Annotated in this window: 60 protein-coding genes and 2 pseudogenes (1 of these 62 running past the window's edge); 33 read left to right on the top strand and 29 right to left on the bottom strand. The window is 56.3% G+C overall.

Features of this window, described 5'->3' with window-relative positions:
• The 3 genes from COA55_RS08775 to COA55_RS08765 form a co-directional block, all read left to right on the top strand.
• Positions 1-131, top strand: the end of a protein-coding gene (locus tag COA55_RS08775; protein WP_290501574.1) for a Na+/H+ antiporter subunit E. It extends 364 nt beyond the left edge of the window; 131 of the gene's 495 nt are visible here — the last part of the coding sequence; its start codon lies off the left edge, out of view; its stop codon occupies positions 129-131.
• A complete protein-coding gene (locus COA55_RS08770) occupies positions 125-394 on the top strand; it encodes a K+/H+ antiporter subunit F (RefSeq protein ID WP_063521628.1) in 270 nt (89 codons plus the stop codon). The genes COA55_RS08775 and COA55_RS08770 overlap by 7 nt, the downstream gene beginning before the upstream one ends.
• 82 nt (positions 395-476) lie before the next feature.
• Complete coding sequence (locus COA55_RS08765) at positions 477-809, top strand: Na+/H+ antiporter subunit G (protein ID WP_039927428.1); 333 nt, start codon at positions 477-479, stop codon at positions 807-809.
• 734 nt (positions 810-1543) lie between these two features.
• Here the strand turns inward: COA55_RS08765 and yihA are convergent.
• Positions 1544-2188, bottom strand: a complete 645-nt coding sequence (yihA, locus tag COA55_RS08760) for a ribosome biogenesis GTP-binding protein YihA/YsxC (RefSeq protein WP_063521626.1) — start codon at positions 2186-2188, stop codon at positions 1544-1546.
• A 373-nt stretch (positions 2189-2561) separates the two neighbouring features.
• Between yihA and COA55_RS08755 the strand changes: the two genes are divergently transcribed.
• The 5 genes from COA55_RS08755 to COA55_RS08735 all read left to right on the top strand — a co-directional run bounded on the left by COA55_RS08755 (position 2562) and on the right by COA55_RS08735 (position 5954).
• Positions 2562-2855 (top strand): c-type cytochrome, encoded by a 294-nt coding sequence (locus COA55_RS08755; RefSeq protein WP_290501571.1) that lies wholly within the window; start codon positions 2562-2564, stop codon positions 2853-2855.
• Between the two features lie 23 nt (positions 2856-2878).
• Positions 2879-3532, top strand: coding sequence for a c-type cytochrome (locus COA55_RS08750; protein ID WP_155131565.1), 654 nt, complete (start codon positions 2879-2881; stop codon positions 3530-3532).
• 165 nt (positions 3533-3697) lie between these two features.
• On the top strand, positions 3698-4333 hold the full coding sequence (locus COA55_RS08745) for a thiol:disulfide interchange protein DsbA/DsbL (RefSeq protein ID WP_290493541.1): 636 nt from the start codon (positions 3698-3700) through the stop codon (positions 4331-4333).
• A gap of 3 nt (positions 4334-4336) precedes the next feature.
• Positions 4337-5236, top strand: a complete 900-nt coding sequence (locus tag COA55_RS08740) for an endonuclease/exonuclease/phosphatase family protein (RefSeq protein ID WP_290501569.1) — start codon at positions 4337-4339, stop codon at positions 5234-5236.
• A gap of 184 nt (positions 5237-5420) precedes the next feature.
• Positions 5421-5954, top strand: coding sequence for an NUDIX domain-containing protein (locus COA55_RS08735; RefSeq protein WP_290501567.1), 534 nt, complete (start codon positions 5421-5423; stop codon positions 5952-5954).
• On the opposite strand, the gene COA55_RS08730 is transcribed toward COA55_RS08735, so the two are convergent.
• Complete coding sequence (locus COA55_RS08730; protein WP_290501565.1) at positions 5893-7080, bottom strand: helix-turn-helix transcriptional regulator; 1188 nt, start codon at positions 7078-7080, stop codon at positions 5893-5895. The two genes, COA55_RS08735 and COA55_RS08730, sit on opposite strands and share 62 nt — an antisense overlap.
• Before the next feature lie 106 nt (positions 7081-7186).
• Here COA55_RS08730 and COA55_RS08725 point away from each other — a divergent pair, with 106 nt between their 5' ends.
• From COA55_RS08725 to COA55_RS08715, 3 genes are all read left to right on the top strand, one after another.
• Complete coding sequence (locus tag COA55_RS08725) at positions 7187-7948, top strand: alpha/beta hydrolase (RefSeq protein ID WP_290501563.1); 762 nt, start codon at positions 7187-7189, stop codon at positions 7946-7948.
• 297 nt (positions 7949-8245) lie between these two features.
• Positions 8246-10441, top strand: coding sequence for a hypothetical protein (locus COA55_RS08720; protein ID WP_290501561.1), 2196 nt, complete (start codon positions 8246-8248; stop codon positions 10439-10441).
• A 41-nt stretch (positions 10442-10482) separates the two neighbouring features.
• Positions 10483-11130 carry a hypothetical protein gene (locus COA55_RS08715; RefSeq protein ID WP_290501559.1) on the top strand — a complete coding sequence of 216 codons (648 nt, stop codon included), beginning with the start codon at positions 10483-10485 and terminating at the stop codon, positions 11128-11130.
• Between the two features lie 79 nt (positions 11131-11209).
• Here COA55_RS08715 and COA55_RS08710 read toward each other — a convergent pair whose 3' ends face one another.
• Positions 11210-12574 (bottom strand): deoxyguanosinetriphosphate triphosphohydrolase, encoded by a 1365-nt coding sequence (locus COA55_RS08710; protein ID WP_290501557.1) that lies wholly within the window; start codon positions 12572-12574, stop codon positions 11210-11212.
• A 122-nt stretch (positions 12575-12696) separates the two neighbouring features.
• Between COA55_RS08710 and COA55_RS08705 the strand changes: the two genes are divergently transcribed.
• Positions 12697-13371: a type 1 glutamine amidotransferase domain-containing protein gene (locus tag COA55_RS08705; RefSeq protein ID WP_290501555.1), complete on the top strand. Its 675-nt coding sequence runs from the start codon at positions 12697-12699 to the stop codon at positions 13369-13371.
• 135 nt (positions 13372-13506) lie between these two features.
• A complete protein-coding gene (locus COA55_RS08700; protein ID WP_063519063.1) occupies positions 13507-13983 on the top strand; it encodes a glutathione peroxidase in 477 nt (158 codons plus the stop codon).
• A gap of 21 nt (positions 13984-14004) precedes the next feature.
• On the opposite strand, the gene COA55_RS08695 is transcribed toward COA55_RS08700, so the two are convergent.
• From COA55_RS08695 to COA55_RS08675, 5 genes are all read right to left on the bottom strand, one after another.
• On the bottom strand, positions 14005-14148 hold the full coding sequence (locus tag COA55_RS08695; protein ID WP_290501553.1) for a hypothetical protein: 144 nt from the start codon (positions 14146-14148) through the stop codon (positions 14005-14007).
• A 149-nt stretch (positions 14149-14297) separates the two neighbouring features.
• A complete protein-coding gene (locus COA55_RS08690; RefSeq protein WP_290501551.1) occupies positions 14298-14723 on the bottom strand; it encodes a YeeE/YedE family protein in 426 nt (141 codons plus the stop codon).
• Positions 14723-15160 carry a YeeE/YedE family protein gene (locus COA55_RS08685; RefSeq protein ID WP_290501550.1) on the bottom strand — a complete coding sequence of 146 codons (438 nt, stop codon included), beginning with the start codon at positions 15158-15160 and terminating at the stop codon, positions 14723-14725. Before COA55_RS08685 ends, COA55_RS08690 begins: the two co-directional genes overlap by 1 nt.
• Complete coding sequence (locus COA55_RS08680) at positions 15157-15468, bottom strand: metalloregulator ArsR/SmtB family transcription factor (protein WP_063519066.1); 312 nt, start codon at positions 15466-15468, stop codon at positions 15157-15159. The genes COA55_RS08685 and COA55_RS08680 overlap by 4 nt, the downstream gene beginning before the upstream one ends.
• Positions 15469-15565: 97 nt before the next feature.
• Positions 15566-16240: a hemolysin III family protein gene (locus COA55_RS08675; protein ID WP_290501548.1), complete on the bottom strand. Its 675-nt coding sequence runs from the start codon at positions 16238-16240 to the stop codon at positions 15566-15568.
• Between the two features lie 329 nt (positions 16241-16569).
• Between COA55_RS08675 and COA55_RS08670 the strand changes: the two genes are divergently transcribed.
• From COA55_RS08670 to COA55_RS08640, 7 genes are all read left to right on the top strand, one after another.
• Positions 16570-17016, top strand: coding sequence for a Dps family protein (locus COA55_RS08670; RefSeq protein WP_063519068.1), 447 nt, complete (start codon positions 16570-16572; stop codon positions 17014-17016).
• Positions 17017-17230: 214 nt separating this feature from the next.
• Positions 17231-18292 carry an efflux RND transporter periplasmic adaptor subunit gene (locus tag COA55_RS08665; protein WP_290501545.1) on the top strand — a complete coding sequence of 354 codons (1062 nt, stop codon included), beginning with the start codon at positions 17231-17233 and terminating at the stop codon, positions 18290-18292.
• Positions 18293-21361 (top strand): efflux RND transporter permease subunit, encoded by a 3069-nt coding sequence (locus COA55_RS08660; protein WP_290501543.1) that lies wholly within the window; start codon positions 18293-18295, stop codon positions 21359-21361.
• Between the two features lie 159 nt (positions 21362-21520).
• Positions 21521-22498 (top strand): calcium/sodium antiporter, encoded by a 978-nt coding sequence (locus COA55_RS08655; RefSeq protein WP_063521597.1) that lies wholly within the window; start codon positions 21521-21523, stop codon positions 22496-22498.
• 79 nt (positions 22499-22577) lie between these two features.
• Positions 22578-23693 carry an AI-2E family transporter gene (locus COA55_RS08650; protein WP_063521596.1) on the top strand — a complete coding sequence of 372 codons (1116 nt, stop codon included), beginning with the start codon at positions 22578-22580 and terminating at the stop codon, positions 23691-23693.
• Between the two features lie 2 nt (positions 23694-23695).
• Positions 23696-24448: a DUF4397 domain-containing protein gene (locus COA55_RS08645; RefSeq protein WP_290501540.1), complete on the top strand. Its 753-nt coding sequence runs from the start codon at positions 23696-23698 to the stop codon at positions 24446-24448.
• Between the two features lie 109 nt (positions 24449-24557).
• On the top strand, positions 24558-25316 hold the full coding sequence (locus COA55_RS08640; protein WP_290501539.1) for a hypothetical protein: 759 nt from the start codon (positions 24558-24560) through the stop codon (positions 25314-25316).
• Positions 25317-25476: 160 nt separating this feature from the next.
• On the opposite strand, the gene COA55_RS08635 is transcribed toward COA55_RS08640, so the two are convergent.
• Positions 25477-26424, bottom strand: a complete 948-nt coding sequence (locus tag COA55_RS08635) for a pirin family protein (RefSeq protein WP_290501538.1) — start codon at positions 26422-26424, stop codon at positions 25477-25479.
• A 97-nt stretch (positions 26425-26521) separates the two neighbouring features.
• Here COA55_RS08635 and COA55_RS08630 point away from each other — a divergent pair, with 97 nt between their 5' ends.
• The 6 genes from COA55_RS08630 (at position 26522) to COA55_RS08605 (ending at position 31169) form a co-directional block, all read left to right on the top strand.
• A complete protein-coding gene (locus COA55_RS08630) occupies positions 26522-26908 on the top strand; it encodes an OsmC family protein (RefSeq protein ID WP_290501536.1) in 387 nt (128 codons plus the stop codon).
• Between the two features lie 62 nt (positions 26909-26970).
• On the top strand, positions 26971-27255 hold the full coding sequence (locus COA55_RS08625) for a pyrimidine/purine nucleoside phosphorylase (RefSeq protein ID WP_063521591.1): 285 nt from the start codon (positions 26971-26973) through the stop codon (positions 27253-27255).
• A gap of 63 nt (positions 27256-27318) precedes the next feature.
• Positions 27319-28221, top strand: a complete 903-nt coding sequence (locus COA55_RS08620) for an alpha/beta hydrolase (RefSeq protein WP_290501534.1) — start codon at positions 27319-27321, stop codon at positions 28219-28221.
• 125 nt (positions 28222-28346) lie between these two features.
• A complete protein-coding gene (locus COA55_RS08615; RefSeq protein ID WP_290501532.1) occupies positions 28347-29432 on the top strand; it encodes a patatin-like phospholipase family protein in 1086 nt (361 codons plus the stop codon).
• 94 nt (positions 29433-29526) lie between these two features.
• Positions 29527-29820, top strand: a complete 294-nt coding sequence (locus COA55_RS08610) for a YrhK family protein (RefSeq protein WP_290501530.1) — start codon at positions 29527-29529, stop codon at positions 29818-29820.
• A gap of 77 nt (positions 29821-29897) precedes the next feature.
• The gene (locus tag COA55_RS08605) at positions 29898-31169 is read left to right on the top strand and encodes an MATE family efflux transporter (RefSeq protein ID WP_290501603.1); all 1272 of its coding nucleotides are present in this window, start codon (positions 29898-29900) and stop codon (positions 31167-31169) included.
• A gap of 141 nt (positions 31170-31310) precedes the next feature.
• Here COA55_RS08605 and COA55_RS08600 read toward each other — a convergent pair whose 3' ends face one another.
• On the bottom strand, positions 31311-32234 hold the full coding sequence (locus COA55_RS08600; protein WP_290501528.1) for a sterol desaturase family protein: 924 nt from the start codon (positions 32232-32234) through the stop codon (positions 31311-31313).
• A 143-nt stretch (positions 32235-32377) separates the two neighbouring features.
• Here COA55_RS08600 and COA55_RS08595 point away from each other — a divergent pair, with 143 nt between their 5' ends.
• Both COA55_RS08595 and COA55_RS08590 read left to right on the top strand, forming a co-directional pair.
• Positions 32378-33400: an AraC family transcriptional regulator gene (locus COA55_RS08595; protein WP_063521037.1), complete on the top strand. Its 1023-nt coding sequence runs from the start codon at positions 32378-32380 to the stop codon at positions 33398-33400.
• A gap of 244 nt (positions 33401-33644) precedes the next feature.
• On the top strand, positions 33645-34625 hold the full coding sequence (locus tag COA55_RS08590; RefSeq protein WP_290501526.1) for a nitronate monooxygenase: 981 nt from the start codon (positions 33645-33647) through the stop codon (positions 34623-34625).
• Positions 34626-34877: 252 nt separating this feature from the next.
• On the opposite strand, the gene COA55_RS08585 is transcribed toward COA55_RS08590, so the two are convergent.
• Both COA55_RS08585 and COA55_RS08580 read right to left on the bottom strand, forming a co-directional pair.
• Complete coding sequence (locus tag COA55_RS08585; protein WP_197468601.1) at positions 34878-35180, bottom strand: hypothetical protein; 303 nt, start codon at positions 35178-35180, stop codon at positions 34878-34880.
• Between the two features lie 127 nt (positions 35181-35307).
• On the bottom strand, positions 35308-35685 hold the full coding sequence (locus tag COA55_RS08580; protein ID WP_290501524.1) for a VOC family protein: 378 nt from the start codon (positions 35683-35685) through the stop codon (positions 35308-35310).
• 127 nt (positions 35686-35812) lie between these two features.
• On the opposite strand from COA55_RS08580, the gene COA55_RS08575 reads away from it, so the two are divergent.
• A complete protein-coding gene (locus tag COA55_RS08575) occupies positions 35813-36052 on the top strand; it encodes a type II toxin-antitoxin system ParD family antitoxin (RefSeq protein ID WP_012140687.1) in 240 nt (79 codons plus the stop codon).
• Positions 36052-36348, top strand: coding sequence for a type II toxin-antitoxin system RelE/ParE family toxin (locus COA55_RS08570; protein WP_290501521.1), 297 nt, complete (start codon positions 36052-36054; stop codon positions 36346-36348). Before COA55_RS08575 ends, COA55_RS08570 begins: the two co-directional genes overlap by 1 nt.
• A gap of 119 nt (positions 36349-36467) precedes the next feature.
• Here COA55_RS08570 and COA55_RS08565 read toward each other — a convergent pair whose 3' ends face one another.
• Both COA55_RS08565 and COA55_RS08560 read right to left on the bottom strand, forming a co-directional pair.
• Positions 36468-36776 carry a hypothetical protein gene (locus COA55_RS08565; protein WP_290501519.1) on the bottom strand — a complete coding sequence of 103 codons (309 nt, stop codon included), beginning with the start codon at positions 36774-36776 and terminating at the stop codon, positions 36468-36470.
• Positions 36777-37241: 465 nt separating this feature from the next.
• Positions 37242-38003 carry a hypothetical protein gene (locus COA55_RS08560; RefSeq protein ID WP_290501517.1) on the bottom strand — a complete coding sequence of 254 codons (762 nt, stop codon included), beginning with the start codon at positions 38001-38003 and terminating at the stop codon, positions 37242-37244.
• A 117-nt stretch (positions 38004-38120) separates the two neighbouring features.
• Between COA55_RS08560 and COA55_RS08555 the strand changes: the two genes are divergently transcribed.
• Together COA55_RS08555 and COA55_RS08550 are read left to right on the top strand one after the other, a co-directional pair.
• Entirely contained in the window at positions 38121-39116 is a 996-nt protein-coding gene (locus COA55_RS08555; protein WP_290501515.1) for a helix-turn-helix domain-containing protein, read from the top strand.
• A gap of 113 nt (positions 39117-39229) precedes the next feature.
• A pseudogene (locus tag COA55_RS08550) lies at positions 39230-39760 on the top strand (transposase); the annotation flags it as partial.
• Here the strand turns inward: COA55_RS08550 and COA55_RS08545 are convergent.
• The 10 genes from COA55_RS08545 to COA55_RS08500 all read right to left on the bottom strand — a co-directional run bounded on the left by COA55_RS08545 (position 39707) and on the right by COA55_RS08500 (position 48219).
• Complete coding sequence (locus tag COA55_RS08545; protein WP_290501513.1) at positions 39707-40168, bottom strand: transposase; 462 nt, start codon at positions 40166-40168, stop codon at positions 39707-39709. The pseudogene COA55_RS08550 and the gene COA55_RS08545 sit on opposite strands and share 54 nt — an antisense overlap.
• Positions 40169-40346: 178 nt before the next feature.
• Entirely contained in the window at positions 40347-41000 is a 654-nt protein-coding gene (locus tag COA55_RS08540) for a hypothetical protein (RefSeq protein ID WP_290501511.1), read from the bottom strand.
• Positions 41001-41029: 29 nt separating this feature from the next.
• Positions 41030-41584 (bottom strand): GNAT family N-acetyltransferase, encoded by a 555-nt coding sequence (locus tag COA55_RS08535; RefSeq protein WP_290501509.1) that lies wholly within the window; start codon positions 41582-41584, stop codon positions 41030-41032.
• A gap of 122 nt (positions 41585-41706) precedes the next feature.
• Positions 41707-42054, bottom strand: a complete 348-nt coding sequence (locus COA55_RS08530; RefSeq protein WP_290501508.1) for a DUF3024 domain-containing protein — start codon at positions 42052-42054, stop codon at positions 41707-41709.
• A gap of 103 nt (positions 42055-42157) precedes the next feature.
• Complete coding sequence (locus COA55_RS08525) at positions 42158-42577, bottom strand: hypothetical protein (protein WP_290501506.1); 420 nt, start codon at positions 42575-42577, stop codon at positions 42158-42160.
• Between the two features lie 679 nt (positions 42578-43256).
• Complete coding sequence (locus COA55_RS08520) at positions 43257-43751, bottom strand: hypothetical protein (protein WP_290501504.1); 495 nt, start codon at positions 43749-43751, stop codon at positions 43257-43259.
• Positions 43752-43833: 82 nt separating this feature from the next.
• The gene (locus tag COA55_RS08515) at positions 43834-44580 is read right to left on the bottom strand and encodes a hypothetical protein (protein ID WP_290501503.1); all 747 of its coding nucleotides are present in this window, start codon (positions 44578-44580) and stop codon (positions 43834-43836) included.
• A 761-nt stretch (positions 44581-45341) separates the two neighbouring features.
• The gene (locus COA55_RS08510) at positions 45342-45797 is read right to left on the bottom strand and encodes a hypothetical protein (protein ID WP_290501502.1); all 456 of its coding nucleotides are present in this window, start codon (positions 45795-45797) and stop codon (positions 45342-45344) included.
• A gap of 1592 nt (positions 45798-47389) precedes the next feature.
• The gene (locus COA55_RS08505) at positions 47390-47845 is read right to left on the bottom strand and encodes a hypothetical protein (RefSeq protein ID WP_290501501.1); all 456 of its coding nucleotides are present in this window, start codon (positions 47843-47845) and stop codon (positions 47390-47392) included.
• A gap of 89 nt (positions 47846-47934) precedes the next feature.
• Positions 47935-48219, bottom strand: a complete 285-nt coding sequence (locus COA55_RS08500; RefSeq protein ID WP_290501500.1) for a hypothetical protein — start codon at positions 48217-48219, stop codon at positions 47935-47937.
• A 341-nt stretch (positions 48220-48560) separates the two neighbouring features.
• On the opposite strand from COA55_RS08500, the gene COA55_RS08495 reads away from it, so the two are divergent.
• Positions 48561-49547, top strand: coding sequence for an integron integrase (locus COA55_RS08495; protein ID WP_273632609.1), 987 nt, complete (start codon positions 48561-48563; stop codon positions 49545-49547).
• Between the two features lie 264 nt (positions 49548-49811).
• On the opposite strand, the gene gcvPB is transcribed toward COA55_RS08495, so the two are convergent.
• The 5 genes and pseudogenes from gcvPB to COA55_RS08470 form a co-directional block, all read right to left on the bottom strand.
• Positions 49812-51278: an aminomethyl-transferring glycine dehydrogenase subunit GcvPB gene (gene gcvPB, locus COA55_RS08490; protein ID WP_063519508.1), complete on the bottom strand. Its 1467-nt coding sequence runs from the start codon at positions 51276-51278 to the stop codon at positions 49812-49814.
• On the bottom strand, positions 51275-52633 hold the full coding sequence (gene gcvPA, locus COA55_RS08485) for an aminomethyl-transferring glycine dehydrogenase subunit GcvPA (protein WP_290501499.1): 1359 nt from the start codon (positions 52631-52633) through the stop codon (positions 51275-51277). Before gcvPA ends, gcvPB begins: the two co-directional genes overlap by 4 nt.
• A gap of 157 nt (positions 52634-52790) precedes the next feature.
• Positions 52791-53177 (bottom strand): glycine cleavage system protein GcvH, encoded by a 387-nt coding sequence (gcvH, locus tag COA55_RS08480; protein ID WP_063519506.1) that lies wholly within the window; start codon positions 53175-53177, stop codon positions 52791-52793.
• A 172-nt stretch (positions 53178-53349) separates the two neighbouring features.
• Positions 53350-54435 (bottom strand): glycine cleavage system aminomethyltransferase GcvT, encoded by a 1086-nt coding sequence (gcvT, locus tag COA55_RS08475; RefSeq protein WP_290501498.1) that lies wholly within the window; start codon positions 54433-54435, stop codon positions 53350-53352.
• A 136-nt stretch (positions 54436-54571) separates the two neighbouring features.
• Positions 54572-55184: pseudogene (locus COA55_RS08470) on the bottom strand (hypothetical protein); the annotation flags it as partial.

The raw sequence follows: 55184 nt of genomic DNA, 5'->3' as shown, positions 1-55184 counted from the left end.
TGTCGGCGGACGTGAGCCCGGACCGCAAGACATTGTTGGTGCATGCGCTGGATGTGGATGATGCGGCGGCGCTGGTGGCGGAGATCAAGCAGCGCTACGAGCGGCCGCTAAAGGAGATTTTCGAATGCTAGAGACGGCTATTTCCATTGCATTGGCACTGATTACCCTGGCCTGGGTATTAAACCTGTACCGGCTGGTCATCGGCCCGTCGCTACCGGACCGGGTGCTGGCGTTGGACACCATGTACATCAACAGCATTGCGTTGATTGTGGTGTACGGCATCCAGGTGGACAGCAAGCTCTATTTTGAAGCGGCCATGCTGATCGCGCTGATCGGCTTTGTCAGCACCGTGGCGGTGGCGAAGTACGTCACCCGCGGGGATATTATTGAATGAACGCCGGATGCCCGAGGCCTGACGCTGGACGCAGTGAATTTGCGTCGGGCATTGGGCCTCAAGCGTCAGGCGCGGAGCGATTATGGATTCTCTGATTGAATGGCTGGTGTCAGCCAGTGTGATTATTGGTGGCGTGTTTGCGTTGGTGGGATCCATTGGGTTGGCACGGTTGCCGGATTTCTATACCCGGCTGCACGGCCCCACCAAGGCCACCACCCTGGGCGTAGGTGGCACCATCGTGGCGTCGTTGCTGTTTTTTTCCTGGCAGGAACGCGGGCTGCAGCTGCATGAGGTGCTGATTACCCTGTTCCTGTTTATCACCGCGCCGGTGTCTGCGCATATGCTGGCCAAGGCTGCCATGCACCGGCAGCTGAAGCGGATGAAAGGCACGCGGGGAGAGCCGTGGAAGCAGTAAGGAAGCGGCGAGCTTCTAGCTGCCAGGCTCCTGCGGAGGGCTGTTGGACTCGATCGTAAAATTTGTAAAAGATAAAACCGCCTGGAACTTTCCGAAAAAAGCGGCGGTCCTAATCAATAGCTACGGATTGGCACCCCCGATCCCCCAGTACCCTCGCTGATCCGTAGTCTTTTGGAGTCCCTGATTTCTCCCCCGAAATCAGGGCGGCAAGCCTCCCTGGCAGCACAGTCGTTCCCTTCCCCCAAGATTGCTGCCAGGGATTTTTTTTGCGCGGCATTTCTGCCGGCCACAGGTTATTCGGCCTGTTGGTTAAAGAATAAGCAAGCCCCATGCCAGTTTTGCCTTTGCGCCAATTACCCGTTATTGATCAGTGAGATATCCGTTTTATACGAGGGTGCGAACGTATTGTGTCTGCTGAGGGGTAGGACGGGTGTGCCGTAACGCGCCAGTTTTGTGACGCAGATCGACAGCTGGGAAGAAAAATACTTTCGGGGGCTGGAACTTTTTCCAGAAAAGGGCACTCTCACTACATAGCGACGGATTGGAACCCCGATCCCCCAGTACCCTCACCGATCCGTCGCTGTATAACCCTGGTTTTTTCCCCCAAAGAGGCCAGGGTGGCAAGCCTCCCCGGCAGCGCAATCGTTCCCTTCCCCCAAGATTGCTGCCGGGGATTTTTTTGTCTGTAGAAAAGTCGGACGTCCGAAGTCGGAGGTCTGACGCTAAAAGGTGGCCTAGTCGTCCGGCGTCTGACGTTCGACGTCTGTCCCTATCTCCAGCCATTCCCCCAACTTGTCCCAGGCTTCGTCACAGCCGGTGCCATTGGTAGCCGAAAATAGTTGCAATGACAGCGGTGCCGGATGCTCCTTGAGGTGCTTTTTCACTTGCAGCAGGGTGGACTTGGCGGCGCCGAACTTCAGCTTGTCTGCCTTGGTCATGAGGATGTGGATAGGCATGTTGGCCTGGGCTGACCATTCCAGCATCAGCAGGTCGAAGTCCTTGAGGGGGTGGCGGATGTCCATCATCAATACCAGGCCCACCAGTGCCTGGCGCTCGGAGAGATAATGATCCAGGTGTTCCTGCCACTCATTGCGCTTGGACTTGGAGACTTTGGCATAGCCGTAACCGGGCAGGTCCACCAGGCGCCGTTCTTCGTCCAGCTGGAAGAAATTCAATAGCTGGGTTCGGCCCGGCGTTTTAGAGGTGCGAGCCAGGGTGCGTTGCCCGGTGAGCCGGTTGATAGCGCTGGATTTACCGGCGTTGGAGCGCCCGGCAAAGGCCACTTCCAGCCCTTCATCGGGTGGGCATTGGTCCAGGCGCTGGGCGCTTTGCAGGAACAGGGCCTGGTGGAGCATTTTTTCCATGGGGTGCATGGGCATAGCAAAGGGCCTTTGGGTCGGGTCAGGGGGGCTATTCTTGCTGTCTCGCCTGCGGCTGGCAATGGATACCCACAGGCAAGTGAAAATGAAGGGCCGCAGAGTGCGCCGTAAATGGCCAATCCGCACGTTCGAGTCGACCTTTCTGCCCGTTCTGATGCGGCGAGGGGGTGACTTGGCTTGTCTATACCCCTACCCTTCACATGGAATATGACGGCGCCCACCGGACTGGTATATAATCCCGCCCGCTTGTTCCTTAACGGCATATTTAACGGTATGTAGCGGTGTGTTAAGGGCAGCCGACGTTCTACAACGGTTTGCCTGCAACGGCAAACGGACTTCGCCAGCGGCGACGCCAGCATAGAAGAGGTAGGGTATGAAGGGTTTTGTAGCAGGTCTTGCAATGGTTCTGGTGACGGGGGCTGCCAATGCAGCAACTGTAGAAGAACGCTACAACAGCAGCTGTACATTCTGTCATGCCTCCGGTGCAGCTGGAGCGCCGATTTCCCATGATGAAGCCGCCTGGAAGCCACACCTGGATAAAGGTATGGATACGCTGGTGAAACACGTCAAGGAAGGGTTCAACGCCATGCCGCCAAAAGGCATGTGCAACGACTGTAGCGACGAAGAATACCGTGCTCTGATTGAGTACATGTCCAAAAGCAAATAAGACGCTGTACTGAAGGATAGGCCATGAAGTTTTTCAAACTGTTCGTGCTGATGGCTGCTGCCGTGGCAGCCACCCAGGCCATGGCGGCCGGTGATGCTGAGGCAGGCAAAGCAAAAGCCGCCCCCTGCGCCGCGTGTCACGGTCAGGATGGTAACAAGACTCTTACCGGGACGTACCCGAAACTGGCTGGCCAGGGGGAAGAGTACCTGGTTAAGCAGCTGGAAAATTTCAAGTCCGGCACCCGTGAAAACGCCGTCATGCAAGGCCAGGTGGCCGGCATGAGTGAGCAGGATATGCAGGACGTGGCGGCCTTCTACGCCAGCCTGACACCGGAAGCCGGGCAGGCCAGCGCTGACTGGGTGGAGCAGGGTGAAAAGCTCTACCGTGGTGGCGACATGGCCAACGGCATTCCGGCCTGTTCCGGTTGCCATGGCCCCGCAGGCCAGGGTATTGACGCGGCCAAGTATCCGCATCTGGCCGGCCAGAACGCCCAATACCTGGAAGATCAGCTGAAGGCTTTCCGTGCGGCAGGTCGTAACGATCTGGGCGACGGCATCATCAAGCGCACCAACGACTCGGATAATGATGCGCCGGGCATGATGCAGACGGTGGCGGCGAAAATGACCGATACCCAGATCAAGGCCGTAGCAAGCTTCATTTCCGGGCTGTCCAAATAAGGCGGTTCGGTTACGGTTTGTAGAAAAGGCAGCCTGCGGGCTGCCTTTTTTATGGCCAACATGAAAAGATATGGCTCTGATTGAGTGCCGATTGCACTCACCAGGGAGAAAAATGCCGCCCCGGTTGTCACAGTGGGCGCAAACCAACAAGAAAGGAGAGGATGCATGTTTCGCATTGTGACGGCTTTGCTGCTGAGCCTGGGGCTGGCGACCGGAGTTGCTGCCGCTGAAGACCACACCCGTTTTGCGGTTGATACCCACTACAAGATTCTGGACGTGCCGGGTTCTGTGGATGACCCCAGCAAGGTGGAAGTGCGGGAATTCTTTTCCTATGCCTGCCCGCACTGCTATTCCCTGGAGCCCTCCGTTGACGAGTGGCTGAAAACCAAACCGGATTACATCGACTACGTGCGCACCCCGGTGCTGTTTTTGCGTAATGCTGAGCCGCTGGCCCGCGCCTATTATGTAGAAGAAGCCCTGGGCCTGGTCGATGAAATCCACGGTCCGCTGTTCGATGCGATCCACAAACACCGTGAGCCGCTGTTCAATGAGCCAGCGCTGGCCAATTTCTTCCGCAAATACGATGTGGCGCCTGAGAAGTTCAACAAGCTGTACGGTTCCTTCGGTGTGTCCACCAAGATTCGTCAGGCCGACGCACTGACCAAGGCGTACCAGATCCCCGGGGTGCCGAACTTCGTGGTGAACGGCAAATACCTGGTGCTGCGCCAGAACCTGAAGAGCGATAAAGAGCTGTTCGCCGTGATCGAGTACCTGGCGAACAAGGAAAAGAAAGGCGGCTGATGAATGCTGCTTGATCGCGCAAGACTTGCCTATCGTGACTGGAAAGCCCGCCCTGCGGGCTTTTCCTTCGCAAGGGAGGGGGTAAGGAAAACCCGTCAGACACGGGAAGTGTTGCTCCCTGACACGGTGAAGCTGATGAGCTTCAATATCCAGGCGGGTATCGGCAGCCAGAAATTCGGTGATTACATTACCGGGAGCTGGAAGCATCTGGTGGCGCATCCGCGCAGCGTGGAAACCATCGAACAGATTGCCGAGGTACTAAGCCACTTCGACGTGGTAGGTCTGCAGGAAGTCGATGGCGGAAGCCTGCGTTCGCGCAACATGAACCAGCTGGTCCACCTGGCCTCCATGGCGGATTTTCCCTTCTGGCACCAGCAGTTGAACCGCAATCTTGGCCGCCTTGGCCAGTTCAGTAATGGCTTTCTCAGTCGCCACCAACCGTTTGAAATCACCGATCACCGTTTGCCCGGCTTGCCCGGTCGCGGCGCCATCGTGATCAAGTACGGTCACCCGATTCAGCCGTTGGTTGTGGTCGTGGCGCACCTGGCGTTGGGTGAGAAGGTGCGCAATACCCAGTTGTCCTACCTGGCCCGTTTGCTGGCGGACTATAAGTACGTGGTGATGATGGGCGATTTCAATTGTCGCCTGGATCATCTGGACAATTCGCCGCTGGCAGCCCTGGGCTTGCAGACGGTGCAGGCGGATAACCTCAATACCTATCCCAGCTGGGCCCCGGATCGTCATATCGACCACATCCTGTTGTCGCCGGAGTTGGAGAGTCGCCACACCCGTGTGCTCGCCGACTGCCTGCTGTCGGACCATCTGCCTTTGGCCACGGAAATCATTGTGCCGGACGACGTGATTTCGGCGACCATGGAGCACAGGCTGCCTTTGATCAGTTAATAATTAATAGTTAATAGCTGCGCGTTAAGGCGTACTCATTTCTTCGCGGTGAGAGGCCGCGAACAGGCTTGAGCGAGGGCATCATTGGCGGAAAACCCTTAATTTTGATCGCGCATTATTAATTATTAACTATTCATTATTAATTCGACCCACCGCCGTCATATTTACGAGGCAAGCTGCCTTCATGACCACCACCCGCTACCTCATCGCAACGCTACTTCTCCTGCCCGCCATGGCCCTGGCGGATTGCCCCCGCGTGCCCGGTCAGGAAGATGACCGGCGGGCCAATGCCGGCTGCCTGATCGTTCGTGATCAGCAGGTGTTGCTGATCAGCCATCGCTGGGGTGGAAAGCTGGGTGTACCCGGTGGAACCCTGGAGCCAGGGGAGTTGGCCCAGTGCACGGCGTATCGGGAAACCCTTGAAGAGAGCGGTGTGCGGGTTGTAGTGGGCGAGCGTTTGCAGGTGATGAAAAACGGCTTTCACTTGTATCGCTGCCACCTGCAACAACCCGTGGATAGCGGTGGGCCAGTGGATGTGCCTCGCTCGGGACTGGCCGAAGTCTCGGCTATTGATTGGTATCCGTTATCGTCACTCAGCAAGGCGCGTTGGCGTTTCGAATACCAGTTTGAACAATTTTTGCAGGTGGCAGCTGAGGCTATGCAGAGCGAGACAGCAAGAGCTCAGGGCTTCGCCAGTGACGAGCCGCCGGAGAAGTGAGAATTTCCTTGGCTAGCTCACTTTGCCGGGTGGTTCCGGTTTTGTTGAAGGCACTCTTTAGCTGAGTGCGCACGGTATGGACGGATAATTGATAGGTGTCCGCTACCTGTTGTGGTCCCAGTCCACGGCTGATGCCGGCGGCAACACGGGATTCCGCTTCAGAAAGCCCGTACAGCTGCATCAGGCACTCCAGATCCACATAGACTTCCGTGCGAGGGTCCTGAAAATAGAGGATGGCCAGCGGCTGGCGGGTGTCACTGTAGTGCTGCGATAGCGGGTTGCCGCGAAGCGGGCTGACCAGGCAACGGATTCGCTGATCATTGGGCAGTGCCAGGGTGATGAGCCCGCCCGGGCCATTATCGGGTCGGGTGATGTCCCGCAGCAGGCGCATCAGTTCACCTTGCTGGCGTGGATCGAGCAGAGTGAGGCGATTATCGCTGATGTTGGCCATGGGCAGCTCGGCGATCAGGCCGGCGGCTTCGCTGGAAATATGGATAACCGTGCCAGCCTGGGTGAGCAGTGCAAAGGGCTGGGCCTGAATCTCCAGAGTTTGTTCCAGCGCCATGCGGGTGTGATCCAGTGCGTTCACCTGGGTTTGCAGTCGCAGGGCGCGGCGCACGTGCATGACCAGTTCATTGATCTGATCGGTTTCGTCGCGCTGGTAATGGCCCTGGCCGCGAGCCCGCTGGATGAGGAGCTGAACGGTCTGGTGCTCATCCTGCCAGACGGTGCCGCAGACCCCGTGATGGATATCCTGGCGGGATGCCCAGTCGTTAAAGAATTCGGTTTGGTAAAACTGCTTCTGGGGGCAGGAAAAATCCAGATAGGAAGAGTAAAGCTGGCCGGGAGCCTTGCGCTTCAGTTCCGGGCGCCAAGGGCAGGTATTCACAAAATGGGAGACGTAGGCCTGATGATCCGTGTCGTCGATGTTGCGTTTGATACTGGATTTGACGGATTCGGCGGAACGGTCCATCACCAGCATTCTGGCTGAGCGAGACCCGGTCGCCTCAATCAGCTGATCGAGAAACCTGGGCCAGGCATCCGGATTGCACGGCGCATCGTAGAGCGTGTCCAGCAAGGACTCGTGTGCCTTCCCCTGCAATCCATTGAGCGCAGAAGCTGTCATGATGATCTTGTCGTCCCCCTCAGTACCCCCTAAGGTACCTAATTGATATCAAAATTAGAACCTGTACACATTTTGGGTGTGACGGAATAGCGTGAGGAGCGTGAGAATGGGGGAGTCGCAATGGCCGTTAGCGAACGGTCAGACCTTGCCGGTTACCCAGGCTGGCAGTGGCGAGCAGGCGGTGGTGCTGATTCACGGCTGGACCTGTCAGCGTAGTCATTGGCGGGCTTTGCTGGCGAATCCGCCGGAAGGCGTGACGCTGTATGCCGTGGATTTGCCCGGGCATGGTGAGGCGCGGGATGTGAATGTTTCGCCCTGGGCGGTAAGTGCGTTGGCAGAGGCGTTAGTGACGGCCCTGGAAGGGTTGGATGCTCCGGTGCTTGTCGGGCATTCCATGGGCGGAGCCGTGGCACTGGAACTGGCTCGCCGTAAAACCGTGAAGGCGGTGGTGCTGGTGGACACCTTTGTCATTCCCTACGGGGATCTGGATGAGGACAGTGCCAAGGGAATTGAAAGCGCGTTCTATGCGGATTTCCCGGCGGCGATTGCAAATCTGGTGGCCAACAATGCCGGCCCCGATATGCCGGCAGACAAGAAGGCCGCGTTGGCGAAAGACATGGCGTCCGCACCTGCTGAAGCCATGCTGCCACTCTGGTCGGATTTGCTGCGCTGGACTCCTGCTGCTGCCTTTTCGGAACTTCGTTGCCCCATACATGCCATCAATGGCGATCTGGTCGGGGATGCTGCCAAAGCCCGTTGCGCGGGCCATGTTTCCGAGTGGCTGCAACCCGGCACCTGGCATTTCCCGCAAATGGAACAGCCGGAAATCTTTGCAGATGTGTTTGCCAAGGTATTGGAGCAGATCTGATCTCTGCCCTGCCGGTGTTGGCCGGCAGGGCTTTCCTTCCTTTTGTTTGATTTCCTCTCTCTGCGACCGCTGGTCTTGTTTATTCGTCCGTTGAGGTTTTCCTTTCGATCCGGATTGAGCTGGGTGGCTGCCGAAAACGTGTAGAAAAAACGAAAAATAACGATCCCGGTGACGATCCCTTGTTGCCGTTTCCCAAGTTGATTCCTGGATATACCCCATATGGGCGATGCGGGATGAATTGCCGATCCTCTAGGTTAATAACGAATCCAAAAACCGGGGTGATCGGAGATAACACTCATGAAGGGAACGTTCAGAATCGCCAGTCTGGCGGTGGCGGTCGCCATTGCTGGATGTGGGGGCGGTGGCGGTAGTAGTGGCGGGGGAAAAGCCCCGCAGCCTGCTGCCAAAAGCGCAGTCAGTGGGGCAGTGACCAAAGGGCCGGTGGCCGGGGCAGAGCTGTATCTCTACCAGATGGGGGCAGATGGCAAGGCAATGGGTGACGCAGTGGCAGGGCCGATCCAGACCGGTGCCGATGGCTCCTGGTCCGTGCAATTGGCCAATTCCATTCCGCGTCCGCTGTTGATCGAATCCAGCGGCGGAACCTACACCGATGAAGCCACTGGCGAGACGGTGAATGCGGGTAGCCTCAACTCCTTCCTGCCCGAGGGCGCATCAACCGCTGCAGTAACACCGCTAAGTGAGCTGCTGGTGCGCTCCACCCGTGAGCATCTGGCAAACACTCCCGGAGCCTCCATCGAAGAAGGTATCGATGCCGGTGTTGGGGTGCTGGATGACGTACTGGGTGTGACATTTGACCCGTTGACCACTGTGCCCAGCACCACGGGTGATGATTCGGCTGCCAAGCAGTACGCGGCGGTGCTGGGCGGCCTCTCCAAGCAGGCACATACCATTAGTTCCGGTACGGATGCGTTTGATACCGTCATGGCCCTGATTGAAGATGCCAGTGACGGCGTGGTGGATGGCAAGAAGGATGGCGTAGACATCTCCATCGGAGAGGCGGAAGGCCCCTTGCCGGTAACCAGTGGTGATGATCTGGTGGCCGCCATCAACAGCTATGCCTCCAGCAACGATGAGCTCAATGAGTTCACCAGCTTCACGGTAACTGCCAGCACAGACGGCAACGGCAGCGTGTCGCCGTCGTCGGTGTCCTTGCTGGCTGGTGCCCGCGCCAATTTCGATATCACACCGGATACCGGTTACAGCATTGCCGGTACCAGTGGTTGTGACGGTACCCTTGATGGCGCGACCTTCACCACGGATGAGCTGTCAGCGGCTTGCGAGCTGTCGGTATCCTTCGAGATCAACAGCTATGAAGTGACTGTGACTAACGTCCCAGGAGGCCAGGTCCTGCCTGCATCGGCGCAGGTGGACCATGGCAGCACCGCCCAGTTCGAGGTGACACCGGACACGGGTTGGACGCTGCTCTCGGTCGACGGCTGCGACGGCACCCTGGACGGCACCACCTACACCACCGGGCCGATTACCGAAGCCTGCACCCTCTCTCCGAGCTATGCGCAGAACCAGTATGACGTCACCACCAGCGTAGAAGCAGGCGAAGGCAGCATGACGCCGGAGAGCCAGGGGGTGTTGCATGGTGAGACTGGCACGCTGACGGTGACCCCGGTGTTCGGCTTTGAGCTGTCTGCAGTCCCGACCGGGGACGCCTGCGAAGTGGCACCAACGGGCAACCCGGGTGAGTACACTGTGGGTCCGGTCACCTCTGCCTGTAACGTGACAGCCAGCTTCAGCCTGATGAGCTACACCGTCACCCCTTCTGTAAGCGGTAACGGCTCAGTGTCTCCTGCCGGAGCGGTGACAGTGCAGCACAATAGTGCTACCGCGTTCACCTTGTTCCCGAATGCAGGCCACCAGGCCAACGTTAGTGGCTGTGACGGTAGTCGGGTGGATGATGTCTTCACCACCGCAGGCATTACCGGTGACTGCACCGTGTTGGTCGAATTCGAACCAATTCTCTACCAAGTAACCACCGAAGCGGATCACGGCAGCTTTACACCGGCCAATCCTGAAGTGGCATACGGCGAAACCCAGGGATTTACGGTGACGGCGGATGAAGGCTATGAGGTGTCCGAGATCTCTGGGTGTGGCGGTACACAGGATGGCAACACCTTCACCACCGGCATCATCACTGCGGAATGTGATGTCACTGCTACCTTTGCGATCGAGACCTACACCCTTACCGCCAGCGTCGACGGTGGCAACGGCATGATCGGTCCGAACCTGGTTGAGAATGTGGAGCATGGCAGCACCGAAACCTTCACCGTGACCGCGGACGAAGGCTATGTAATCAACACTGCTTCCGGTTGTGGTGGCTCGATGACGGATGCAACCACCTACACCACTGATGCAATCACCGAAGACTGCGCAATTAGCGTGAGTTTCGAGGAAGAAGGCACCGGTACGACCGCTGCCGTCTGGAATGATTTCAACTGGGATGAAGCCAACTGGCAGTGAGGCCGTTGGTAAAAGCACAAAACCTAATGAGGGTAAGAGACATGAAAAAAGTAATTCTGACCGGCCTCACCGCAGTGGCATTGAGCGCGAATGCGATGGCTTCTAACGTCGAGGAAGGTGAGGTAACGCAGTTCAATCCTAACACGCAGGCGGTAGCCAGCGAGGTCAATAATAACTTTGCGGCATTGATCGCTGCGATCAATGATAACAACGATCGTATAAGTGCATTGGAAGAGGCAGCAGGAGAAGTCGCTGAGCTGGCGGATATCGTGAGTGGTTCCACCTACAAGCTTTATTTTTCTGGTGGAATTATTGAACTCGACGAAGGCGGCGGTGCTAATCTGGAGCGTAATGGTGGCATTATTACTATGACGTTCAACAGCAATGAGACTTTGAACGACACACGTATCGAGCATGGGCGTTTTATCAGTCTGGATGAAATCTGTGATCCGGATGGTAGTAACTGTTCTCACTACGTGGATACCTGGAGTGATGACGAAACTGGCGACGGCTCTTGGTCCATTAGTGGTCAGACGCTCACCGTCACCTTTGGAGATGGAGAGTCTGAATCCTTCACCGTCTCTTTGGATGGCAATGTCATTGCGTCAGGTGGTGGTAGCCTTGACGTAGGTGGTGGCACAAATGGAGTTGATAGTTTCGTGGCGGTGGGGATAAGACTGGCTGACTAAACTGCGATTCTCATAACGAGAATGAGAACGAAAAACGCCCTGACTTGTCAGGGCGTTTTTCGTTGCAGGTATGCTGAGCCTAATACCGTGTCTCCGCCATCCCGGAAAATTGCTTGGCCAGATAGGTGGCGTAGTTGTCGGTCATGCCGGCGAGAAAATCCAGCGCCCGCATGATGCACTGATAAATTCTTTCCTGTTCCGGTAATTGCTCCAGGTTTTCCGGAAAACTGTGGCGGCCAATCAGATCAATGATGCGTTCGTGGCGGTAATTGTTGTATGTGCTTTTTGTGCTGTTGCAGGCATGGGATACGGCGGCTTCTATCAAACCATCCAGTAATGCGCCCATCACTTCAAAGGCACCAATTTCCAGTTCGATTTTCCGCGGATGTTCGAAGACTTTCGAGCGGGAAAGTTGTTTGGCATTTTCCACCACATCCCGCACCGCCGGTTCGCAGTGGCTGATCAGGTCGCCTTCCATGCGTCCCTGCAGTAACCGTTCGTGATTGGCGACAAACGCCTCTACCCCTGCCTCGATAAACCGTTCGATAATCTTGCCGCGCAGCAAGGCGGCTTTGCGGCCATCGCGCATATCCGAATGGATCAATTCGCGTACTTCCTCGCTATCCAGCAGGGCCGGCTGCAGTAATGCATACACCTCATCCCAGTGCAGCAGATCCATTTCCAGGCCATCTTCCAGATCAATGATGGCGTAGCAGAAGTCATCGGCCGCCTCCATCAGGTACGCCAGTGGGTGGCGGCAAAAACGTCCGGGGCTGTGTTGCAGCAGGCCGGTGGCGTGGGCGACTTCCTGAAAAGCGGCAGCTTCCGAGACAAAGGCACTGTACTTGCCCGGTTTGCTGCTGGCGTTGCCCGCATCGGCGGACAGCCAGGGGTATTTCAGGAAGGTGGCCAGGGTGGCGTAGGTCAGGCGCATACCGCCGTCGTACTGGTGATACTCGCTTTTGGTAATGATGCGAAATCCCTGGGCGTTGCCTTCGAAAAAGGTCAGGTCGGTTTGCTGGTGGGCGGGAAGCATGTCGAGAAAATGTTGCCCCCGTTCCTGAAACCAGGCGCGAATGGCGCGCTCACCGGTGTGGCCAAAGGGCGGGTTGCCGATGTCGTGGGCCAGGCAGGCGGACTGAACAATGTCGCCGAAATCGGTGGCGCTGACGGTGTCGGGGAGCAGCTGGCGCTGTTGCAGGCGTTCTCCCACGCGAATACCGAGAGTGCGCCCCACGCAGGACACTTCCAGCGAGTGGGTCAGGCGATTGTGCACGTGGTCATTGGTGGCCAGCGGGTGGACCTGGGTCTTGCGGGCAAGCCGCCGGAAGGCGCCGGAAAAAATAATTTTGTCGTGGTCGCGCAGAAACGCGGTACGGCCACTTTCATCCTTGGCGCTGCGTCCGCCCAGGCGGGCCTTGTTCAGTAACTGATGCCAATCCATGGGGTTCCCCGCTACATGCTTGCAGGCCACATGCTACACGCAGGCTATCCTTGCATGCGACGACTTTGTGCCACACCCTCTGTGCATATTGTATCTCTCGTTGCGAATTTTCGGAGGCATTTATGAATCTGGATAAACCGCTGCTGATGTTGGTGACCAGCGCATCGCAAATGGGCCAGGGTCAACAGACCGGCCTGTGGCTGGAGGAATTTGCGGTGCCGTTTCTGCTGTTCCGGGAAAATAATATTCCGGTGGTGGTCGCGAGCCCGAAAGGGGGCAAGATCCCGGTGGACCCCAATTCGGTGCCGGATGACAGTGAGAAAGAGGCCTGGGCTGACGCCATTACGGCCTTGCAGGATACCCGTGAACTGGAGGCCGTCTGGGAAGATGGCTACTGCGGAGTCTTTGTACCCGGCGGCCATGGTGCCATGTTCGATATGCCAGACAACCCGCTGGTGGCGGCGGTCATGGAGCGTACCTGGGCACAGGGCGGCCTGTTAGGCGCGGTATGCCATGGCCCTGCAGCACTGGTGGGCCTGCGCAACGAAGAGCGCGTGCCACTGGTGCAGAACAAGACGCTCGCCTGCTTTACCAATAGCGAAGAGCGGGAAGTGGGGCTGGATGAGATCATGCCGTTTCTGTTGGCCACCCGGCTTGAGGAGCTGGGTGCCCGTCTGGATCTGGCGGAGGATTTCACCCCCCATGCGGTCACTGACGGCAAGCTGGTCACCGGGCAGAACCCACAATCCAGCCGTGTGGTGGCCGAGGCGGTGATTGCACAGCTCTATAGCGAGTAGCGCCTGGCGGTAGGCACGCTATCCTCGCAGTGGGTCAGGGCTTGCCGTATTGTTAGGCCTTGGTGGTGGGTTGTGGTTGCCACTCCCTGCGGGCGCCTTATTATTCATGTTTGGATTTTATCGTCAGGAGAGATCATGGGGATTTATGATTACAGCGCCACCACCTTGAGTGGTGAAGAAAAATCCTTGTCCGAGTTTCAGGGCAAGGTGTTGCTGATCGTCAATACGGCCAGCAAATGCGGGTTCACTCCCCAGTTTGAAGGGCTCGAAGGGCTGTATGACGATCTCAAGGACAGGGGGCTGGAGATTCTCGGTTTTCCGTGCAATCAGTTTGGCAAACAGGAGCCCGGTGGGGCTGAAGAAATTGGTGCTTTTTGCCAGAAGAACTATGGTGTCAGCTTTACCATGTTCGACAAGATTGATGTGAACGGTGACAACGCGCATCCGCTCTATCTCTTCCTCAAGAAGGAAGCGCCGGGCGTGCTGGGCAGCAAGGGTATCAAGTGGAATTTCACCAAGTTCCTGGTCAACAAGGACGGCAAGGTGGTGAAGCGCTATGCGCCCACCGACAAACCTGAGTCGATCAGGAAAGACGTCGAATCTCTGCTGTAGGGCGCGGTCTGGCCCTGACTGTTAACGGCTCCCTTCCCGCGTGGAATCGGGGGCCGTTTTCTTTTTCTTGTCCTGGTCGTAATGCCACTTGATGGCGAAGAACATGCCCGTGCCAAACACGGCCAGCTTGAAGACAAGAAAAATGATAGGAACCCAATGAAACATGTCGGGTATCTCCAGCCCTTTGACCTGACAAGGAGAGGCATGGCGCAAAATGCCACGGGTTCTCTCCATTCATGCCGATAGATTCTAGGCCAGGCCAACAAGCCTTCGATATTGGACATAGTGTCTCGGGACGTTATGTCGTGGACGGATCAATCCGGTTTCTTGCGTTCCAACATTTCAAAGATCACCATTCCGCTGAGCATGGCAGCTACGAACACCACGGCCTTGAGACTGCCCGTGCCGAGGGCCACCAGCGCCGGGCCCGGGCAGAAGCCGGCCAGCCCCCAGCCCACACCGAAGCCCAGCGCCCCGAGTACCAGACGCTTGTCCAGCTTGCGGTTGGTGGGCACCTGAAAGCTGTCACCAAACAGGGGAGCGGATCGCTGCCGGGTCAGGTAGAAACCGATGGCCGATACCGCAATAGCGCCACCCATCACCAGGGCCAGGGACGGGTCCCAGTTACCGGTGATATCCAGAAAGGCCAGCACCTTGGCCGGGTTGGCCATGCCGGCGAGCAACAGGCCGAGGCCAAAAATCAGGCCGGCCGCAAAAGCGGTGATATGACTGCGATGCATTATCCCCCTCCCAGCAGATGGCGAACCACAAAGACGGTGATGAAGCCGCTGGCCATGAAGGCGACAGTGGCTGCCAGGGAACGGGGGGACAGGCGCGATATGCCGCACACGCCGTGGCCACTGGTACACCCGGCGCCGTAGCGAGTGCTTATGCCCACCACCAGGCCGGCCACGATCAGAAGCGGGAGGTCGGCATCGATTACCATTGCGGGCAAGTTCCCGGCCAGTGCCCAGACGGTGGGGGCGATGAGCATGCCGAGGATAAAGGCAATTCGCCAGCCCCGGTCCTGCGTTGCCGGGCGCAACAGGCCGCCAACAATGCCGCTGATACCGGCGATGCGACCGTTAGTGTGCAATAGCAACAGGGCGGCCAGGCCGATCAAGGCGCCGCCGGCCAGGGAGGACCAGGGGGTGAAGGCGTTCCAGTCGATGCTCATGGGGTGTCGCCGCAGAAGCGCTGATACAACACTTCCAGTACGGCCAGGGCGTCCGGGTTGGCCACCTGGTAGAACACCTGCTTGCCTTCCCGGCGACTACTGACCAGCCCTTCGCGACGCAAAATGCCCAGTTGCTGGGAAAGAGAGGGTTGGTAAACACCCACCAGGGGCTCCAGTTCACTGACACTGCGTTCGCCTTCAGCAAGGCGGCATAGCAGCATCAGCCGGTCCGGATGGGACAGGGCCTTGAGTAGTTGGCTGGCTTGGAGGGCATTGTCACGCAGGGTATCGGGGTTAATCGCAATCATAAAACGGGTCCAACAATATATAATTAAGTAAAAAATATATTGATGAGACGTAGACCTCAAGTCTTTTTTGAATTTTGTTCATGAAATGCAGGCTGAGTCAGCTGATGGGCGCGGTGAAAGGCAGCACCCCGTAATAGACCGCGAAGAAATGGCAGATACTGCCGCCCATGACGAACAGGTGCCAGATGGCGTGGTTGAAGGGAATAAAACGGTCCGCCAGGTAGAAGATCACGCCCACGGTATAGGTGATGCCGCCGGCCAGGATCAGCCAGAAGCCGGTGTCATTGAGTTTGCTGGTCAGGTCGTTGGAGGCCACCAGAATCAGCCAGCCCATGGCCAGGTAAATACCCACGCGCATCAGCTTGAAGCGGTGCCCGTACAGGGCCTTCAGGGCGATGCCAGTGAGCGCCAGCGCCCAGATCACGGCAAACAGAATCCAGCCGGTTTGGCCGCGCAGATTGACCAGCAGGAAGGGAGTGTAAGTGCCCGCAATCAGGCCATAGATCGCACAGTGGTCCAGCATCTTGAAGGCGGCGCGCCACTTCGGGTTGCGCAGGCTGTGATAGAGCGCGCTGGCGCTGTAGAGCAGGATCAGGCTGGCGCCGAAAATACTGAAGCTGACAATTTTCCAGGGGTCGCCCAGCAGGCTGGCCGACACCACCAGGATTACCGTGCCGGCGATGCTCATGGCCGCGCCAATGCCATGAGTCAGGCCATTCAACCACTCTTCCAGAATCGAATAAGGAGGTTCCGGATTGGGGGCTACAGCCATTGGCGGTCTACTTTCGGTTAACGGATGAGGTTGCATCATGCCGAGACGTCGACCCGGGTGTAAAGCGCCAAATCGGACAGATCGGCAGATTGATTTTCCCTATGTGCGCGATAACGCAAATGCCTTGCCAGTCCAGGAACGTCTGTGGCGGTACCGCGTCTGATTATGTAGAAACAAGCGTTGTAGCAACAAGAAGAGAGGGCCGAAAGGGCGTCGCCATTGAAATGCGCTTGGCGAACCCAATGGTGTTAGGGAGTACGTTTCCCGGCAATCAACGGGAGCGCCCTTGGCTCTGCTGGCAAGGACAATACTGGAAAAGGAGGCACTCCATGATTGAACACAACAAGCAGGTCGCTGAAGAACTGAGCAAGCTATTGGCCGAGAGTTACACCCTCTATCTCAAGACGCACAAGTATCACTGGAATGTGACCGGCCCCATGTTCCACAGTCTGCATCTGCTGTTCGAGCAGCAATACATCGAGCTGGCGGAGGCGGTGGACACCATTGCCGAGCGTATCCGCGCGCTGGGCTGGAAGGCGCCGGGCAGCTATGCCGAGTTTGCCAAGCTCTCCACGGTGCAGGACGCCACCGGCGACCCGGATGCGTCCGGCATGATCAAGGAGCTGGCAGAAGACCACCGTCGGGTGGCGGAGCGTGCCAACCGGGTATTGAAGCTGGCGGGCGAGCATGAAGATGAAGGCTCTGGTGCGGTGGCCAGTGATCGTATTGAAATTCACGAAAAGTCTGCCTGGATGTTGTCTGCCCATCTGGGCTGATCGCGCCTCGGTGCACGCATTTTCTTAACCCATGACCCGGGCCGACATTCGTCGGCCCTTTTTTGTGCTGGATCTTTTCCTGGCAAGGGCGGCTCCCTGAGCCCTCGTCTGATAAGGTCAAAATTCTGCAGTGGGTGAAAAAGCTGCACCTGATACGGCCGTACCTGTGCGACAATTGGTACTAACAAGTACCGTTTAGATCGGGGAGAGCACGATGCAACGTTTTTGGATGGCCCTTGGCCTGACGCTGGCCCTGTGGGGCTGTGGTGAGGAACCGCAGGCGGAGGCCCCGATGCCGCAACCGGTGAAGTTGCAAACCGTGAATGGTGGCGACGGCACGTTGCGCCACTACCCGGGCAAGGTGGTCGCCACGGAAGGGTCCGAGCTGGCTTTTCGGGTGTCCGGCCAGATGGAGCGTTTCCCGGTGCGGGCCGGGGAACAGGTGAAGAAAGGGCAGTTGCTGGCGGCGCTGGACCCAGCGGATTTCAACAATCAGCTGGCCGACCGCCAAGCCCAGTATGATCTGGCCGAGAGCCAGTATCAGCGCGGCATCAGCCTGCGTGACCGTGGTGTTATCTCCGAAGCCCAGTTTGATGAAATCCAGGCCAAGCGTCGCCAGGCCCAGGCCGCCCTGAGCCTGGCCCGCGACAACGTGAACTACACGCGCCTGAAAGCCCCTTACGGTGGCACCGTGGCCCGTACCGAAGTGGAGAACTACCAGTTCGTGCAGGCCAAGCAGCCGATTCTCTACCTGCAGGGCGACAAGAACATTGATATCGAGTTTGCCGTGTCCGAGCGCTTCTTTACCAACCTGCGCAAGGACGGTGAAGACTACCAGCCGGATGTGCGCTTTGAAGGGGCCCCGAATACCACCTTTAAAGCCAGCTACAAGGAGCACGAGGCCAGTGCCGGGGATCGCACCCAGACCTACATCATTACCCTGACCATGCCCAACCCTGAAGGCATCATGGTGCTGCCGGGCATGAGTGTGGATGTGGTGATTGATCTCAGCCAGATCATGCGGGCCACGGACGCCTTGCCGGAAGTGCTGGCCGCGGCGGTGTTCAACCCGGATGGCAAGGATGGTGCCCATGTGTGGAAGTATCAGGACGATGGCACCGTGAGCGCCGTGCCGGTGACGCTCGGTGAAGTGGTCGGTGGCGGCGTCCAGGTCACGGCCGGGCTGGAGCCGGGTGACCGGATTGTGGTGGCCGGCGTTCACCGCCTGAAAGAAGGGCAAGCCGTTCGCGAGCTGGTGAAAGAGCGGGGCCTGTAAATGAATATTGCCGAGTACAGTATTCGCCACAAGGTGGTGAGCTGGTTATTCACGCTGATTCTGCTGGTCGGCGGGGTGGTGAGTTTTACTCGCCTGGGGCAACTGGAAGACCCGGAATTCACCCTCAAGATCGCCATGGTGATCACTAACTACGCGGGCGCGTCACCCCGGCAGGTGGAAGAGGAAGTGACGCTGCCGGTGGAAAAAGCCATTCAGAGCCTGCCCTATGTAAAGAACGTCACCTCCATTTCCAGCAATGGCCTGTCTCAGGTGCAGGTGGAAATGAAACCGGAATACCGGGCCAGCCAGCTCAAGCAAATCTGGGATGAGCTGCGCCACAAGATGACCGACCTGCAGGGCCAGCTTCCCCCCGGTGCCGGGACCATTCAGGTGATTGATGATTTCGGTGATGTGTACGGCATTCTGCTGGCGGTGACCGGCGAAGGCTATTCATACCAGGACATGAAGGACTATGCCGACTACCTGACCCGCGAACTGGTGCTGGTTGAGGGCGTCGGCAAGGTCACCATTGGCGGCCAGCGCCAGGAGCAGGTGCTGGTAGAAATCTCCCGTACCCGGCTGGCGTCGCTGGGCATCAGCCCGGACCGGATCTTTGGCTTGCTGCAGACCCAGAACACGGTGAATCCGGCGGGCAAGGTACGGGTGGGTGATGAATACATCCGTATTTATCCCACCGGCGAATTCCCTTCTGTGCAGAGCATGGGGGATTTGCTGATTTCTGAGCCCGGTGCCAGCGAGCTGGTCTACCTGCGCGACGTGGCCACCATCGAACGTGGCTATGCGGAAGTGCCCAACCATCTGTACCGCTTTAATGCCGGTCCGGCGCTGACCATGGGCATTTCTTTTGCCTCCGGCGTGAACGTGGTGGACGTGGGGGGCCGGGTGGATCAGCGCCTGGCGGAGCTGGAATACCAGCGCCCGGTCGGCATGCAGCTGGCGACGGTCTACAACCAGCCCAAAGAAGTGGATAACTCGGTGAGCGCCTTCATGCTCAACCTGGGTGAAGCGGTGGCCATTGTGATTGCGGTGCTGCTGGTGTTCATGGGGGTGCGTTCCGGCATCCTGATGGGCGGGGTGTTGCTGCTTACCATTCTGGGCACTTTCATCGTCATGAAAATGATGGCCATTGATTTGCAGCGGATTTCCCTGGGGGCGTTGATCATTGCCCTGGGCATGCTGGTAGACAATGCCATCGTGGTGACGGAGGGCATCCTGGTGGGCATGAAGCGTGGCCTGTCCAAACTGGAGGCTGCGAAAGAGATTGTCCGCCAGACCGTCTGGCCGCTGTTGGGTGCCACGGTCATTGCCATCATGGCGTTTGCGCCGATTGGCCTGTCGGACGACGCCACCGGTGAATACACCAATACCCTGTTCTGGGTGCTGTTGATTTCATTGATGCTCAGTTGGGTGACGGCGATTACGTTGGTGCCGTTTTTTGCCAATGTGTTCTTCAGCGAGAAGGATGTGGGTGGCCAGGACGGGGAGGGTGAAGACCCTTACGCCGGCAGGGTCTTTGTGCTTTATCGCCGCCTGCTGGACCGTGCCATCCATCATCGGGTGATCACCCTGAGCGCCATGGGTGCGCTGTTGGTGATTGCGGTGGTCGGTTTTGGTTTCGTTAAACAGGCGTTTTTCCCGCCCTCCAATACGCCCATGTTTCTGGTGGACTACTGGTTGCCCCAGGGCAGCGATATTCGCGCCACCCAGGATGCTGCCGCCCGGCTGGAGCAGGCGTTGCTGGAGATGGACGGCGTGGAGCAGGTGACCACCACCGTCGGCCAGGGCGCGCAGCGTTTCATGCTGCCCTATGCACCGGAAAAGAGTTACCCCAGCTACGCGCAACTGATCGTGCAGGTCGCCGACCGGGAGCAGATCAATCCGACCCTGGCGGCGACCCGCGAGCTGATTCGAAACGAGCATCTGCAGGCGTTTGCGAAGGTGAAGCGCCTGATGATCGGGCCGAGCCCGGCGGCTTCCATCGAAGCCCGTTTCAGCGGGCCGGACCCGAAAGAGTTGCGGGCGCTGGGCCTGAAAGCCCAGGCCATCATGCACGACGATGGCGGACTGGAAAGCATCCGCCATGACTGGCGGCAGCAGGAAAAAGTGATCCGGCCCCAGTTTCAGGAAGCCCAGGCCCGGCGGGCCGGCATTACCCGTGAGGACCTGGATAACACCCTGGCGCTGAACTTCAGTGGCCGTGATGTGGGCCTGTACCGGGATGGCAGCAAGCTGTTGCCGATCGTGGCGCGGCCACCGGACAACGAGCGCCTCAGTGCGGACAACCTGAACGATGTACAGGTCTGGTCGCCGGCTTACGCCACGTATATTCCCATCACGCAGGTGGTGTCGGACTTCAGGACCGAATGGGAAAATGCCCTGATCATGCGCCGCGACCGTAAACGAACCCTTACCGTGCAGGCGGAACCGGATGTGCTCGGGGATGAAACGGCGGATCAGGTGCTGCGGCGGATTCGCCCGGCCATCGAAGCGCTGGAGCTGCCGGTGGGCTACTCCCTGCAGTGGGGCGGTGAATACGAAGCCTCCAAGGATGCCCAGGCAGCGGTGTTCGGCAGCCTGCCCATGGGATACCTGTTCATGTTCATCATCACCATTCTGTTGTTTGACGCGGTGCGCTCACCGTTGGTGATTTGGGCCACGGTGCCGCTGGCCATTATCGGTGTGACCTTCGGGCTGCTGCTGCTCAACTCGCCATTCGGCTTCATGGCATTACTGGGCTTTCTGAGTCTGTCCGGCATGCTGGTGAAAAACGGCATCGTGCTGGTGGAGCAGATCAAGCTGGACCGGGAAACCATGGCGCCGTTCGATGCGGTAGTGTCGGCCTCCATCTCCCGGGTGCGCCCGGTATGTATGGCGGCGGTCACCACCATTCTTGGCATGATTCCGCTGCTGTTCGATGCCTTCTTCGAATCCATGGCGGTGGTGATCATGTTTGGGCTGGGTTTTGCCACCGTGCTCACCCTGGTGGTGGTGCCGGTGCTGTACACCCTGGCCTATGGCATCAAGCCGGGTGCCGATCAGCATGTGTGAATAACGTGCCACGCCCCACGCAACACGTCCCCGCGCGGTGTGCTGCATGGGGCGTGCTGCGTGTTGCGTCTGAGTAGGTGCCAGCCACCTCCCTCTCTGCCACAATGTGCCCGCCTGACATTATTGACCATCCCAAATTGATGATCCCAAGGAGTGCCGATGTTGCTGGCCATTGCCGCCGTGATTGGCGGGCTGATACTGCTGGTATGGAGTGCGGACAAGTTTGTCGAAGGGGCGGCCGGTACGGCGGCCCATGCCGGCATGCCGCCGCTGTTGATCGGTATGCTGATTGTGGGCTTTGGCACCTCAGCCCCGGAGATGGTGGTGTCGGCGTTAGCGGCCCTGGAAGGCAACCCGTCGCTGGCGTTGGGTAATGCCTACGGCTCCAATATTTCCAACATTGCCCTGATCCTTGGGGTGGTGGCGGTGATGAGCCCGATTCTGGTGAATTCCGCCATCCTCAAGAAAGAACTGCCGATTCTCACTCTGATTACCTTGCTGGCGGGCTACCAGCTGATTGACGGGCACATTTCCCGCATGGATGCCTGGATCCTGATCGGCGTGCTGGGGGTGCTGATGGGCTGGTCCATTTATGCGGCCATGACCGGCAAGGGGGATGTGCTGGCAGGGGAAGTGGAAACCGACCTGGCAGAGCACCCGCTGCCGCTGAAACAATCCCTGTTCTGGCTGGTGGTGGGCCTGATCCTGCTGGTGGTCAGCTCCCGGGCGCTGGTGTGGGGGGCGGTGCTGATTGCGCAATCCCTGGGGGTCAGCGACCTGATCATCGGCTTGACTATTGTGGCCATCGGCACCTCCCTGCCGGAGCTGGCTTCCAGCATTGCGGCGGTGCGCAAGGGCGAGCACGATATTGCCTTTGGTAACGTGCTAGGCTCGAATTTGTTCAATACCCTGGCGGTGGTCGGTATCGCCGGTGCCATCAAGCCCATGTCGGTGGATCCTGCGGTATTGCAGCGGGACTGGTCCCTGATGATGGGGCTGACGCTGGTGCTGTTCGTTATGGGCTTCGGCGTGTTGGGCCGCAAGGGGCAGATTACCCGGACTAACGGTATCGCCTTGCTGGTGGTCTATGTGGCGTACATGGGGTATCTGGGCTCCACCATGCTGACGGGCGGTTGATCCCCCGTTAGCGCATATGGCGGGTCATTGATTCTATTGGCATGACACCTAATCACGTGACACAGGGAAGCGGCAGGGTATGCGGGACACGGGAATATCGGAAAAACTGGAACAGCGCGCGTTCCTGTGGGCGCTGGTGGCGGTCAGTGCCGTTTTTGCCCTGCTGATTCAGCCTTTTTTCGCGCCCATTTTCTGGGCCTGTGCCATCAGTGTGGTTTTCTATCCCTTCCATAAACGGCTGCTGGCCCGCTGGCCGCAACGGCGCAACCTGGTGGCGTTGTTCACCTTGCTGCTGTGCGTGGTGTTAGTCGTGATCCCGGTGCTGGCCGTGGCCACGTCGTTCGTATCCGAAGGCGTCGGCCTGTTCCAGAAGGTGCAAAGTGGTGAGATCGATCTGGCCAGCTATGTGGACAAGATCAAGCATGCCTTCCCGGGCCTGCAGTCGCTGGCCGAGCGCTTTGATATAGACCTGGAGAAAATCAAGGAACAGGCGGTCAAGGCGTTCACCGGGGCGGGCCAGTTCCTCGCCAAGCGGGCGCTGGCTGTGGGGCAGAATACGTTCCAGTTTTTCCTCAATCTGGGCCTGATGTTGTACCTGGCGTTTTTCCTGATTCGCGATGGCGATTCCATGGTGGCCATGCTGATCCGCGCCCTGCCCCTGGGCGATGAGCGGGAAAAACTGCTGTTTGCCAAGTTCGCCGAAGTCACCCGTGCCACCATCAAGGGTAACCTGCTGGTGGCGATTACCCAGGGCGCGCTGGGTGGTCTGATCTTCTGGTGGCTGGGCATTCCCGGTGCCTTGCTGTGGGGCGTGGTGATGGCCGTGCTGTCGTTGATCCCGGCGGTGGGTGCGGGGTTGATCTGGTTTCCGGTGGCGCTGTACCTCTACGCCGTGGGGGACATGAAGGAGGCGACGATCCTGATTCTGTTCGGGGTCTTTGTCATCGGTCTGGTGGATAACATCCTGCGCCCGATTCTGGTGGGCCGCGACACCAAGCTGCCGGACTATGTGGTGCTGTTTTCCACCCTGGGCGGGCTGGCCATGTTTGGCATCACCGGGTTTGCGGTGGGGCCACTGTTGGCTGCCCTTTTCGTGGCATTCTGGGGTATCTTTATCCGTGAATTTAACGAGGACGGTGTCGCTGCGTTGCCGGTGGAAAGCGAGCCGGATGAGACACCTTCCGGGAGTGCGTAACGATGATTTTTCTGCGATTGGTGCTGGCGGCTTCTGTGGCCGGGTTGTCCGCGTTTGGTTGTGACGAAGACGATGACGTCTTCTCCAACGACAGCGCCCAACTGTACTTCCATAACCAGCTCACCCAGGTGGGTGGCGGCAGTGAAGACGATATCACCGTGGATCTGTTCGTGGATGACCAGAACACGGCAGAAGAAAGTAATGTGGCCTATACGACGCGGGGCAGCGTGAGCGCCAACAGTTTCAAGCTGGACGACGACAGCCAGTCGGTGGCGTTCGATGCCCGCGGCAGCAGCTCCGGCAGCTCCCTGGTTAACGGCCCGATCAACCGGACGCTGACCGGGGGCAACCGCTACACGGTGGTGCTCATGGGCGACACCACCCTGGATAACCGCCAGCTGAAAACCTTCAGCCACCAGAAAATGGATGTGGGCAGCGGGCAGATCCGGGTGCGTTTTATCAACACGCTGTCACGCCTGTCCGGGGATGAGCTGAGCGTCACCGCCAGCGGTAGTACCCCCGGTGGCCAGGCACTGGTCAGCGGGCTGGAATATGCCGACGGCAGCAGCTACGTGTCTCTGAGTGCCGGCAGCAACCTGGCGGTGACCGTCAACAACGAAACCCAGGGCGTGATTATTGATGACGTGAGCTGCAGCGTCAGCAGCGGTCGCAGCTACGATGCCATCATCGCGTACACAGAATTCGACAGTGACGACGACCAGATTTCCCTGTACTGCCAGCCGTTCAGCAACTGAACGGCTGGAACTTCTCGCTACGAAAAACCTCTGAACTGCCAACCAATACCAAAAAGTGGGGCTCCTTCGTGATTAGGATGCCCTTTTTGCGTTTGCCTCGGGAGAAGTTATGCGAATGATCGGAATGCTGGCGGTGGCCAGCGCAGTCGTCTTGTCCGGCTGTGGCGGTGACGATGATGACGTGGAAGATTTGCTGCGTCCGCCGGCAGCAATTTATTTTCACAATCAGATTACCGATACAGGCGCCGCAGACGCGGCTTCCACTACGGTTGATCTGGTGGCTCGTAACAGCCTGTCTTCACCGTTGTTTGAACAGCGTCCTTATTCGAGGGATGAGCAGGACGGCATGTCCTTCAAGTTGAATGCGGATACGGAATCGGTGTTGTTTGATATCAACAACAGCACAACCACGTTGCTGGATGATGCCTCCCTAAGTCTTTCCGCCGGTGATAAATATACCCTTGTGGCCATGGGCCAGGTGGCCGGTGGAGTTGGTACAGCTCAGCAGCCGATGTTGAAGTTGTATAAACAGAGCCGCCCTTCGGTGGCATCCGGCACGGTAAAGGTTCGGGTGATTAATGCGTTGTCCGAGCGGGAAGACCAGCCGATCACGGTAAGCACTAATGAGGCCACCCCGGTTAATCTCGCTGCGGGGCTGGCGTATGGAGACGTTGGCACGTTCACCGAAGTCACTCCCGCCGTTGCCGGTAAATTGATGGTGACAATTGATCAGACCTCAAACCCCACAGGTAACGTGGAGTGCGACACCATCACGGTGGGCAAGAGCTACGATGTGATCGTGGCTATGGCAGGTTTTGGTGATGGCGTAGCTATGGATATTTTCTGCCAGCAGGTGCACGGCTCCTGAGCAGCGATTTATCTGCCTCGTGTAGGTCGGCTTAGGGCGTAGCCGTAAGCCGACAACCCACCTTGCTATTTGCCTCATCACTGAATGTCGGATTACGCCTTTCAGGCTCTCTGTGCCCTTGGGTAAATCTGACCTACGGGGAGGGCGATCTACCCCGCGTTTATTTCAGTCGCACCGACGGATCCAGTGTAGGTGCCGTCAAGGGGGCTCCCTGGTAGGCGGAGACCTCGGCAAAGCGATCGTTGGGCCATTGTTGCCAGTCGCTCACCGCCTGATTCAGCCGCTCCTGATCCCGGCCGACAAAATTCCACCACAGCAGTACCGGCTGCCCCAGCGGCTCGCCGCCCAGCAGCATGATGCGGCTGTCGGTGGAGAGTGTGAGAGCCAGGGTGTCGCGGCCCTGCCCCAGATAGTAGAGCTCGCCGGTCTTCAGGGTTTCCCCTTCCAGTTCAGCATGGCCATCATTGATACACAGCCCCAGCTCGAAATCGGCAGGGACGGGCAAGGTCAGCTGACAGGCTTGTGTGGCCACAATATCGGCGCCCACCAGCGGCGAGAACACCGCCGCTGGAGAACGTCGCCCGGCCAGCTCCCCCACCACCAGAGTGATCTCGGCGCCATCCTGTTGCCATCGGGGCAAGTCAGTGTGGTGGGCAAAGGCTGGCGGGGTATCTTCATGCTCGGCGGGCAGGGCGATCCAGAATTGCAGGCCGTGCATGGGGCCGCTGAATCCTGGCGGGCTTTCCTCGGAATGGCAGATGCCATGGCCGGCGGTCATCAGATTCAGCTGGCCGGGGGCGATAACCTGTTCATAACCCAGGCTGTCCTTGTGCAGCAAGGCGCCCTCAAATAACCAGGTCACGGTCTGTAACCCGATGTGCGGATGGGTGCCCACATCGACCGCGTTGTCGGCGCTCAGGTCGGTGGGGCCGATGTGGTCGAGAAAACACCAGGGACCAATGAGCCGTTGCGAGCGGCTGGGCAAATGCCGAATGATTGGCAGGCCGCTGCCGAGGATACTTTTGCGCGAATCGACAGACTTCAGGGTAGGCTGGCTGGCAAGGTTGGGGCATTCCACCGTTTCGCCGCTGGCGTGGGTATTGCTCATGGCTGTCTCCGTGGCATAGTTCAGGTGCGGGGTGTCACTGCGCTTCGAGTATGGAACGCGGTGACAACAATGGAAAGCAAGGGAAAGGACACGCCTTATGGCCACGGTCAGCCTTCACAGCCACCTTCACTATGCCCAGCAGATCAGCGCTCGCCAACATCAGCTCTGTGCCGATGAAGGCGCGGCAATGGGGGGCGAAGATAGCGGCCCCAACCCGTATGAACTATTGCTGTCCGGGCTCGGTGCCTGCACCTCGATTACCCTGCGTATGTATGCCGAGCGCAAGGGATGGGAGCTGGGTGATATCGATGTGCGTCTGGATTTTTACCGGGATGAGGCGGGCGGCGAGCACATCGATCGTACCCTGGCCTGCAGCGCGCCCCTCAGCGATGAGCAGCGGCAGCGCCTGCTGGAAATCGCCGCCAAAACGCCGGTGACCAAAACGGTTCGGCAGGGCGTTGCCATTACCAGCATGTGGAAATAAGCGGCGATTTGTCCCGGCTTTTGGCATACTCGCGCCTCCATTGAATCAGCGGAGTCCCTTGTATGTTCAAGGTCAACGAATACTTCGATGCCAAGGTGGCATCCATTGCCTTTCAAACCGAATCCAAGCCAGCCACCGTCGGCGTGATGGCGCCGGGGGATTATGAATTCGGCACCAGTGAGCACGAAACCATGACGGTAACCAGTGGTGCCCTGACGGTGAAGTTGCCGGGCAGTGCCGATTGGCAGACGTTTGCTGCCGGTGAGACTTTCGAGATTGAGGCTAACCAGAAATTTCAGGTAAAAGTGGCCATCGATACGGCCTATCTTTGCCTGTACGGCGAATAATCTGCCCGGCCAAAAGAATAAGAGCACCTGCGAAAAACAGGTGCCAACACCAGGGGGAGCCTGATGCCATTATTTCCTGCCAGGGATGGCGCCACGCTACGCGTGCGTTTGCTGGGCCGTGGCCAGCCGGTGCTGATGCTGCATGGCCTGGGCATGCAGGGGCGTGACTGGCTTCCCTTTGTGTTTCCCTTTCTGCGTCGTTTCCAGTTTGTGATTCCCGATTTGCGCGGTGCTGGCGGTTCCGCTGCGGCCCGTTTCAACCAGGCGGACGTGTTCCACAATCACATGCAGGACATGGAAGATCTGGTTCACCATTTCGGCCTGCGGGATTTCCTGTTGGTGGGCTACTCGCTGGGGGCGACCACCAGCCTGCACTGGCATGCCCATGGGGATTTTTCCCCGGTAAAGCGCTACCTGCATATTGATCAGTCTCCGTGCACGGATAACAAGGCGGACTGGCCCCACGGGTTGTTTGGTGAACGCCAGGGACACTTCTATGCGCAACTACGGGAGTTGCTGGCGCTATTGGACGCAGCCCCGGATCAGGGCGATATCGCCAGGCTGGCTCCGGGCCTGCGCAACGCCGTGCTGATGCGGCTGACGGATATTCTCGGCCAGATAGCGGGCCACCAGGGCCTGCATTCCGCGTTTAGCGCCACGACCCGTTGGTCGTCCTTGTGGGCGCGCATACTGCCCCTGGCAGAATTGGCGGATATCCGTGCCTATCTGCATGCCTACCTGTTTGGTGCCCACGATTACCGGGCTTCGGCCGCCGACTTCAGGGTGCCGGCTACGGTGATCACCGGCGCCCGCTCGCCGCTTTATCCGCCCGAGGGCCAGCGGGAATTTGCCGAGCTGATCGGTGCCCGTCACGTGGTGTTGCCCAGGTCGGGCCATGTGCCGCTGATGAGCCAGCCATTGGCGTTTACCCGCGCACTGGGTGACTTTTTGGCCAGCACGGAGTGATTTTGCGTGTCGCGTGCGGCGTGGTGCGTGCTGCTTCTCTTCTCTGATAGTGGAATGCTATTTCGCCCTCCCTCTTTTTCTCGCTACCATAGCGGCCCTTGCTGGAACGGATTCGGAGAGATCGGGTGGTCGCCATTCATACCTCAGCCCCGGCGCTGACCCTGCGCGCGGGCAGTGATGCCATCGCGCATTTACGCGAGCATGGCCTGCGGGCCGCCGACGTGGACATCGTTCCCGGGGCGGCTGGTGGCCCCAAGGCGCTGGGCATCAACGGCCTGGACCAGGCCGTGTTCGGCGACTTCCTGCCGTCGGCGCCGCGCCCGCGTACCTTGATTGGCGCCTCCATCGGCAGCTGGCGCTTTGCCGCCATCACCATGGGCGATGATGTCCGCAGCGGCCTGTCCCGGCTGGCCGACCTCTACACCCGGCAGCGTTTCCCCAAGGGGATAACGGCGAAAGAAGTCAGCCATCGCTGCGAGCAGATGCTGTCGGAACTGCTGGAGGATCGTGACCAGCGTATTTTGCACAATCCGGATTATCGCCTGGTGATCGTGGTGATTCGCAGCCGTGGCCTGATGGCCCGTAGCGGTGGTCTGGGCCTGGGGCTCGGGCTGGCGGGGTTGATCGGTACCAATCTGCTCAGTCGCCGTGCCACGGGGTTATTTATGGAGCGTGGGCTGGTCTATCCGGCAGGCGACGATTTGCCGGTGGGGCCGCTCAATGATTTCACCACCCACCATGTGGATTTGCAGGCAGACAATTTGCGGGCGGCGTTGCTGGCCAGCGCTGCCATTCCCATGGTGCTAGATGGCGTGACTGCCTTGCCCGGTGCGCCGGATGGTGTGTATCGCGATGGCGGTATGCTCGACTATCACCTGGACCTGCCGTACCAGAGTGACGGCATCGTGCTGTACCCGCACTTCACTGACCGGGTGATCCCCGGCTGGTTCGACAAGCCCCTGCGCTGGCGCAACGGTGACCCGCAGCGGTTGCGACGCCTGTTGCTGGTGTCCCCGTCCCGGGAGTATCTGGCCAGTCTGCCCCACGGCAAGCTGCCTGATCGCACCGACTTCAAACATTACCTTGGCGATGATGCCGGCCGTGAGGCGTATTGGCGCAAGGCGGTAACCGAAAGCCAGCGGCTGGGCGATGAATTTCTGGAGCTGGTGGAAACCGGCAAACTGGTGGACCGCCTGCAACCGCTGCTGTGAACGGTTGCGATTGCCCGCCATACTGTCACGGGGAGATGACGGACAGCCCCAGGTGGCCGTGTTAGGCTCCCTCACCCATGCGGCAAGAGGGAACATGATGACATCGACAGCGCCATCTTCCACCGACTCCAGCAGCTGGGCACTGACCCGTGCATTGGTCCACCAGTACCAGTGGTTTCACGTCACTCTGGGCCTGATCGGCAATGGTACCTTTGTTATTGGCAGTGTGTTTTTTCTCTGGGAAAGCTGGCAGCGGGCCGGTACCTGGCTGTTTATTATCGGGTCGGTGGGCATGCTGATCGGTAGCATCGGCAGTGCCATCGTGACCTATGAACGCAGTAAGGGTCGCCAGCCCGGCGATGTGGATGATCAACAGGACAAGACGTGAGCGAGACTTCGCAAACCCATACTGCAAACCTGCCAACCCTGGCGTTGGTCCGCCAGCTCTGGCAGCAGACCTGGCCCATGGCCATGGGCGTCATGTCCCTGCTGGGCTTTTACCTGGTCGACAGTATCTTCGTGGCCCGGCTGGGCACCGCACCGCTGGCGGCCCAGTCGTTCACTTTTCCGTTGGCGTTTCTGGTCATCGGTGTGCAGGTGGGCATCGGTATTGCCATTGCCGCGCTCATCTCCCGGGCCATCGGTGCCGGCCAGCAGGAGCAGGCCAACCGGTTGGGGGCGCTGGTGCTGGTCGGCGGTGGTGTGCTGCAGGGTGTGCTGGTGCTGGTGTTGTTTCTGATCCAGGAACCTGCCTTTGCGTTGCTCGGCGCCAGTGAAGAGATTCGCGCCATGATCCGGCCCTACTGGGCCTTGCAGGTGCCGGCCATGTGGGTCGGTGGGGTGGTGTACTTCGGTTACAGCCTGTTCCGTGCCCACGGCAACACACGTTTTCCCGGCATGATGATGGTGCTCACCAGCCTGCTGAATCTGCTGTTCGATCCGATTCTGATTTTTGGTATCGGCGATTGGCAGGGGTTTGGTTTGCCCGGTGCGGCGCTGGCGACCTTGCTGGCGTTTTCCCTCGGTGGCGTGATTGTTGCTCTATCTCTGCGGGGCAAGGGTTGGGTGCAACGCGCTGGTATGCTGGTGCAGATGCGTGCGTCGGCCTGGCCGTTTGCGGAGATTGCTGGCCCGGCCATGATCAGCCAGTTGATGCCGCCGTTGGCGGCCATGGTGGCCACGGCGCTGGTGGCCCGCTCCGGTGACCAGGCGGTGGCCGCCTGGGGCATGGCCAGTCGCCTGGAAAGTTTCTCCATCGTGCTGGTGCTGGGCATGACCATGGCGCTGCCGCCCTGGCTGGGGCGTTGTTATGGCGCTAACGACTGGGCCACTGTGCGGCGGCTGATGCAGGTGGCGGTGGGCATGGTGGTTGCCTGGCAGGTGCTGCTGGGGCTGGTGATGGCGTTGCTGGCGGCGCCGCTGGCCAGCGTACTGGTCGACACCCCGGCGGTGCAGGCCTATCTGACCTTGCTGATTCGCTGGATGCCGCCCAGCTATGGTTTTCTGGGCGTCTGCATGTTGGTGGTGTCCGCCAGCAATGCGCTGGGCTGGCCCATGCGTGCCGTGCTGATTTCTTTCTTGCGGCTGTTCCTGTGCTATTTGCCGTTGTTGTGGCTGGGCTTCGAGTTGGGCGGTTTTGGTGGCTTTGCCCTGGGCGCGGCCTTCGGCAATGTGCTGGCGGGGGTGATGGCGTGGGGTTTCTATCAGCAGGCGCTGGGAAAGGCAGTTAATAGTTAATAATGAATAATTAATAACGTCACGGTCACGTTTTGTTTTACTGAAACGCATGAGGCCGCGCCCAGACTCTGGGCGCGGCCTCATGCGTTTTGAACATCCCGGCGAGTAAACGCGCAACTATTAATTATTCATTATTAACTATTAATTGCTCTCCCTCTCCCATTCCGGCGGTTTCCACAGGTGTTTCAGGCGCTGGGTTAGCGGGCCTTTCTGGCGCATGGCGCGGAACATGTCTGCGTATTCATGGCACCAGTTCACCACCAGGCTGTTGCTGTACACCGGGCGGGTGATGCCGTATTCCACCGGTTGGTCGTCTTTCTCTTCCACAAAGGTGCCGAACAGGCGATCCCAGATGATGAAAACCCCCGCGTAGTTCCGGTCGATATATTCCGGGTTGCGGCCGTGGTGCACCCGGTGATGGCTGGGCGTATTGAAAATGTATTCGATGGCCGGGTGCAGTTTGCCCACCAGGGTGGTGTGGATGAAATACTGGTATACCAGCGACAGGGCATAGCACACCCCGATCCATACCGGGTTGTAACCGAGAAAGGCCAGCGGCACGTAGAACAACCAGCCGCCGTTGAAGATGTTGGTGGCATTCTGGCGCATGGCGGTGGAGAAATTCATCCGCTCGGAGGAGTGGTGGGTCACATGGGCGGCCCAGAACCAGCGCACCCGGTGTGAGGTGCGGTGGAAGCCGTAGTAGCAGAAATCCACCAGAAACCACAGGGCGATGGCGGTAAAGACGTTGAGCTCAATATCGAGCAACCGGTGCTGATACGCAAAGGCATACACGGGGAAGGCGATCAGCCCGGCGAACAGCAGCTCGGTGGTCTGGTAGCCGGCACCCAGCATGAAATTGAGCCAGGATTCACGGCCATCCACCAGCCGGTTGTTGTGGCGAATCTTGCGGTATTCCCACAGGAACAGGCCAATAAAAAGCGGCGTGGCCACCACAAAGATCAGCTGTCGGGCATCCAGCGCCAGCCAGTCGGGCAGGGCATTCCATAGGGGCGCCAGGCCGCTGTTCAGCCAGACGTTGTTGAACCAGTCCATCAGTGCCATAGAAACCTCGAAGCTCGGTGAGGAACGCGGTGGAACGTGGAAGATGGCAGTGTGCGACAAGCGCGGCGGATAGTATTGACTATCCATGCCTTATTTTTGACAATTTAGGCCAACAGGGTAAACGTCACCCACAAGGAGAGACCATGGCCGCTGCCATGCGCGTCACCGGGGCCTGGGTACAGTTGCTGACCGACTGGCTGGACCGGGAAAACCTGCCTGCCCCTGCATTGCGCACGGTGCTGGACAGCCGCTCGCCAGCGGATGTGGTGCCGCTGCCGCTGTGGCGGGATCTGCTACAGCAGGCGGTGTTGTTGCGCCCGGAGCGGTTGGCGCCGGGGCTGGAAATCGGCGCCATGATCCAGCCCCGCCATGTGGGCATGCTGGGCTATCTGATTCTCACCTGCCGGACCCTGGGCGAAGCCATGCTGGCCTACCAGCGCTATGAGACCCTGTTCTACGGTCAGGACATGGTGGAGGTGGTGGGGCAAGGTGATCAGATGCTGGTGCGCTGGCCCGGGGAGGACTCCACCGGGGAGCTGGCGGACAGTGTGGCTATCGCGGCGCTGGTCAGCTTTCTGCGTCGGCAGGTGGATACGCCGCCGGTGCCTACCCGTGTTGATTTTGCTTTCCCTGGCCCCGAGCCGTCGATCCGGGCGGCGTTTGAAGCCTTTTTCGGCTGTCCGGTCCAGTTCGCTCAGGCGCACACCTGCGTTGCCTTTCCTGTCCACTTTCTTGCCATTGCCTTGCCGCATAGCGACCCGAGCATGCGCAGCCTGCTGGACCGGCAGGCCCAAGCCATGCTGTTGGCCCTGCCGGATTCCGACAGTTTTGATCGTGCCCTGCAGCAGGCGATGGTGCGCTTGATGCCGGAAGCGGCGGTGACCCTGCCGCGTCTGGCAGCGGAGCTGCACATGTCCGTGCGCACTTTGCAGCGTCGCCTAACCGAGCGGCAGTTAACCTGGCGGGAATTGCTGGACCGCACCCGCGAGCAACTGGCCCGCCACTACCTGGCCGACCAGTCACTGACGTTGGGGGATATTGCCTTGCTGCTGGGCTTTTCCGAGCACAGTGCTTTCAGTCGCGCCTACCGGCGCTGGACGGGAAACACCCCGGCACGGGCCAGAAAGCAGGCAGCAATGGCATACAAAACAGAAAATGCTGTGTAGTTTGGTGCTTTCGGCCGACGTGGATCGGCGAAACGCGCAGGCCGCGAATTCAGCGGGTGTTGGGCGATGGTTGTCGGCGTTGCTACCCGAACCAACCCAGTCGGTGAGAATTCCGGTCATTGCTGGCACGCCGTGCGGCGTGATTAATTTCCCGCCATCGTGCTCCGCGAGACGCCCTCCGTACGTTGAAACGACGCTGAACTGAGAGGCTGGTGGAGACAGGCACAATGAGAGAGGAACACCGATGAAAACGCGTATTACCGAATTGCTGGGCATTGAGTACCCGATCGTTCAGGGCGGCATGCAGAACGTGGGTTATGCGGAGCTTGCCAGTGCAGTCTCCAACGCTGGCGGCCTGGGGATCATCACCGCCCTCACGCAGCCGACCCCGGAAGACCTGGACAAGGAAATCAAACGCTGCAAGGAAATGACCGACAAGCCCTTCGGTGTGAACCTGACCATTCTGCCGACCATCAAGCCGGTGCCCTACGATGAATACGCCCGGGTAATTTGTGAAAACGGTGTCACCGTGGTGGAAACCGCCGGCCGTAACCCGGAACCGCATATGCCCCTGTTCAAGGAATACGGGGTGAAGGTGGTGCACAAGTGCACCTCAGTGCGCCATGCGCTCAAGTCGGAAAAAGTGGGTGTGGATGCGGTATCCGTGGATGGCTTCGAATGTGCCGGCCACCCGGGGGAAGATGACATTCCCAACCTGGTGCTGCTGCCGGCGGCGGTCCGTGTACTGAAAATTCCCATGCTGGCGTCCGGCGGTATCGGCACCGGGGCGCAGATGGCGGCGTGTCTGGCGCTGGGTGCCGATGGCATCAACATGGGTACCCGTTTCCTGGCCTCCAAAGAGGCCCCGGTACATGAAAACATGAAGAGAGCCATTGCCGAGGCGTCCGAACTGGATACCGCGCTGATCTTCCGTCCCTTGAAAAATACCGCTCGTGTGTACAAGAACGCGGTGGCCACCAAGGTCAACGAAATCGAACGCGAAAAAGGTCAGGACATGAAGTTTGAATACATCGTGGATCTGGTGGCTGGTGTGAAAGGCAAGGCGGCGCTCACCTCCGGTGAAATTGATGGTGGTATCTGGACGTCGGGGATCGTGCAGGGGCTGATCGATAGTTATCCGAGCTGTGCGGAAATCATCGATGACATTATCAGTGAATGTACCGGCACTATTAATCAGCGTCTGGCAGAAATCATGAAAAGCTAGGGAGCCTCTGAATAACGCCTTGCGTACTCAGCGTGGCCTGGAGCGTTCAGCTGTTGTGTCTTGTCTCGATGGTCAGGGTGGTTCCCTTTCCGAGAGGCAAGGCGCAGCAGATGGGCGCTCCAGGCCGCGCCCTTCGGGTCTTTCAGGCTGGCCCGCACTCGTTGTTGTACTTTTTCGATGGATGGACATACACCTTCAAAAGCGCGCCTAGATTGCGAACCAGCCTGAAAGACTGAGCATGCAAGGAGTTATTCAGAGGCTCCTTGAGGCATAGCCGGGCAACAGCATCAACAGGGCATCCAGGCGATGGTAAAACCGCCGCGCCACCCGGCTCATGGCAAACAGGCCGGCGAGCAAGCACACCAGCACCATCGCTAAAACGGTCACCAGGTCCGCCACCGCAATCCCGCCAATCGACTCCAGAGGCACAAAGCGCTGCACCGGCGCCGCCAGGCGCGACATAAGATCAAACGCCTTGCCAAACACCACCATGAGCACAACAACCGGGATAAGAAACGCCACCCCGCCAATCAAGGTTGCCTTGAGAAAATGCATCCATTCATCCTCATTCTGAATGACTTCTGGATAGCATATTAATGGCGGAGGGACTAGCGAGGAGGGGGCTCACTGAAACGAAGAAGAGGGGCCACGCGTGCAGCCCCGTAAGTTGTATCGACCTGATTTACGGCCCGCCTGGATCAATATCCTCACCAAACATGATCCGGTGACCATCCGGTGTGGCTACACCAAACTCACGCAATCCCCAGGGCTTATCCGCGATCTCCTGACAAATATCAGCGCCACGCTTTTGATAATCCTGGTAAAGGTCGTCGATGCTCTCACAATTCACATAGGCGAAATACGAATGCTCGTTGGTATCACCGGCAGACATTTCGTCCGGGCAATGGCCTACCATTACATGAAAACCGCCCAGGCTAAGAAAAGACCAGCCGTCCACACGAAAACGGACGGAAAATCCAAGCTTGTCCAGAAAGTAGTTTTCCGTGATTTCGAGGTCCCTGACTGCCAGCACATGCTGGGTTGCTTTTACTTTGAACACCGGTGATTCCTTTCATGGGTTTACTTGCAGGCATACCGCTACGCGCTCACGCGCTTGTCGCGTGGATTGCATTGCTATGTCGCTTGGACCAAAATATACCAATTATTGGTACTATCGAGGTAGCATCATGCAAAAGAACACCAGCATCACTTTAGGCCAACATTTTGATGCGTTCATTGCAGAACAGCTCAAAAATGGCCGATACAGCTCAACCAGCGAGGTCGTTCGTGCCGCATTACGCCTGCTTGAAGAGTCTGAAACCCGCCTGACGACACTTCGTAAACTGCTCAAGGAAGGCGAGGACAGTGGTTTCGAAGACTACTCCTATGACTCGTTTATTCGTGAACTGGACAATGAAGGGCGCTGATGCCAAGTTTCAGGCTTTCCAGGAAGGCCAAAGCTGACCTCAAATCTATTGCCCTATACACGGAGCGTGAATGGGGTCGGGATCAACGAAACCACTATCTTCACCAGTTCGACCAATGCTTCCACCTTCTGGCCGATAATCCGAACTTGGGGCAAGCTTGCGATGAGATAAGTCCGGGCTACCGACAGTACCCTCAGGGGAGCCACATCATATTTTATCGTCTAGCCACCGAGGGAATTGTTGAAATTATCCGCATCCTACACAAACGCATGTTGCCTGAGGGGCATTTGCTTTAGGGCATAACGTCCAGTGCCGGCGCAGCCAGCCCGGAGCGCATTTTGTGTTAATGTTTGAGCGCCAGCGAGTAACACAAAAGGTGCGTAGCGCTGGCCACTGCTTGTTAGGCTGATGGACCTCAAGACTCCGTATAGTGGTTCATGATTTCCTCAGCCTTACGCTCTGAGATCACACCGAAAAGTACACTTGCGTCTAAGTAAGAAAGAAAATACTGAACCTCTAAAGAAACGCCTTCCGGCTCCATATCCCGATTCATGTCATCTCTGACGATTTCTTCAATCTCTGAAATGACATTTTCTATAACCGACGCTTTTGATATACCTCGATTTTTTGCTGCATCTTTTGTGGCACAAATTGCAATCTTAAGTACCTCAGAAATTTCTGTAGATTGCTTTTCAACCACGCCGCCATAGCTATTATTTTCCATGGCAACGGTAATTTCTTCTAACCAGTGTTTATTTTTTCTTGGCACTTTAATTGATTTTTAATTGATCCTAGCGCCGTGTTAACTGGCCCAGCGTAGCTGGGTCCAGTTGAACACTTTGTTAGGGAACCTCTGAATAACTCCTTGCATGCTCAGCGTGGCCTGAAGCGTGCAGCTGTTGTGTCTTGCCTTGATGGTCAGGGTGGCTCCCTTTCCGAAAGGCAAGGCGCAGCAGATGTGCGCTTCAGGCCACGCCCTTCGGGTCTTCCAGGCTGGCTCGCACTCGTTGTTGCACTTTTTCGATGGATGGACATATCTCGATCCCAGTTAGGGGACACCTTCAAAAGCGCGCCCTCTGTGCCCCGAATGGGGTATAGATTGCGAACCAGCCTGGAAGACTGAGTACGCAAGGAGTTATTCAGAGGTTCTCTTAGGCTAATTGTGAGCAAACAAGCCAGAAGACCAAAATTATTTGCCAGCTTCTGCAATAATATCAAAATTATGAATATTTTTTAGAACACCGTTATCCCACCCGCCAACGACAAGATCATCCGCTTGGGCCTGGAGGGCAGCAGCAACTTTCCCGGCAAAGTGAGCTTCTCTTCCACTCTCATCGGTAAAGGTATCAAAAATACCAAAAGTGTTGCTATCTAATTTAAGTGATGTCCATAACAACGTTTTTGGTTCAGTTTCTGCGACAACAGATGCGGCTCCGATCAATAGCTGCTGTAATTCTTGCTCTTTTCCTGGTTGGGCTTTTAACAATATATAAGTTGCGCTTGTTGCATTTTCTAAGTCTGTGTCAGGTTTTTTATAGGATAAAACGCTAAAGTTAGAAATATTAGCAACAACCCCCTTATCCCAACCATGCTCTACGAGCGTATCTGCATTGGTATTTAATGCGGCTGCTACTTTCCCTGCAAAGTGCTCTGACCGGCCCGCTTCATCTGGAAAAAAATCAAAAATTCCGAAACTGCCATCGTTTTTTTTAAGCGCATACCAATACAATGTATTGGGTTCAGTTTGCGCGACCAGTGTTGCGCCTTCCTTTAGAAAAGCAGTTAGCTCTTTGTCTTGTCCAGACTTGGCCTCAAATGGAATATAGGTTGCTTCTTTCATGATAGTCTCCTGTTTTGGTACTTCTGAGCGTGATATAGACGCATTCATTAAAATGAATAGAAATACAGTTAGATAAATACTTGCTTTACGCATAGGATTGAAAATTTTCATAAATTCCCCTTACGTTGAAATCGAGGTGCCATTGTAGGGATTGGCGCAGCTTGACCGGTAGTGGCAAAAAAGACAACATTCATGCAATATCTGCCATTATTTGTTTGGAGTGTATGGATGACGACAATTGTGATTCTTTCAGTGAATAACGCCTTGCCATCAGGGCTTATGGGCATGGTTGATATCTTTGCATTAAGTGGTTTGCATTTTGTGCAGAAGTCTGGAGATGGAGCACTTTCGAAGGTGGAGTGGCACCCAAACGTGATTTTGGCGAATCATGATGGGCAGCCGATAACTGACGGGCATGGGCGTACTTTTGAGGTCGACTCTGATTTTGCTTCAATTAAGCATTGCGATGCAGTGTTGGTACCGGGGTTTATTCCAAATGGTCAAGGACACCCACCCAAAACCACTACAGATATGCTTACCTGCTCATGGTTGGCTACACAATATAAAAAAGGAGCGCTCATGTGTGGCTCTTGTAGCGGTGTATTTGCACTTGGAGAGGCGGGCTTACTTAATAACCGAAAATGCACTACCACGTGGTGGTTACATGATGAATTAAAGCAACGATTCCCAAAGGCGAATGCGGTATGGGCAAGTGAATTAATTGATGATAACGGTATCATCACTGCTGGTGGCCCACTTTCCTGGGTCACTATTGCATTGCATATAGTGAAAAAGCTTGCTGGTATTGAAACGGCGAAGGTTGTGGCTGATTTTTCTGTCGTTGATGCGATACCAAAATCTCAAAACCTGTATGTGCCGGAGGGGTATCAGGCTTCAAACAATCCATTCCTGGCAAAAGCGGAATATACCATTCGTAAAGCACACTACCAAACCATGAGCGCTGGTGATTTGGCAAAAATAATGGCTGTTTCTGAACGTACGCTAAATCGTAAGTTAAAAGAGTTAACCGGAGAAACCCCCAAAGCCTTTATTGACGGGGTTAGAATAAGCCATGCTTGCACATTGTTAGCAACCACCAATACGTCCGTAAAGGAAATCGCCCTTTCTCTGGGTTATACGGACGATAGCGTATTTCGTCGTCTCTTTAAGCAGAAAATAAAAATGACACCTTCCAACTATCAACAACAAAGACGCAATAATTAAAGTTAAGCTTTTAGCTGATATTCCCCACCAAAAGTAGACACTGATTTACGCACACATCTTCAGGTATTCCTGCTCATACGTATTTGGGCTTTTGTACCCCAGCGCGCTATGCCGCCTGTGTGGATGGCTTGAAAGGCTTCCCTGAAGCCATCGAGAGCATTTACCCGAAAACGGAAATCCAGCACTGCGTCATTCACCAGATCCGTAACTCACTGAAGTATGTGGCCTCGAAAAACCAGAAAGCCTTCATGGCCGATCTGAAGCCTGTTTACAAAGCTGCCACGCTCAACGCTGCAGAAATCGCACTCGATGAACTGGAGGCCAAATGGGGCGAGAAATATCCGATGGTGATCAAGTCCTGGCGGGACAAATGGCCAACTCTGTCGGCCTACTTCAAATATCCCGATTACGTCCGCACGGCGATTTACACCACCAATGCGGTGGAGGCTATGCATCGCCAGTTCCGCAAGCTGACCAAGACCAAGGGCGGCTTCGCCAGTGAGAACGCCTTACTGAAGCTACTCTATGCCGGTATACTCAAGGCGTCCGAGCGCTGGACGCACCCGGTGCAGAATTGGAATCTGACGCTGTCACAGATGGCCATCCACTTCCCCGAGCGCCTGGACGAATACATCAGCCTGTGAGGCTGCTGGCTGTGACACAGAGTTTTGAACACCCTCCTTGTCTTTGCTGAAGTACGCCGTCGCCTTTTTTAGGAATTCATTTTCCTCTTTCAGATCCGCGATCTCTCTTTTGAGCGCACGCATCTCTTCGCTTTCCTGCCGGGAGTAATCAACACCTTGCATGCTATTGAACTGCTTATCAGAAAGTCGTTTGTACTGCCTGCGCCAGTTATAAATCTGACCAGGGTGGATACCGAGCTCACGAGCCACCAATTCAGCGGGTGAGTCATCGCGAAGCCACCAGTCGAGCGCAGACTTACCCGAGCCACCGCCAGGCTTCGCCTCTTTGTTTGTTTTAACCTGTATCGTCCGCGCATCGCCGTCTTTGGGTGAATAAGCAACCAGATCGACACCGGTGTCAGTAGTCATGGGTGCGGATTCTATCCCGCACAAAAGGAGACGGTACTGAACCAACAATTCCCCACACTTTCCGATCTGGGCCGTAGTTAACGTCATGGACTCCCTTTTCATCTAACGCCCGGCTCACGCGCCGATTGGGAGCCGCGAAGCGGCGGAAAATTGGTCGCTGTGCAGCCGATTGTTATATTCATAGATGCTCAACTAACCACTGCACTACTCGAGGCTTCCCCACAGGGGAGTACCGACTAAGATGTGGTAAGCCTGCCACATAAACTGGCCTATCATTGATACGACAACGAAAGCCTTTTACCTGCCAGTTGCCATGACCCGATGGCATTTTCTCTTCTTTTCCCCCAAACATCGCATGCAAATATCCGTAAGGGGAATCGACAGAGTTTCCGAATGCGATTATTAGCTTCGGTTGTACTACTTTCAGAATGGCTTCATGAACTGGCCAGCATCTCTTGGCTAAAGAAAAACTTATGTCGTTAGCCGATCGACTTTGAAAGAAAATCAAGTTACTCGCACAGACCGCTGAAGTTTCCAGCCCAAGTTCGTTGAGCAACCAGCGAATTCTTTTTTGAAGTGGAGCTTCCCCAGGCTCCCATGCGCCATTACCATTGCTCCAGCTCTCATCAATGTATGCGTTATCACTGTATGACAGCATCAACTGTACGCTTTCACCAAGTGGCGCTCCATTGCTGCCACCCGGATTAAAGCCGAGCAAGTAAACACTTCCGGGCGTCAATGTCTCATGGCTGCTGTAAAGGATGCCTCCTGGCTCCCCCAATAGATCCGAGAGGCTCTCCTTAGCAATGCTCGGAATTTCATCCTTTGTCATGCGTACTCCGCTGAATATAACGCCCGCCATCACGCGCTTGTCGCGTGCATGGCATTGTTATGCAATGTTTTCCATTGCTCCAAGGTCAGGCAGTATAGCCTCACCGGTCGACCATGAAATTCCAGTACATCAAAGCTGGAAAATCCTGCTTTCTCAGCGACCTTTAACGATGCCAGATGCTCGGGCTCTATGATCACTACCACTGAATCGAACAGCTTCTCTCCAAAAACATAATTGAGAACTGCTCTAGCCGCTTCAGATGCTAGCCCTTTGTTCCAATAGCGCCTGGCCAGGCGGTAGCCGAGATTGATTTCCTCGACATCACCAACCATTTCTGGCGCAGCACCGCAGAAGCCTATGAGCTCAGGAGCTTTTTTGTCGATTAGTGCCCACGGCCCCACACCATGTGATTCGTAACAGGATAAACACCACTCAACGAATTTTCGGGTAGCAGCCTCATCACAAACGCCATTAACTGAATGCCTCATCACCTCCGGATCGCTGAGAATTTTACTCAATTCGGGAACATCGCCGAGGGATAGCCGGCGTAAAACTAACCTCTCCGTTTCAAAAGCTTGCACCATAGCCTCCCTGTGCATAACGCCCGGCTCACCGGGTAAATTTTTGATGGCGGCCTTTGTGCGGCCTTATGCACAAAGGGTGACAGCGGAAATTTATCCGGTGCAGCCACTTGTTATGTGTCCTTTCAGCCAAAGAAGCACCCATGGGAGTCCTCATTGACCACTGACAGGAAGTCCTCAAAGAAATTCACTTCTGGCTTTGGCTGGTAGGAATGCCACTTCAGATCCTGGCGCTGCCAATATATCTTCCAGCATTTCTGAGTCTTTACATACGTAGCTTTTGCCACAGGAATCTCAATTTTTGAGGCTGGATTTCTCCATTCTGGCCGGATTTCGAATATCTCCACACTTTGATTGTGAATACGATACCCCAAATCAAACTCCTTCCGAATATGCGGAGCTGGCCTGCGGAGCTCCATGAATTTCTCCATTTCTCGCTCGCAGCGCTTCTCTTCGAACTCACTTATCGCCATGGCTCAAACTCGACAACGGGCATACACATAACGCCTGGGCTAAGCCGCCGGGACGGAGCGCAGCGGAGTACCGGTCGGCTTGAGCCCCTTGTTACACGTTTGGCTAGAGTACATGCAGGAAATCCAACTTCACCTTATAAAATGAGCCTGCATCAATGAATTCCCACCCCGAAGTAAGATCACTGAATTCATTGTTTAAAGGCACATCGTACTCAAAGGCATAATTATGCGTTCCCTCTAGCGGATAAACACTTGGACTGCCGCTGCCGGAAATGCTTTTGGGGTTGCTATACACAATCTCCGGGTGCTGTTTACGGAACATGGTACCCTCGCAAAAGTGGTCATTTTCTATTTCTTGCCGAAAGGTCTCAGGGGTGTACATTTCGCCGTATGATGGCGGCAAATCTATTAGGACGAATGCTTCTTCCCATCTATCTTCCGAGATCAGCTCGAACCAGTTTTCCACAAACTGCTCAAATATTTTCTCTGGTTTATCACCGCTCTTCTTTATCATTTCGATCACGTGTAACGCTGCGAGCAGCGGCGCGTATTTTGCGTCCGCTGCCTTGCCTGGTTAGGTTGGCGACACGCCACTGCCAACTACTGGCACGATGTGAGCCTGCGAACCCAACCTGAATTTATGGCACCTACAAGAACGCAGACTTTGCAGCTACCGCCAACCTGGGATGTGGCAACCCACAACGAACGGGAGAGCCTTGCCACAATCACGAACCTCAACAACGGCACCAGGAACGAAACTGCCGGATATGTGAACCGGCACGATACCTGATGCTGGACTGCCTGCTACTGGCAGTGAATTCAAAATCGCTCCGGCCTCAATAAACAGGAAAAGGCAGAGCAACCTAACGCCTTGCGCAGCGGCGCGAGGTACGAGCGTCCGGCCCCGCAGGGGCGAACTGCCGCTACTTGTTATGTCTTTTGACTTGGCGAGCAGCTTGCCACACATAAAGAACAAACAAGGCAACCTGAGCAACATAGTCATAAACACTTGTTTCCCAATGATCTGGATGGACATCACTTGGCTGAAATATAACTGTCGTTGCTATAAGGCACACAAAAGCCAAAACCAGATAGACAAAGGTACCAACGATCAATCTAGCCACAAGCAAAGCCTTCACCCTCCCTGGACATAACGCCCGCCATCATGCGCTTGTCGCATGCATGGCTTTGTTAAAGGATTACTAACGCGCCACATCATTAATCTTGCCTGCAACCGTCCTCGCTTTCATCACAAGAAAAATCCCACTTATGACTTCAAAGGCAGTAGCGACCATGTTGGCTTTTATTTCTACGGACATTTCAGAAACACCCAACTCCTTCCCCATAATAATTACCGATAGGTAATACAGGGAATCAACCGCACCGTACCAGAAAACAAACAAACCAATCGCAGCAACAAAAACCGCCAGCAAAGAGACAGGAGGCATCTTTTCAGGCTTAGCATCAATGCCACCAGATGCCATCAAGCGACCAACCACTCGAGCGGAGAACCAAAGAATGAACACAAGAGCCCAGCTTGTTAAAGCCACCACCAAAATAGGCCATACCGAGGTGTCATCACCATAGGGGCTACCCTGGTAGAAAAACTGAAATACCCCAAAAAACTCTCTAACGGCTTGAAAGAAAAATAAAATAGCTACGAGCCTAACCCCAATAGCCACATAAGAACTGAGCATCTCCCCCCCCCTTTAACGCTCGGCACACGTGCCGATTTGTAGCCGCGAAGCGGCGAAAAAGCGGTCACCGTGCTGCCGCTGGTTATGTGCCATTTCGGCTAACTACGTATCCTCCCGATAACATAGAAGCATCTACCTGTTTACACAGTTCCCTTACCGAATCTATTGCCGACTCAACCAATGGATATCCCAGGGGAAGCTTTTCTCCAGATATCGCTGGCACAATATCGCCATATTTACTGACAAACTCACCATCAGCTATGCCTGATGCATGAATGAATAAATGCCTCATTTCAAGATGGGCCATCGCAGTTTTCTTTACAGCTTCATCAACAGACGCATTCCCTTTGCTCAAAATTTCATCCAGTAGCTTTTGCGTACTTCGTTGATTTTCAAGCTTTCTGAATACGGACTCTATCATTTCACGATTAATTGCTTCGATATCTCCAAGCTCTACTATTTTCTTGTAGGGGATATTGCCTCCATGACTTCCAACGACTCGCAATGGGTCGTGGTGATATATCTCTGAAAGCAACCCTTTAACATACTCAGAAAAATGAGTGTGGAGAATGATTATCGTATATTGGTGAGTGCATGACTTGGAGTGACTCAGAATTCGCGGATTAACACGGATTGGATGATTCAGCTCCGTGTACTTTCGCGATGAATATCCTAACGCTTCGGCAATTTTCTTATTTCTGTCAGGCTCTGCTTTCATCGCTTTATAGGCGTTCACCAAGGCAATATCGACAGTTTGAACATGCTGCTTCAAATCGTGGATTCTTCCTCTAAACCTCTGGAAGGAAATGGTTTCAGGTCTCGCTGGCACTACATTCTCCTTACTACATAACGCCGCGAGCAGCGGCGCGTGTTTTTGCGTCCGCTGCCTTGCCTGGTTAAGTGGCGACACACCAGCCTAACCAAAGACCACGATGTGAGCCTGCGAACCAGACTACATTTATGGCACCCGCAAAAACGCAGACTTTGAAGATGCCCCCAACTTGGATTGTGGCTGCCCACAACGAACGGGATAGCCCAGCCACAACCACCTTACCCAACAATGGCACCAGGAACGAAGCTGCCGGATATGTGCCCCGGCACGGAGCCTGATGCTGGAGCGCCAACTACTGGCACCGATTTATGAACTGGCTCTGCCCTTCGATGAATAGAAAAGGCAGAGCCATTTAACGCTGCGAGCAGCGGCGCGTATTTTGCGTCCGCTGCCTTGCCTGGTTAAGTGGCGACACACCAACGACACTACTGGCACGGTGTGAGCCTGCGAACCAGACTGAATTTATGGCACCCGCAAGAACGCAGACTTTGCAGCTACCCCCAACTTGGATTGTGGCCGCCCGCAACGAACGGGAACGCCCAGCCACAACCACCTTACCCAACAATGGCACCAGGAACGAAGCTGCCGGATATGTGGCCCGGCACGGAGCCTGATGCTGTGGCGCCAACTACTAGCACCGATTTATGAACTGACTCTGACCTTCGATGAATAGAAAAGGCAGAGCCATTTAACGCCTTGCTCACAGGAAAATTGCGAGCTTGCGAGCAAATTTTCCTGTGCAGCTAATTGTTAAATTCTTAGCAGCTATTAACTAATACCGAAAGATCAATGAATGCCGCTCTTAACTTATCATTATTTCTTAGCCTTTCCCGAAAGTCACTTACTCTATAAATAGGCTCACCAAGTAAAACTTCAATTTTATTCCTTAACTTCCACTCTTTAGAGATAACCCATTCACCCCCAACTTTTGAAAGTGTTACGTGAACAGGTTTTTCATCCAACATTCCGTTTACAACAACTTGCGAGGAACAATCCTTACCCTCAAAGCACTTGCATCCTTCTGACGAGCCGCCAATAGAAACAATCACACCAGGGTATATATCATTCACCCTCCGCGTTATTTTCTCGATCTCATAATCCGTCAAGTTTTCATACCTCAGCCCTGTATCAGGAAGAGGCTCATAAGGAACCAACCCCCAGGAAGAAACTGAGAAGAAGATAAAAACAGTGTATAGAGCAATTTTTACACTCATAACCTCATAAAATTTAACGCTGCGAGCAGCGGCGCGTGTTTTTGCGTCCGCTGCCTTGCCTGGTTAAGTGGCGACACACCAGCACAACTAGTGGCACGGTGTGAGCCTGCGAACCAGACTGAATTTTTGGCACCCGCAAGAACGTAGACTTTGCAGCTACCCCCAAACTGGAATGTGGCCGCCCGCAAAGAACGGGAAAGCCCAACCACAATCACCTTACCCAACAATGGCACCAGGAACGAAGCTGCCGGATATGTGGCCCGGCACGGAGCCTGATGCTGCGGCGCCAACTACTAGCACCGATTTATGAACTGACTCTGACCTTCGATGAATAGAAAAGGCAGAGCCATTTAACGCTGCGAGCAGCGGCGCGTATTTTGCGTCCGCTGCCTTGCCTGGTTAAGTGGCGACACACCAGCACAACTAGTGGCACGGTGTGAGCCTGCGAACCAGACTGAATTTATGGCACCCGCAAGAACGCAGAGCTTTGCAGCTACCGCCAAACTGGATTGTGGCTGCCCGCAACGAACGGGAAAGCCTTGCCACGACCACCTTACCCAACAATGGCACCAGGAACGAAGCTGCCGGATATGTGGCCCGGCACGGAGCCTGATGCTGGATCGCCAACTACCGGCACCGATTTATGAACTGGCTCTGCCCTTCGGTGAATAGAAAAGGCAGAGCCATTTAACGCCCGGCGCAGCAGGCAAATTGTAGTGAGGAACGAACGGAAATTTGGTCTGCCTGGCGCCGCTTGTTAGGTCTTCCATGCTTAAAGAACATAGAATTCACCTTCACAAACTTGAACAGTGAAATCCTCATATGGGCCCTCTTGGGTCACAAACACTAAGACCGTATCGCAAGAAAACGATAGAAAGAAATGGAAATCATCCCTTTTCCCCCACCCAACGACCTTACTTCCAATCAAATCCTCTAACCCACAGGTGGTTATCCATGAACCGGAGAAAAGTTGCTTCGCCCCCCCCATTCTTCTCTAGCAGTAACTCGCCACCACCTACGATAGATGCCCCATCGAAGTTAAGCTGTACTTGATACTGATCGATGCAAATCTGGGACAATTCCTCCCCTTCAACTGCACTTAGATCAAAATCATCCGGTATTCGATTCATTCAACCACCAGACCTAACGCTGCGAGCAGCGGCGCGTATTTTGCGTCCGCTGCCTTGCCTGGTTAAGTGGCGACACGCCAACGCCACTACTGGCACGGTGTGAGCCTGCGAACCAGACTGAATTTATGGCACCCGCAAGAACGCAGAATTTGCAGCTACCCCCAAACTGGATTGTGGCAACCCACAACGAACGGGAAAGCGCAGCCACAAACACTTTATCCAACGATGGCACCAGGAACGAAGCTGCCGGATATGTGGCCCGGCACGGAGCCTGATGCTGCGGCGCCAACTACCGGCACCGATTTATGAACTGGCTCTGCGCTTCGATAAATAGAAAAAGGCAGAGCCATTTAACGCCTTTGTAACAGGCATTTTTTGTGTAGTGGAGTTTTGCGGTAAAGTGGCGAAGCCACCGCAAAACGGAGCGCAGCAAAAAATGTCCTGTTGACAAACTTGTTAGCCTCAGATGCCCAGTGCATGAGACACACTCGACATTACTTGGTTAGCCAACTCAGCTTCTTGTTGAGCCACCTTAATTTCGCCACTATCGAAAAAGGCTTTTTCATGCACTAGCTCTTTACGTGTCGCTTTGAATGAATCTGTTTTATCCAATATCTCAGGAGATGAAACACCCAGTAAAATTAACTTTTCTCGATATGACTTGAAATCATACTTTTTGAATTCATCTTCGCCGTGCTTGGCGACTATTTGCTGATGTAGGATTGCCTCTAGCCACATACCCGTAAATACCACCACAATCATCGACTGTTTAAATGAATTATGGGTCGGATCATACTTAATAATGTAGCCATCAGACCCATCATTTTTCGGAGTTCTTCCCTCATCCAAAAGAGAGCACATTTTCAAATATGCCTCTTCTGATATTTCCTTATAAATAGATGCATTTGAATAAACCATGCTCTGATTTCCTTGTGAGGCTAACGCCGGCCATCATGCGCTTGTCGCATGCATGGCATTGTTAGCAGTGTACATGGCTCGCGCCTCTATCAATGACCAAAATACGGCAGCACAATAAACGGAAGAACAACTCCAAACACCACAACCAACCCCGTTTGCTTTATGAAGCCCTTCGGCCAACCGACAACCAAAAAAATAATCCACAACCAAGCAACTGAAGCAGACAAAAGTCCTTCTGATTTATAAATACCAGAGACATACATGCCGTAGAAGACAATCAACGGCGTCAACTTCAGCATACGCAGAAGTTGACGCCCTTCTTCGGCACTCTCTTCTTTGATGGACTCTAAGTGAGATTGTCTCTGATTCTCCAAGTAGACTCTCCAGTTTTAACTGGCTAACAGCGTATTAGTTAGAACGTTCCGCATAACTCGGCTCCTCATAACTCTGAAACCAAGGAGCGTCGTCCCGAGGAAAATCCTGCCATAACAACAGGTTAAGATGCTATAGCCAATCTCTTACACGGAGTTATGCGGAACGTTCCTCATAACTCTGTACCCCGACCGTCAAACCCTTTTTTTATTTTTCCCATATTCATCAATAAGATAGCCATGATGCAAGCATCATGATTTCGGAATAAACACTGCTTCCGTTGAAAAAGGGGCAGGGCAACTGCACTATACTATACTGTCATTTTGAACAGTAAGGAGTTGTCATGGATGACATCCCTCGCTCTCTTCCTGCAAAGCCAGTAAAGCTGATGGACCAGTTCCGGTTTTGGCTCAGGCAAAACCAGTACAGCTATCGTACAGAACAGACCTATGTACTCTGGGTGGTTCGATACATCCGCTATAACCAACTGCGCCATCCTTCTACCATGGGGGCCAAGGAAATACAGGCATTCCTGTCCTATATGTCTGTCCAGCGGCATTGCAGCCCCTCAACTCAGAAAATTGTTCTGAATGCTTTGAATTGTTTCTATCGTCGATTTTTGCAGCAGGATTATGGTGAATTGAATTTTCGCCAATCCAAGCGTAAACCCCGCATCCCTGCCGTTTTTTCTGAGCAGGAAGCCCAGGCGGTGATTGCCTTGCTCTCTGAACCGTCTCAACTTATCTGTGAACTGCTTTATGGCGCAGGGCTAAGGGTGTCAGAAGCACTTCGCATTCGTATCAAGGATCTCGATTTTGATCGGATGATCATTACTGTGCATCAAGGTAAAGGCGACAAGGACAGGAGAACACTGCTTCCCAAGTCTTGTGAGGAGCGTCTGCGCCAGCAAATTGCGATTGCATCCAACCTTTATGAGATGGACCGAAAAAATGGCGTTGGCCCTGCCTGGATGCCGCATGCATTGAGCCGAAAATATTCAGGGGCAGGCTCGCAACGAATCTGGCAATTTATCTTTCCCTCCAAAGAGCCCGCCAGAGATCCTCAAACCGGCATTATCCGCCGCCATCACTATCATCAGGACAATGTTCGCAAGCATGTAAAGCAGGCAGCTGCAGAAGCGGGGATCACCAAACTCTGTGGCCCCCACACCTTCCGACATTCGTTCGCCACTCACTTGCTGGAAAAGGGTTACGACATACGCACCGTCCAAGAGCTACTGGGCCACAGCGATGTGTCGACCACCGAGCGCTATCTGCATGTGATGAATCGGGGAGGACTAGGGGTAATCAGTCCGCTGGATCGGGGGTAGGCGGGTGGGAGATTCAGCTTGCCGAACGAAGGGTCTTTGATCCTGGGTTTTGTTCGCCCCTCCAGTGGGGCTCCTACAGCGAGAACAGCAATACTCCGAAATCCACCCTCCGTGAACTCTGAGCCCTCTGTGGTAAATCCGCTTTTGATTTTTGCGTGCTGCATGTTGCGTGAAGCGTGTTGCAGCCGCGAAGCGGCATAAAAAACCCGGCTTTCGCCGGGTTTTAATCGCTTCAGACATGTTGCGTGTTGCGTGCTGCGTCTCTTATTCGCTCCAGGTCAGGTCCAGTTCCCTGGCTGCTTTCACGTCATCCAGGCGACGTACCGGCTGGGTGAAGGGGGCTTCTTTCACCCTATCCGGTTCGTTGCGCGCTTCTTCCAGGATGGCGGCCATGGCCTCCACGAATTCGTCCAGCGCTTCCTTGCTTTCGGTTTCGGTGGGTTCGATAAGGAAACACTCCGGCACCAGCAGCGGGAAGTAGGTGGTGGGTGCGTGCTGGTTGTAGTCCAGCAGGCGCTTGGCGATATCCATGGCGGTGACGCCCAACTCTTTCGCTTCTTTTGCGAAAGTGAGGATGAACTCGTGGCTGGCGCGACGATCCGGGTAGGCGGCGGTGCAGCCCACCGCTTCCAGTCGCTTGAGCAGATAGTTGGCGGCCAGGGTGGAGAATTCGCCCACGCGGATCATGCCTTCGCGGCCCAGTGAACGAGCGTAGAAGTAGGCACGCAGCAGCACCCCGGCGTTACCCATAAAGGCACTGAGGTGACCGATGCTGGTGTCCAGAGTGTCGGTGTCGATCCAGTGATAGCTGCCATCATCACGCTGGCCGGCCATGGGGGTGGGCAGGTAAGGCAACAGACGCTCGGAGACACCCACCGGGCCAGCACCGGGACCACCGCCGCCATGGGGGGTGGCGAAGGTCTTGTGCAGGTTCATGTGGATCACGTCGAAACCCATGTCACCGGGACGCACCTTGCCGAGGATGGCATTCAGGTTGGCGCCATCGTAATAAAGCAGTCCACCGGCTTCGTGGACGGCTTTGGCGATGTCTTCAATCTGCCGTTCGAACACGCCACAAGTAGACGGGTTGGTCATCATCAGGCCGGCGGTCTGTGGGCCGCAGGCAGCCTTGAGCGCTTCCAGGTCCACGTCGCCATCCGGGCCGACCGGCACTTCACGGACCTTGTAGCCACACATGACGGCGGTGGCCGGGTTAGTGCCGTGGGCGGCGTTGGGGATCAGGATTTCAGTACGCTGATCGTCGCCGCGTGCATCGTGGTAGGCACGGATCATGGCCACGCCGGCAAACTCACCCTGGGCCCCGGCCATGGGGGCGAGGGATACGCCCTTCATGCCGGTGACTTCTTTCAGGAAGTTCTGCAGTTCGAACATGCAGCTGAGGAAACCCTGGCTGTGGCTTTCCGGCGCCAGCGGGTGGCGGTTCAAAAAGCCCGGCAGCATGGCGGCACGGTTGGCTCCACGGGGATTGTACTTCATGGTGCACGAGCCCAGCGGATAGAACTGTTTGTCGATGGCGAAGTTCTTGGCTGAAAGGTTGGTGTAGTGGCGCACCACCTGCATCTCGGACACTTCCGGCAGCCCCGGTTTTTCCTTGCGGCGCAGGTGCGCAGGAATGGCGGACAACTTGTCCTCCGCCAGCGCCTTGGGCGCTTGGGAAGTGGCGCTACGGCCCGGGTGAGACAGTTGGAAAATCAGTTGTGTCTCGCTCATGCCAGCACCTCCTTCAGCGCCGCTGCAAACAAATCCAGATCACCTTCGCTGTGCACTTCGGTGGCGTTCACCAAAATCGCGCTGGCCATGTCGTAGTCTTTCGCCAGGCTCACACCGCCCAGCACGTCTTTCTCGGCCAGCGCCGCCAGCACCTGATCCGCCGGCTTGGGTAAAGTCAGCACCACCTCGTGGAAGGTGGGCGCGGTGAAGGCACGCTCTACACCGTCGATGGCGGTGAGCTTGTCGGCCAGTGCCTGGGTGTTGGCATGGCAGTGGGCCGCCACATTGCCGAGGCCATCCGGCCCCAGCAGGGAGGTATAAATGGTCGCCGCCGTCATGGCCAGGCCCTGGTTGGTACAGATGTTACTGGTGGCCTTGGAGCGGCGGATGTGTTGTTCGCGGGCCTGCAATGTCAGGGTGAAACCCTGCTTGCCTTCCATATCCACGGTGCGGCCGATGATACGGCCCGGCATTTGCCGAACGTGTTTTTGCTTGCAGCACATGAAGCCGAAGTACGGGCCACCGGAGGACAACGGCACACCCAGCGGCTGCCCTTCACCCACAACGATATCCGCACCTTCTGTGCCCCATTCACCGGGAGGCGTCAGCAGCGCCAGGGAAGTGGGGTTCACCACACCGATAACCAGCATCTTGTTGGCATGGGCCCAATCGGTGAGCGCATCCACTTCTTCCAGTGAACCGAAGAAGTTGGGCTGGCTGATCACCAGTGCGGCAAAATCTTCACCCTCATAGGGCTTGAGCATCTCCAGTGGGGTCTGGCCGCCGGCGGCATCGAATTCCACCATCTCCAGTGCCACGTCCTGGTTTTCCACGATGGCGCGGGTGGCGCTGGTGTAGCGCGGGTTCAAGGCGGTGGGGACCAGCACCTTGCGGGACTTGCTCTTGCGATTGGCACGCAGGCTCATCAGCACCGCTTCGGCCAGGCCGGACGCACCGTCGTAGACAGAGGCGTTGCTCACGTCCATGCCGGTGAGGCGAGTCATCAGGGTCTGGAATTCGTAGATCACCTGCAGGGTGCCCTGGCTGGCCTCTGCCTGGTACGGCGTATAGGCGGTGTAGAACTCACCCCGGGTGGCAATTTCCCATACCGCCGCCGGAATGTGGTGCTGGTAGGCACCGGCCCCGATAAAGCTCACCGCGCCAGCGTCCTGGGCGGCGCGCTTGCTCATCAGGCGGGTCACTTCCATTTCGCTCAGGCCTTCAGGCAAGGCATCCAGCTTGCCAGCGGCTTTCAGGTGCGCAGGAATCTCATCGAACAAATCTTCGATGCTGTCGGCGCCAATGGCGACGAGCATGGCACGAACGTCATCGGGGGTATGGGGGATGTAGGGCATGGGGGCTACCTGGATAGGTTGGGTGTTGGCTTTGCATTCCTCAGCACTGAAAACGTGTTGAGGATCAGCTACGAGCCACGAGCTTCGAGCTACGAGAAAAATCTTTTACTCGCAGCTAGTAGCTAGAAGCTCGCAGCTGCGAATAACGGTAATGCCGTTATTCGCTATCGATCTGCGCCTGGTACTGGTCGGCGGTGAGCAGGTTGTCCAGCTCGCCTTCGTCGGTCAGCTGCACTTTGAACAACCAGCCGCCTTCATAGGGAACGTTGTTGACCAGTTCCGGCTCATCTTCCAGTGCTTCGTTGATCTCAACGATTTCACCGGACACCGGGCTGTAAATGTCGGAGGCCGCTTTCACGGATTCCACCACACCGGTTTCATCACCGGCGGCTACCACCTGGCCCACTTCCGGCAGTTCCACATAGACCAGATCGCCCATGGCATCCTGAGCGTGGTCACTGATACCAACGGTGGCAACACCGTCTTCTACCTTGGCCCATTCGTGGCTGGCGGCATAACGCAGCTCGGCTGGAATCTCGCTCATTGTTTTCTCCTGTTAAGAGTCGCTTGCACGCGACACGCTTCACGCATGCACGCTGAAATAGTAAATGTGTTTTCGCAGGAGCTTGCTTGCAAGCGAATTCCCCCGAGGGTACCGCGAGCAGGTTCGCTTACAAGCAAGCTCCTACAGCAGGTTTCGATTACCGTTGTGGAACTTACAGCTCTTTGTACACGACCTCGCCATTACGCACGAACGGCGGCTTGACCACCTGGGCGACCTGGCGCTTGTTGCGGATCTCCACATCCACCTTGCCGGTCGCCCCTGCCGGCAACCGCGCCAGGGCGATGGATTTGCCCAGTGTGGGCGAGAAGGTACCGCTGGTGATTTCCCCTTCTTCGCCATTGGGCATCAGTACTTTCTGGTGGGCGCGCAACACGCCCTTGCCTTCCAGGATCAGGCCCACCTGCTCGGCGTGGCCGTTTTCCTGCTGGTTGAGCAGTGGCTGGCGACCGATGAATTCGCGGTCGTTGAGCATCACCGTCCAGCCCATGTTGGCTTCCCACGGCGTAATGGTGTTATCCATATCGTTGCCGTACAGGTTCAACCCGGCTTCCAGGCGCAGAGTGTCACGGGCGCCCAGGCCGATGGGGGCAACGCCGGCGGCCAGCAACTGGCCCCACAGGGTCACGGCATCCGCGTTGGGCAGCATGATTTCCACGCCGTCTTCGCCGGTGTAGCCGGTGCGGGCGATCATCCAGTCACCGTCCTGCGCGAAGGCAAAAATTTTCAAGCTGCTGACTGCCTCGGCACGGGCGCCGCTGAGCAGGCCGGCAAGGATCTCGCGGGCCTTCGGCCCCTGAATCGCCAGCATGGCCAGTTCCGGGCGCTCATGAATATCCACGGCAAAACCGCCGGCCTGCTTTTCCATCCAGTCCAGGTCGGTCTCGCGGGTCGCGCAATTTACCACCAGTCGGTAGCCATTGTCCTGTTTATAGACGATAAGGTCGTCGATCACGCCGCCATTGTCGTTAAGCATGCCGGTGTACAGGGCACGGCCCGAATCAATGCGGTCCACATCGTTGGCCAGCAACTGGCGCAGGTAATCACGGGCACCGGCACCGGCACCGGCGATATCCACCACGGTCATGTGGGAGACATCGAATACGCCAGCATTTTGACGCACGGCGTGATGTTCCTCGATCTGGGACCCATAGTTGATCGGCATATCCCAGCCGCCGAAGTCCACCATCTTGCCGCCGGCGGCGAGATGGGCGTCGTATAAAGCTGTGCGGTGAGCCATAAAAAGCACCATGGAACGAGTGAGTGGGGAATTATATCGACACGGGGCCGGGCGGCATAGGCTGGGCCGGGAATCCGTATCCACAAAAAAGCCGGCCCGCAGGCCGGCTTGACTATCACCGTCAGGGACGGTGGCGTTACTGCGGTTTCTTGATGGACCCGCTCTGGAAGGTAAGGTTCACCCCACCCGCCGGGATCTGCAGGTCGATGGTGGCCAGAGCCCCACCAATACGCACGTCGATATTCTGCGCAGCCAGGCTCAGCAAGCCAATGACCAGACGGCCATCGGGGAGGAAATCCACCGGACCGGACAACTGGAGATCATCCAGCGGGTAGCTGTGCAGGTTGAACGGCAGCCCCAACGGCGCTTCCATTTCCGGGGCGTCGAGCAACAGGTCCAGCGTGGTATCGAACATCAGCTGGTCTTCAGCGGCGTCATAGCGGATCCAGCCGGTTAGCGGCTGGGTGCGATTGCCGCTGCCATCGTCGGCATAACGGGCACGCATGACCAACGGCTCGGTGGGCACGTTCGGGCTGACCAGGCCGGCAATCTGTGCGTAGACGTCGGTGTTGGTTGTGATCAGCACCGGTGGGTACAGCGTCACTTCCACCGCCTGTTGAGCGACCGCGAAACCTGCATGTTCCGCATCCTGCTGGATGGTTTGGGCGACCCGACTGCTCTTCAGTTCAGCAACGGTGCGGCAAGCGCGGCGTCTGGTGCTGTCTAGGGGGTCACAATAGAGCGCGTCC

The organism is Alcanivorax sp. (assembly GCF_002733835.1).
Taxonomy (GTDB): Bacteria; Pseudomonadota; Gammaproteobacteria; order Pseudomonadales; family Alcanivoracaceae; genus Alcanivorax.
Note: the sequence above shows the minus strand (reverse complement) of the source record. Positions and strands in the feature narration are given on the sequence as shown.

Excerpts from the sequence above, each read along its gene's own strand:
- COA55_RS08770 (WP_063521628.1), top strand. The coding sequence starts at position 125 with ATGCTAGAGACGGCTATTTCCATTGCATTGGCACTGATTACCCTGGCC.
- COA55_RS08765 (WP_039927428.1), top strand. The coding sequence starts at position 477 with ATGGATTCTCTGATTGAATGGCTGGTGTCAGCCAGTGTGATTATTGGT.
- yihA (WP_063521626.1), bottom strand. The coding sequence starts at position 2,188 with ATGCCCATGCACCCCATGGAAAAAATGCTCCACCAGGCCCTGTTCCTG.
- COA55_RS08755 (WP_290501571.1), top strand. The coding sequence starts at position 2,562 with ATGAAGGGTTTTGTAGCAGGTCTTGCAATGGTTCTGGTGACGGGGGCT.
- COA55_RS08750 (WP_155131565.1), top strand. The coding sequence starts at position 2,879 with ATGAAGTTTTTCAAACTGTTCGTGCTGATGGCTGCTGCCGTGGCAGCC.
- COA55_RS08745 (WP_290493541.1), top strand. The coding sequence starts at position 3,698 with ATGTTTCGCATTGTGACGGCTTTGCTGCTGAGCCTGGGGCTGGCGACC.
- COA55_RS08740 (WP_290501569.1), top strand. The coding sequence starts at position 4,337 with ATGCTGCTTGATCGCGCAAGACTTGCCTATCGTGACTGGAAAGCCCGC.
- COA55_RS08735 (WP_290501567.1), top strand. The coding sequence starts at position 5,421 with ATGACCACCACCCGCTACCTCATCGCAACGCTACTTCTCCTGCCCGCC.
- COA55_RS08730 (WP_290501565.1), bottom strand. The coding sequence starts at position 7,080 with ATGACAGCTTCTGCGCTCAATGGATTGCAGGGGAAGGCACACGAGTCC.
- COA55_RS08725 (WP_290501563.1), top strand. The coding sequence starts at position 7,187 with ATGGGGGAGTCGCAATGGCCGTTAGCGAACGGTCAGACCTTGCCGGTT.
- COA55_RS08720 (WP_290501561.1), top strand. The coding sequence starts at position 8,246 with ATGAAGGGAACGTTCAGAATCGCCAGTCTGGCGGTGGCGGTCGCCATT.
- COA55_RS08715 (WP_290501559.1), top strand. The coding sequence starts at position 10,483 with ATGAAAAAAGTAATTCTGACCGGCCTCACCGCAGTGGCATTGAGCGCG.
- COA55_RS08710 (WP_290501557.1), bottom strand. The coding sequence starts at position 12,574 with ATGGATTGGCATCAGTTACTGAACAAGGCCCGCCTGGGCGGACGCAGC.
- COA55_RS08705 (WP_290501555.1), top strand. The coding sequence starts at position 12,697 with ATGAATCTGGATAAACCGCTGCTGATGTTGGTGACCAGCGCATCGCAA.
- COA55_RS08700 (WP_063519063.1), top strand. The coding sequence starts at position 13,507 with ATGGGGATTTATGATTACAGCGCCACCACCTTGAGTGGTGAAGAAAAA.
- COA55_RS08695 (WP_290501553.1), bottom strand. The coding sequence starts at position 14,148 with ATGTTTCATTGGGTTCCTATCATTTTTCTTGTCTTCAAGCTGGCCGTG.
- COA55_RS08690 (WP_290501551.1), bottom strand. The coding sequence starts at position 14,723 with ATGCATCGCAGTCATATCACCGCTTTTGCGGCCGGCCTGATTTTTGGC.
- COA55_RS08685 (WP_290501550.1), bottom strand. The coding sequence starts at position 15,160 with ATGAGCATCGACTGGAACGCCTTCACCCCCTGGTCCTCCCTGGCCGGC.
- COA55_RS08680 (WP_063519066.1), bottom strand. The coding sequence starts at position 15,468 with ATGATTGCGATTAACCCCGATACCCTGCGTGACAATGCCCTCCAAGCC.
- COA55_RS08675 (WP_290501548.1), bottom strand. The coding sequence starts at position 16,240 with ATGGCTGTAGCCCCCAATCCGGAACCTCCTTATTCGATTCTGGAAGAG.
- COA55_RS08670 (WP_063519068.1), top strand. The coding sequence starts at position 16,570 with ATGATTGAACACAACAAGCAGGTCGCTGAAGAACTGAGCAAGCTATTG.
- COA55_RS08665 (WP_290501545.1), top strand. The coding sequence starts at position 17,231 with ATGCAACGTTTTTGGATGGCCCTTGGCCTGACGCTGGCCCTGTGGGGC.
- COA55_RS08660 (WP_290501543.1), top strand. The coding sequence starts at position 18,293 with ATGAATATTGCCGAGTACAGTATTCGCCACAAGGTGGTGAGCTGGTTA.
- COA55_RS08655 (WP_063521597.1), top strand. The coding sequence starts at position 21,521 with ATGTTGCTGGCCATTGCCGCCGTGATTGGCGGGCTGATACTGCTGGTA.
- COA55_RS08650 (WP_063521596.1), top strand. The coding sequence starts at position 22,578 with ATGCGGGACACGGGAATATCGGAAAAACTGGAACAGCGCGCGTTCCTG.
- COA55_RS08645 (WP_290501540.1), top strand. The coding sequence starts at position 23,696 with ATGATTTTTCTGCGATTGGTGCTGGCGGCTTCTGTGGCCGGGTTGTCC.
- COA55_RS08640 (WP_290501539.1), top strand. The coding sequence starts at position 24,558 with ATGCGAATGATCGGAATGCTGGCGGTGGCCAGCGCAGTCGTCTTGTCC.
- COA55_RS08635 (WP_290501538.1), bottom strand. The coding sequence starts at position 26,424 with ATGAGCAATACCCACGCCAGCGGCGAAACGGTGGAATGCCCCAACCTT.
- COA55_RS08630 (WP_290501536.1), top strand. The coding sequence starts at position 26,522 with ATGGCCACGGTCAGCCTTCACAGCCACCTTCACTATGCCCAGCAGATC.
- COA55_RS08625 (WP_063521591.1), top strand. The coding sequence starts at position 26,971 with ATGTTCAAGGTCAACGAATACTTCGATGCCAAGGTGGCATCCATTGCC.
- COA55_RS08620 (WP_290501534.1), top strand. The coding sequence starts at position 27,319 with ATGCCATTATTTCCTGCCAGGGATGGCGCCACGCTACGCGTGCGTTTG.
- COA55_RS08610 (WP_290501530.1), top strand. The coding sequence starts at position 29,527 with ATGATGACATCGACAGCGCCATCTTCCACCGACTCCAGCAGCTGGGCA.
- COA55_RS08605 (WP_290501603.1), top strand. The coding sequence starts at position 29,898 with ATGGCCATGGGCGTCATGTCCCTGCTGGGCTTTTACCTGGTCGACAGT.
- COA55_RS08600 (WP_290501528.1), bottom strand. The coding sequence starts at position 32,234 with ATGGCACTGATGGACTGGTTCAACAACGTCTGGCTGAACAGCGGCCTG.
- COA55_RS08595 (WP_063521037.1), top strand. The coding sequence starts at position 32,378 with ATGGCCGCTGCCATGCGCGTCACCGGGGCCTGGGTACAGTTGCTGACC.
- COA55_RS08590 (WP_290501526.1), top strand. The coding sequence starts at position 33,645 with ATGAAAACGCGTATTACCGAATTGCTGGGCATTGAGTACCCGATCGTT.
- COA55_RS08585 (WP_197468601.1), bottom strand. The coding sequence starts at position 35,180 with ATGCATTTTCTCAAGGCAACCTTGATTGGCGGGGTGGCGTTTCTTATC.
- COA55_RS08575 (WP_012140687.1), top strand. The coding sequence starts at position 35,813 with ATGCAAAAGAACACCAGCATCACTTTAGGCCAACATTTTGATGCGTTC.
- COA55_RS08570 (WP_290501521.1), top strand. The coding sequence starts at position 36,052 with ATGCCAAGTTTCAGGCTTTCCAGGAAGGCCAAAGCTGACCTCAAATCT.
- COA55_RS08565 (WP_290501519.1), bottom strand. The coding sequence starts at position 36,776 with ATGGAAAATAATAGCTATGGCGGCGTGGTTGAAAAGCAATCTACAGAA.
- COA55_RS08560 (WP_290501517.1), bottom strand. The coding sequence starts at position 38,003 with ATGAAAATTTTCAATCCTATGCGTAAAGCAAGTATTTATCTAACTGTA.
- COA55_RS08555 (WP_290501515.1), top strand. The coding sequence starts at position 38,121 with ATGACGACAATTGTGATTCTTTCAGTGAATAACGCCTTGCCATCAGGG.
- COA55_RS08545 (WP_290501513.1), bottom strand. The coding sequence starts at position 40,168 with ATGACTACTGACACCGGTGTCGATCTGGTTGCTTATTCACCCAAAGAC.
- COA55_RS08540 (WP_290501511.1), bottom strand. The coding sequence starts at position 41,000 with ATGACAAAGGATGAAATTCCGAGCATTGCTAAGGAGAGCCTCTCGGAT.
- COA55_RS08535 (WP_290501509.1), bottom strand. The coding sequence starts at position 41,584 with ATGGTGCAAGCTTTTGAAACGGAGAGGTTAGTTTTACGCCGGCTATCC.
- COA55_RS08530 (WP_290501508.1), bottom strand. The coding sequence starts at position 42,054 with ATGGCGATAAGTGAGTTCGAAGAGAAGCGCTGCGAGCGAGAAATGGAG.
- COA55_RS08520 (WP_290501504.1), bottom strand. The coding sequence starts at position 43,751 with ATGCTCAGTTCTTATGTGGCTATTGGGGTTAGGCTCGTAGCTATTTTA.
- COA55_RS08510 (WP_290501502.1), bottom strand. The coding sequence starts at position 45,797 with ATGAGTGTAAAAATTGCTCTATACACTGTTTTTATCTTCTTCTCAGTT.
- COA55_RS08505 (WP_290501501.1), bottom strand. The coding sequence starts at position 47,845 with ATGGTTTATTCAAATGCATCTATTTATAAGGAAATATCAGAAGAGGCA.
- COA55_RS08495 (WP_273632609.1), top strand. The coding sequence starts at position 48,561 with ATGGATGACATCCCTCGCTCTCTTCCTGCAAAGCCAGTAAAGCTGATG.
- gcvPB (WP_063519508.1), bottom strand. The coding sequence starts at position 51,278 with ATGAGCGAGACACAACTGATTTTCCAACTGTCTCACCCGGGCCGTAGC.
- gcvPA (WP_290501499.1), bottom strand. The coding sequence starts at position 52,633 with ATGCCCTACATCCCCCATACCCCCGATGACGTTCGTGCCATGCTCGTC.
- gcvH (WP_063519506.1), bottom strand. The coding sequence starts at position 53,177 with ATGAGCGAGATTCCAGCCGAGCTGCGTTATGCCGCCAGCCACGAATGG.
- gcvT (WP_290501498.1), bottom strand. The coding sequence starts at position 54,435 with ATGGCTCACCGCACAGCTTTATACGACGCCCATCTCGCCGCCGGCGGC.